A 57,671-nucleotide genomic window follows, 5' to 3' on the forward strand; every position below is an offset into this window, starting at 1 on the left:
GCTGAGCCTCCTCGTCGCATTCACTCCTGCGGGGTCTCACCTGTCACGCATCTCCCATAGGAGTCGAACACCTTCCGTTCCAATCATTATGTGTTATTGAGTATGCTCTAGGAGAACCCATTCTAATAATAATAAAAATAAGAGGACCAAATCATATGCGATTGGGTCCTCTTAATTTATTTAATTATCTTTTTATTTTTAACTCAAAACTGTTACTCTTATTTGCACACGATTTTTGTTCATTTATTTTTAATTTCGTATTGTAATTGTTCAGAAAGATGTGGGTTACTTCCTTGGATATATAGATCGACTATCAGTTGACCTTCAGGTACTTCAAATTCGGATATCGAATAAAAGTGATAACCAACAATGTCTTGTAATAGATTAGGCTTGTTCCATTTTGGATAATAAACAGTACTAAGTGAGTCTGACTCGAAAAATCCGAATTCATCTTCAGCACTATTCGTAAGTAGTGCATTTTGACTAACATAACTTGCTTTGCTCATTTTAACATTGGATGAATCAAAGTTTGATGCTGTCCAATATAATTGTTTGCCAATTGTATTTAGTATAGTGTAACGATACCCATACTGTAGCTCAATTTTCATTGGAGATATATTAGTAGGGCTATAATCAAAATGATGTTCTGTAATGTATAGGAATTTATTGTTATCTTCGTCGATAAGTTTTAAGCTTATGCGTTCTAATTTTGTAGATGAGAAATTAAAGTTAGCGTATTTTTTTAGATAGCTTTGATATTGCGTTTTCGTTATATGTTGTTCATTGTTACCGTTTATTTTTATATATAGGTCAATTTGAGCAACAATTTTACCATCTATTTTTCCATATTGTTGAACTTCCTCCTCCGTCATACCTGAAATTGTACTTTTAGAGAAACCTAAGTTTATTAGTTTTTTTTCATAGAGTTGTTGTTGCTTTGTAAGGCTTAGCTGATCAATTGAAAAGGTTTTTGAGTTTGTAATAATAGTAGATTGGGAGGATAAATCTATGTATGTATATAAAATATAAAGTGCAATGATTCCCGTTATGATTGTATAAATCTTTATGATTTTATGTGTATTTCTCAAAAAATCCCTACTCTCATTCAGATATAGTATTATACTACCAGTATGGATCTAAAAAATCGATGCTTAATTAGTAGGAGGTTCCATGGGTTTTAATCAATTGATTATTGGTTTTATTTTTATCTCTTTTAATATTAATTTGATAAATGTGAACGTATTACCTGATTTTATAGGATATATATTCTTTTATTTAGGAGCAACTAGTCTGGCTAGTTCACTGTCTAGCGAGTACTTTAAGTTTGTTAAGAATGCTAGCAGATTATTAATTATTCTTTCGATCATAGAGTCGTTTATCGACTATTCAGCTATTCTAAACAATATATTAAATGATGTCCAAGCTGTACATGAAAAATTATTTGCATTGATTTTTACCTTAACAATTACAACGTTGTATTTATTTTGTGTTTATTATTTATTTAAGGGGATTGAGCAAGAGGCAATTAAAATAGAAGATGCTACTCTCCAAATGAAATCAAAGAAAACATTAAAATTATTGATGATTTATAATGTGATTGGGATTATTCCGTTATTGGGAATTTTATTTTATGGAAATAGTGAAATAAATATTTCTTTTGCTGCTGGACCACTCATTTTTATCGCTATTTTAATTGGTATGGTCTATGTATTTGTAAAATTAGTGACAGTATTAAAGTATGCTAATTTAGTTTTATCTAAAGATAGGCATTAAAAAAGGTTGCATTTCACACATATGCAACCTTTTTCTTTGTATTATGAATGTATAGTAGTGACTGACTTCTGCTCTAATATTTTTGTAGGAACGATGATGGGTTCTTGTTGATCATCTTGCTTTTTAATGATTGAAAATAGTAAGTTAGTAGCTACTTCACCTAATTTGATAATAGGGACTTCAATACCTGTCATAGGTGGTGATAATAATGGTGAAAAAATGCCATTATTGTATCCTACGATGGATATATCTTTTGGGATTGAAATTCCTAATTTTGCAGCTGTATTATATAAACCTATGATTTTTAAGTCATCTATAGCAAAAATTGCAGTTGGAAGGTCATCTGCCGTTAATAATGCTTCTGAGGCTTCATAAGCTTGTTCCATCGTATAACCACTATCGATGATTCGATCTGGTCTAAGTGGAATACCATTATCCATTAAGCATTTTTTATATCCTTCTAAACGATCTATTGATACATGATAGTCCAATGATGAATGAAGACATGCGATATCACGATGTCCATTGTCAATCAAATGCTGTACTAAATCATAACTATCTTGAAAATTGTCAGTATCAACAGAATAAATATTTTGAAAGTCTTCTTCAAGTTTTCCAATAACGACAATCGGTATGTCATATTTGTCTAATTCCTTAAAGAAATCCTCGTTTGCAGGCGAACTTAACATTAATATTCCTTTAATCATTCGTCCACGAATTTTAGCGATACACTTCTCTAATTCATCTTCACTATTTTTTGATGTTTGTAATATTACATCAAAATTTTCTTCCTCTGCTCTCATAGAAATAGAGTGAATAATTTCAGAGAAAAATGTGTTCCCAGCAGTTGTTTTAGTAGAGCGGGACATCACCATTATTGCATCAAATCCTGATGATGTAAGGGCTCTAGCTAATTTGCTTGGCTGGTAATTTAATTCTTCAATTGCCTGCATCACACGCGTACGACTCTCTTCTGAAATATTACTTTTATTATTAAGTACTCGAGATACAGTGGACTTAGACACTTTTGCTACACGAGCTATATCATAAATAGTTGGGCCCAATTTGTATTCTCCTCTAAATATTTATTTTCCATATGTCATTTAAAAAACGATAAAAACGTTTACATTTTTACCATAAAAATGCTGAAAAAACAATCCTCATTACGCTTAAACACAGGGGAATGATTGCGCAAGAAATTATACTGATAAAATAGGAGGTTAGTTCATTTTCAAAGATTGATAATGAATAAGTCCATTAAATGAATAATTAAATATTATATGGTAAAAATACGTTTGTTAATACTTTAACAAATAATTATATATATTCATTTATAAAAATTTCAAAATGTTGATAGGACTCATTATATGGAGAATTGCAAAAAGTAGCAATAAAAAATATTGGTTTTAAAAAACAACTCTGAAATCATTATTTTGATAAAGTAATCTGTTTATTAAAAATAAAATAGTTATTTTTTCTGAAAAGTTATAAATTGACAGTAAGCGCTTTCTATAATATATTGGACTTGGGAGCGGTACCACGGTTACTTTTATCAATTCGTGGGAGCGATACCACAAGGAGGAATCATATGAATAAATTAAAAGATAGACTAACTTTTATTTATGAAAATGAAGATATAGATAGTATTTATAATGCGATTAGAAAAAGGATAAATGAAGCGAAAGAAAAAGGTTTAAAACAAAGAAAACAAGGTTGGGACGAGTCGGACGTTGTTCTAATAACATACGGAGATCAATTTAGAGAATCAGATGTTCCAACACTTGAAACGTTTAAGAAAATGTTCGATGAGCATTTGGCAAACAAGTTTGAAATCGTTCATATTTTACCGTTTTATCCTTACTCTTCAGACGATGGTTTTTCAGTTATTGATTACAAAAAAGTCAATCCAGTTTTAGGGGATTGGTCAAATGTTGAAAACCTATCAACTTCAGCGAGAATCATGTTTGATTATGTTTGTAATCATATTTCAGCTAAGAGTGAATGGTTCCAAGAATACTTAAAAGGAAATCCTAAATATGATGATTACTTCGTTGAAATGGATCCTTCAATTGATTTAAGCTCAGTAACAAGACCTAGGGCTCTTCCGTTACTTTCAAAATTTAAATTAGCAAACGGTGAAGAAAAATATATATGGACTACTTTTAGTGATGATCAAATTGATTTGAATTTTAGTAATCCACAAGTGTTAGTAGATATGATTGATGTTTTACTATTCTATCTAGAGCAAGGTGCAGAATATGTAAGGCTAGATGCAGTTGGTTATATGTGGAAAGAAGTAGGCACGTCATGTATCCATCTTGAAAAAACACATGAAATCGTTAAATTGTTCCGTGATATTTTAGACGAAGCTGCAAGAGGTACAGTCATGATCACTGAAACGAATGTACCGCACTTAGATAATATTTCTTATTTTGGTAATGGAAATGATGAAGCGCATATGGTTTATCAATTCCCACTTCCACCATTAGTTCTTTATTCACTTCATAATGAAAATGGAAACGTTTTAACAAGCTGGGCGAAACAACTCGATGGCTCAGGAAAAGATTCAACTTTCTTCAATTTCCTAGCTTCACATGATGGAATTGGATTAAATCCAATAAGAGGAATTATACCGGAAGAAGAGATTTTATCACTTGTTAATGATTTAAAGCAAGAGGGTGCATTAGTAAATTATAAGAAGAATTCAGATGGTAGTGAAAGCCCATATGAAATTAATGTAACTTACTTAGATGCATTAAATAAACAATCTTATAGTGATGACTTGCGTGTGAAAAGATTCTTGCTAGCACATTCGATTCTATTAACTTTCCCAGGTGTTCCAGCCGTTTACATTCAAAGTATGCTAGGATCAAGAAACGATTATAATGGCGTTGAACAAACTGGAATGAATCGATCGATTAATCGACAAAAATACGATTTAGATGAAATTCTAACAGAATTAAATAATGAAGAGTCATTAAGATTTAAAGTGTTTTCAGGTCTAACTGAAATTATAAAAGTTCGTAAAGATGAATCATTGTTCCATCCAAATGTAAGTATGGAGGTCCTTGATTTAGGAGAAAAGATTTTTGCAATCAAGCGTGTAAAACAAGACGATAGCATAGTTATACTTCACAATTTATCGAGCGAAGAAGTAAGCTGCAGTTTGAATGGGAAATTTATGAATATTATCACTGGAGAAGTTAAAGAATTTAAAGATAACATCACATTGAATTCATATCAATTCCTTTGGTTAAAACCAATAAACTAGGAGGGAAAACAAATGAAAAAAGCTTTAAGTATGTTCTTAGTTTTAATGTTAGCTATTGGCTTAACGGCTTGTGGTGGAGGAAAAAAAGAAGACGGTAAAGTGACGATTGAATTTATGCACTCTTCAGTTGAACAAGAACGTCTAGCTGTCATCACTGACTTAATTACAAAATTTGAAAAAGCAAATCCAGATATAAAAGTAAAACAAGTTCCAGTAGAAGAGGATGCTTACAATACGAAAGTAGTAACGTTAGCGAGCTCTGGAAAACTTCCAGCAGTGATCGAAGTTGGCCAAGACTACGCAAAAGTTATGGACAAGGATGAATTAATTGATAAAGAATCTGTTAAAAAGGTTATTTCTAAAGTAGGCGAAGATCAGTATTACGAAGGTGCTTTAAAGTTATTAAAAACAGAAGACGGTAAAAACTTTACTGGTGTTCCAATAAGTGGTTGGGTACAAGGTATTTGGTACAACAAAAAAATGCTTGCAGACAAAGGTTTTGAAGAGCCTAAAAATTGGGATGATATCTTAAAAGTCGCAAAAGCTTTCACAGATAAAGGAAATAAAAAATTCGGTATTGCGATTCCAACGGTAGAAGGTGGATTCTCTGAACAGGCATTTTCTCAATTCGCATTATCTAACAATGCAAATATGCTAAATGCTGAAGGCAAGTTAGCATTAGATACACCTGAAATGAAAGAAGCACTTAAATTCTATAAAGAATTATCAGGATATACTATGCCAGGTTCAAATGATGTAACTGAAGTTAAGGATGCATTTATGAACGGATCGACACCAATGGCAGTTTATTCAACTTATATTCTTCCTTCAGTATATGAAGAAGGCACAACTGATAATATTGGATTTGCGATTCCAACTGAAAAATCTAAAGCAGTATATGGAACAGTTTCTGCTTATACAGTTTCTTCAGGTTTAGAAGATGAACAAAAAGCAGCTGCTGAGAAATTTTTAGAATTTATGGTAGAGCCAGAAAACAATACTAAATTAGTATTAATGTCTCCAGGTGGTTCACAACCAGTTAATAAAGATGTTACAGAAAGCAAAGAATACAAAGAAAATAAAGTAGTTAATTCATTCGGTGAATTATCAACGGAAATTGCAAGCGCATTTGAAGATGTTCAAGTTTTCGGACTTGTCGATAACAAGAACTTCTTAAAAATGGGTGATGTAACAAGCTCTGGAGCAATTGCTAAATTAATTAATGCGATTACAGTTGGCGGACAAAGTGTAGATGGTGCTGTTAAAGAGGCAGAATCTAAATTAAAAGAAGTACTAAAATAAAAACATTACTCATTCTATTCAAGGTATATAAGAGTATGGTTTGTTGATTGCCGAAGTTGTTTAAGAAGAACGAACGCTTGAAAAGCAAGCTAAGTTGCTTTTTAAACAACTTTTTCTTTTATCACCAATCATCTATCAATAATAGATTAGATTGTCTTTAGGAGGTCCTATGAAAACGATTGCCAAAAAAAAATCGGATATTAAATTAGCGCTAGTACTTCTTTTACCAGCTATTTTATTAGTATTACTGCTTGTAGCATATCCGATGTTATCAAATATAAAAATTAGCTTTTTCGATCAACCAATTAATCCAAGATTACCAGCAGATTTTGTTGGTTTTAATAATTACTCAGACATTCTTAAAGATACAGCGTTTTATAAATCACTAGGGCTTACAATTTTGTACACAGTGTTAACGGTAATTGGAAGTACAGCGCTTGGTTTAGCTATCGCTTTATTCTTTAATCGTCCGTTTAGATTTCGTAAAACAGCAAGATCTCTAATTATTTTATCGTATGTAACACCGTCGATTTCATTGGTGTTTGCATGGAAGTATATGTTTAACAATAGCTACGGGATTGTTAACTATTTAGGTACTGACGTGTTTCATATTTTTAAAAATGCACCGTTATGGTTTGATAACCCAGTTAGTAGCTTTTTAGTAGTCGTAATCTTTGCGATATGGAAGTACTTCCCGTATGCATTTATTTCGTTCTTAGCGATCTTACAAACAATAGATAAGTCTTTATTTGAAGCAGCAGATATTGATGGGGCTACATTGTGGCAAAAATTCAAAGTTGTCACATTACCAGCAATTATGCCTGTATTGTTAACGGTTGTAACTTTACGTTTTATTTGGATGTTCTACATGTTTACAGATGTTTACTTATTAACAAACAAAGTAAATATTCTTGGGATTTACTTATATGAAACAGCGTTTGCTTTCAATGATTTAGGTAAAGCGAGTTCAATTTCTGTAATCCTATTTATCATTTTATTTATTGTAATTATCGTAGCAAGAAAGAGGGTGAACTTAAATGGCAGTAACTAGTAAGAAAAATAAATTATTGAAAAAAACAGGTTTCTATATTGGTTTAGTTTTACTTTTAGGGGTTATGTTATTTCCATTCTTTATCATGCTGATGACGTCATTAAAGAGTTCAAAAGAAGCAATTTCAACGAGTCCTACATTACTTCCAAAAGTATGGACATTTCAGCATTATATCGATATTTTTAATCCAACAATTTTCCCATATATTAACTATTTCAAAAATAGTTTAATTGTTGCTTTAATTGCGGCTTCAATTTCAGTTGCATTTGGTATTTTAGGAGCATATGCCTTGTCAAAATTAAGGTTTAAAGGAAGAGTTACAATTAATGCTAGTTTCTATACAGTTTACATGTTCTCTGGCATTTTGTTAGTTGTTCCTTTATTCAAAATCATTTCGGGTTTAGGGCTATATGATACTAGATTGGCGTTAATTATTACGATGATTGTTCAAACATTACCAACGGCCATATTCATGTTGAAGAGTTATTTCGATACAATTCCTGAGGATTTAGAAGAAGCGGCGATGATTGATGGCTTAAGTCGTTTAAAAATCATTTTTTATATCATCATTCCATTATCAATTTCAGGTATAGTTTCAGTATTTGTATACGCGTTTATGATTGCATGGAATGATTATTTATTCGCATCAATTTTCTTATCGAGTTCTGAAAACTTTACTTTACCAATTGGACTAAATACTTTATTTAGTACACCAGATTATATATGGGGACGCATGATGGCAGCATCTCTAGTAACGGCATTACCGGTTGTCGGAATGTATGCTTTATCAGAGCGCTTTATTAAAGGTAACTTAACTGAAGGCGGAGTAAAAGGCTAAATCTACAGTTTTACTTGAGAGGATGAAATATAGATGAAGAAATTAGTAGCAGTTGAACCAAGAGTAGCAGCATTAGTGGAATATGAGGATCGTCCAGTACAAGCAAATGAAGTGAAAATAAAAGTTGAATTCGCATCACCAAAACATGGTACAGAAGTTGTTGATTTTAGAGGAGTTAGTCCATTTATTGATGAAGAGTTCAATGAAGAGTGGAAAATGTTTATGCCGCGAGCAGAAGGTGCAGCACGTGGGATTGTTTTTGGTGAGTTTCAACTAGGGAATATGGTTGTCGGCAGTATTTGTGAAATTGGAGCGGACGTTACAGAGTACAAGCTTGGAGAACAAGTTTGTACGTATGGACCAATTATGGAAACAGTTATTGTAAATGCTGTAGATAACTATAAACTACGTAAAATGCCAGAAGGATCTTCATGGAAGAATGCAGTTTATTATGATCCAGCTCAATTTGCAATGAGTGGCGTGCGTGATGCGAATGTTCGTGCAGGAGATTTTGTAGTAGTCGTTGGTTTAGGTGCAATTGGTCAAATTGCGATTCAATTAGCAAAAAGAGCAGGTGCTAGTATTGTAATCGGTGTTGATCCAATTAGTCATCGTTGTGATATAGCATTAAAGAATGGTGCGGACTATTGCTTCGATCCAACAAAATGTGATTTAGGATATGAAATTAAGAAACTAACTGATAAATTAGGGGCGGATTCAATTATTGAAACTAGTGGGAATGTCGGTGCGCTACAAGCAGCACTAAGAGGTATTGCATACGGAGGAACAATTTCTTACGTTGCTTTTGCAAAACCTTTCCCAGAAGGATTTAATCTTGGTCGTGAAGCTCACTTTAACAATGCAAAAATTGTATTCTCTCGTGGTAGTAGTGAACCGAATCCTGATTATCCACGTTGGTCTAGAAAACGTATTGAAAATACATGTTGGGAATTATTAATGAATGGTTATTTAAATTGCGAAGATTTAATTGAACCAGTTGTTTCATTTAATGAAGTAGCAGAGTCTTATATGGAATTTGTAGACCAAAAACCAGAATTAAGTATTAAAATGGGGGTTCATTTTCCAAAATAAGAACGGCATGATTTGGAATACAAATCAGAAGTGTAAGCAAAATATATGAATAAAAAGAGATAAATTTAAGGGAGTGTTCATGCACTCCCCTTCGTTTAGGAGTGAAAGTCAATGAAAGTAGGAACTCAAAATCAAGCATTTTTCCCAGAAAATATGAAAGAAAAATTTAACTACTTAAAAAAGGCTGGATTTGAAGGCTTTGAAATAGATGGAAAGTTTTTAGTTGATCATTTAGATGAAGTAAAAGAAGCAATCGCAGAAACTGGTTTACCTGTTACAACGGCTTGTGGCGGATATAGTGGTTGGATTGGTGATTTTATTGAAGAGCGTCGTTTAAAAGGCTTAGATGAAATAAAAAATATATTATTCGCTTTAAAAGAAGTCGGTGGAAAAGGAATTGTTGTTCCTGCCGCATGGGGCATGTTTACATTCCGATTGCCTCCAATGTCATCTCCAAGAAGCTTAGATGGTGATCGAAAAGCAGTTACTGAATCTTTAATATACTTGGATAAAGTTGCTGAGGAAACTGGGACGACTATTTTCTTAGAACCTTTAAATCGTTATCAAGATCATATGATTAATACTTTAGCTGACGCACGAAAGTATATTGAAGACAATCAGTTAAAGAACGTAAAGATTATCGCAGACTTTTATCATATGAATATTGAAGAAGATGGAATATCAGAAGCGTTACATCAAAACAGAGATTTAGTTGAACATATTCATATTGCTGATAATCATCGTTTCCAGCCAGGAAGTGGTGCATTAGATTTCAAAAAGCACTTTGATCAATTAAAAAGTGACGGCTATGAAGGTTTTGTTACATTTGAATGTAGAGTTCGTGGAAATAACTTAGAAGAAGAATACTTTAAAGCGCTACAACATATTAAAGAGGCATTAAAGTGATGAAAAAAAAGGTTGCTATTATTGGCGGTGGACAGATCGCAGAAAACGTACACGTCGCTCACTATAAAACTAGAGATGAATTAGAAATTGTAGCTGTATGTGGTGTAAATGAAGAATCATTAAAAAGCTTCGCTGAAAGAAATGGTATTCCAAACTATTACACGGATGCAGCAGAAATGTATTCAATTGAGAAACCAGATATAGTCAGTGTTTGTACACCAAATTTATTTCACTTTGAAAATGTCATGCAAGCATTAGAAAATGATTGCGATGTATTTTGTGAGAAACCCCCTGCGATTAAAGCTGATGATGCAAGGATCATGTATGAGACGGCTATTGCAAAAGGAAAAGTACTTGCGTACGATTTTCACCATCGGTTCGCAGATGATGTAACCATTTTAAAAGAAAAAGTGGACGAAGGCATGCTTGGAGATATTTATTTTGTAAAAGTAAAGGCATTAAGACGAAATGGTATTCCCGGGTGGGGAAGCTTTACAAATAAAGAGATTCAAGGTGGAGGTCCACTAATCGATTTAGGCATTCATATGCTTGATGCGGCCCTTTACATTTTGGGTTATCCAAACATTAAAAAAGTAACTGCAAAAATGTTTCAAAAAATTGGTAATAAAAAAAACGAAGGATCCTTCGGAAAGTGGGATCCAACCAAATTTGGAGTAGAAGATTCGTTATTTTCACATATTGAGTTAGAGAATGGAAGTTTGTTACAGTTAGAAACATCTTTTGCCTTAAATATAAAAGAAAAATCAGAAATGAATGTTGAGTTTTGTGGAGAACAAGCTGGTGCAACAATGTTTCCAGCAGAGATTTATACAGATGAAAAAGGAGAACTTGTTTCACTTTTAAAAAGAGAGACCGCAGATTCTGACCGCCATTCAAAAAGTATGAGTGCTTTTGTTAATCGTTGTTTAGGTAAGAATGTCATGTTAGCAGATGGAAAACAAGGTTATGCTATACAACAACTAGTAGAAGCAATTTATCAATCAGCTGAAAAAGGTGAGAGTGTAACTTTATGAATATAGTACAAGATTTAAACGAAAAACAATTTGATTTACATTATATAAATAAATATGCAAGCTTAATGGCTCAAGGGAATGGATATCTTGGCCTACGTGCAAGTCATGAAGAGCATTATGCGGAGCAAACACGTGGTATGTATATCGCTGGTATTTATAATAAATTTACTCCTAATGAAGCTACAGAGCTTGTAAATCTACCTGACTTGATTGGTATGAAGATTGAAATAAACGGTGAAATCTTTTCATTGTTAACAGGAACGGTTCTTTCATATGATCGTAGTTTAAATATGTTAACAGGAGAATTAACAAGGGAAGTGGTTTGGCAAAACAGAAGTGGTGACCGTTTTAGGTTTACATTTCAACGATTTGTTTCAAAGGATGATTTACATTTACTAGCTTCAAAAGTAGAAGTTGTGAGTTTAGATCGAAATGCTTCTATTAAAATTATTACTGGAATAGATGCACAAGGATCTAATTTCGGTAAACAACATCTACATGAAGAAAATGTACGAGTGTTAGATAAAAGAATCATGCAAGGAATTTATAAAACATCTGAAAGCAATCATACAATTGCAATAGCAACATCTTGCATACTTGGAAAAGAAAGTGATATTTCCTTTGGGGCAAAAAATAGACAATTATTGGGTACGATCACGCAGGATCTTGTTGTTGAAAAGCCATTTACATTAGAAAAAATTAGTTCAGTTTATACCTCTAATGATATGTTACGTGAAGATCCGGCTAGCGCAGCAGTTAATACAGTTCAAAAATATTTAACAGAAGGCTATGACAATCTTAGAGATAGCAATACGATTAAATGGCAGGATTTTTGGAAACAAAAGCGAGTTGTCGTCACAACGAAAGAAAAGATGGATCAACTTGCGATAGATTTTTCACTTTATCATATTGAAGTAATGACACCTGCTCATGATGAGCGTTTCAGCGTCGGCGCAAAAGGTTTAACTGGTGAAGGATATAAAGGACATGTTTTCTGGGATACAGAAATATTTATTGCACCATTCCATCTATTCACAGATCCAGAAAAAGCTAAAAAATTACTAATGTATCGATATTTGCATATAAATGAAGCGAAAGAAAAAGCTGCTAAAAATGGATACGAGGGCACACTTTTTCCATGGGAAAGTGCCTTTACAGGTAATGAAGAAACGCCTGAATATGCTGCAATTAATATCATTACAGGTCAACGTCAAAAAGTTGCATCAGCATTAGCAGAGCACCATATCGTTGCTGATATTGCATATTCAGTGGTACAGTATTACCAAAATACGTTAGACGAAGGTTTTATGGCAAAAGAAGGGCTTGAATTATTAAAGGAAACTGCACGTTTTTGGATTAGCCGAGCTACTGAAGATAATGGACAGCTATCAATAAAAGATGTGATTGGACCAGATGAATATACTGAGCATATTGACAATAATGCATATACAAACTATATGGCATATTACAATGTGCAGCATGCGCTACAGTATATGGAAAAATTCAATGATGTAGATACAGATTTATTCCAGAAAGCGATCGATTTTCTGAATAGATTATATTTACCTAAACCAAATGATGAGAATATTATTCCTCAAGATGATACGTTTTTATCAAAACCTGAAATTGATTTAACAACATATAAGCAAAATCAAGGTAGCCAAGGGATATTACTTGATTACTCTCGCCAAGAAGTAAATGAAATGCAAATCTTAAAACAAGCAGATGTCGTCATGCTATTGTATCTTTTCCCAGAATTATTCCCGGAAGAGGTTGTGAAAAAGAATTTACAATATTATGAAGAACATACCATTCATGATTCTTCATTAAGTAAAGCAATACATGCGATTGTGGCTGCTCGTTGTGGTGATCAAGAAAATTCTTATCGCTTTTTCCAAGAAGCATGTTTAATTGATTTAGGTCCAAATCCAAAGTCATCTGATGAAGGACTTCATGCTGCATCTCTTGGAGCAAATTGGTTAGCAACAATCTTCGGATTTGCAAATATCTCTATGGATATTAATCGTTTAAAGATTAGCCCAAAATTGCCATCAGAATGGGAAAAGTTATCTTTTCCGTTTCAATGGCAAGGCTCAGTACTTTCATTTACAATCACTCATAGATCAATCACCGTGACTAAACAATCAGGACCTCCACTTACGATTGATATAAATGGAGAAGAATTTAACTTAACAGATCAATTAAAAACATCTCTTTAAGGGGAGGAATATAAATGAAAGTTGTCATATTACCTGATTCCTTTAAAGAAAGTTTAGATGCAACCGGAGTGGCAGAAGCTATTCATAAAGGATTTTCTTCTATTTTTCCAAATGCAGATTATCATTTATTACCACTTGCTGACGGTGGTGAAGGTACAGTTCAAGCGTTAATTGCATCAACAGAAGGGATGATAGAAACTATTTCAGTAACAGGTCCGCTTTTTGAGCAAGTAAATGCTAAAATTGCCTTCTCGAAGGATGGTAGAAATGCTTATATTGAAATGGCAGAGGCTTGTGGACTTCATTTAGTTCCTAAGGAAAAGCGAGATCCCTTCAAAACAACATCATTTGGTGTTGGCCAATGTATCGAATACGCTATTGAACGAGGAGCTACTGAACTAATGATTGGTGTTGGTGGTAGTTCGACGAATGACGGTGGTATTGGAATGGCAGCAGCTTTAGGGTATCAATTCTTTGATCAAGATGGTCGATTAGTTGAAGGGAATGGACAATCACTTTTAAAAGTTACTTCTATGTCAGCAACTAATCGAAATCCAAAGCTTTCAGGTATTAACATCACAATTGCAGCAGATGTAGTGAATCCGTTAATTGGCGAAAATGGTGCAACATATGTATTCGGACCGCAAAAAGGACTTCCATCAAATAAAATGGATGAACTAGATCAAGGAATGGGGAAATTTTATGAGCTTGCTGAAAGTTATTTAGGCAAGCAAGTTTCAACAATCCCTGGAAGTGGCGCTGGTGGCGGAATGGGAGCTGGTCTGATGCTATTTGCGAATGCTTCCATTAAAAAAGGGATAGAGCTAGTACTCGAGCATTTAAATGTCGTAGAGGTATGTAAAGATGCAGACATTGTAATTGTTGGAGAAGGTAGAATGGATGGGCAAACCATTTTTGGTAAAGCGCCTGTTGGAGCAGCTGCATGTGCACCACCAAATGCCAAAGTCATTGCAATATGTGGGAGCATAGGAAATGGCAGTGAAGAGCTATATAATCATGGAATTGACGCTATTTTCCCAACAATCCCTGCAATATTACCGATAGAAGAAATCATGAATAATGCCTTTAATAATATTGAAAGAACGGCTAGAAATGTCGCGTCTCTTCTAAAAGGAACATACTAATCAAAAAATCCAAACATTTTAAAAATGTTTGGATTTTTTTTGTTCTTGTGAAGAAATCGTTGTAAATTGGCGAATAAAATTTGTTGCAAAATAAATATTCGTAATATTTAGAATTTAATAATAAAAAAGATTATTTTCTTTTCATTGTATACTTAATAGATTAATTGATTAATTTTTTTGGAGGTTCTATGAAAAAGATTACGATAGCATTGTTAACGGTTGCTATTTTTATTGGCAGCTCAATTCATTCATATGCGGCTGCTATTGTGGATAAAGAGATTTTTCTTACAAAAAGAAGTGGTATTACGAAGGATACCGTACTGAACGCAGACCGCATACTAAATGGAGAATTATTTGTATCACCAAAATATCCCTTTTATAAGCCTTATAAGGCGATTAATTGGAAAGAAGACCCTTACAAGAACACTACATGGCGTTTATATTATCAAAGTTTAGACACATTAAGTTACTTAACAAATGCATATGAAGTGACAAAAGATCCTAAGTATTTAACTTATGGCTTTAGTTTAATTCAAAGCTTTTGGAAAGCTAATGGAAATCCAGCAAGACCAACAGACTCATATACATATAATGCGCATGCGCTAGCCAATCGGACAAATAATTTATTGTATTTCTATCATTATTATATTAGTTCGCCGATTGTTACTTACTCGAGTAAACAGTATTTAAAAACCGTACTTAGAAAACACGGTACATACTTAAATAGTTCTAAATACTATAATTTAAAAACAAATCATGGCTACTTTCAAGACCGTTCATTATTCGAGCTAGCTTCTTATTTTCCAGAAGAAACAACTAGTGTCCAATGGAAGAGCAATGCAGTATACCGTACGAAAACCCACATCAAGAGAGATTTTACTCCAGAAGGCCTTCATAAGGAACATAGCCCACAATACTTTTTAGTCGTTCTTAATCTTGTTCAGGATATGAATAAAATCGCTGAGGACGCTGAACTTACACAATTTCTTTTAAAAGAACAAAATGCGTTTTCTAAACTAGTATTATCTAATTTTACGATTCCTAGATTAGGAGATTCAGATCAAACAAAATTACCTAAAACTACTTCTTATTCAGTACTAGATCCTGAATTTGAATATGTACTGACAAAAGGGAAACAAGGAAAACAGCCTTCATTAGTTAGTAATATTTCAAATTCTGTAGCTGTTATTCGTGATGGATGGGGGACAAGTACATCTTCATTATTGTTTACGACGAGTAATTTTAGTACAACACATAAACATGCTGACGATTTATCTTTCATTCTTACTCAAAAAGGGAAAGAAATATTTACGGACAGCGGAAAATATAATTATGATACAAAAGATGCTTACCAAAAATACTTACGATCGACTTTTGCACATAATGTAGTGACAGTTGATGGAAAGTCATATCCTATTTCTTCAAGTAATGTTGGGAAAGCAAAAATGACGAATTTTATTGATAACCCTGATCATGTTATTGTAATGGGTGAACATACGATTTATAATGGCGTGCGAGTTTATCGAACAATTGTCTATTTGAAAAATAAGAAAGTAACATTAATTCAAGATGAAATTATATCTGATGCTAAACATAAAACAAATCAAGTGTTTAATATAGGACAAACTGTTTCAACTCAAACACTTGATTCAAATACTGTTCTATTGAATAATTCAATGACAATGAAACAGCATGTTCAATCAAATTTAGTTGAATATTATGGACAAAAATCCCCGATTAGAGGATTTGGATCAACACTGTTTAATAATCTATATCCAATTAAACAATTAGATTTTGAATCTAATGGAAATAATGTTCAATACTTTACAAGTCTTAGCTCTACACCAAATACTGTATCGCAGTTTTCATTAAATGAAGACTTATACACTATTTCAATGTCAGATGGTTCAACTTATAATGTGGCAAAACCAATGACTACACCTTTCGTCAATAAATTTACAAATTTAGATATAAAGCTAAATGGATTTACACAAGGTGGGGCTAACATTAACGTATTATCAGGCCAAACAGTCATCGCAACCGGTCAAGCTACTACGACAGGAAATTTTGCCATTGATGTACCTTTACAATTGGCAGGTACAAATTTGACAGTCGTTGCAACTAGTAAAAATGGTCAGTACACGGCTTCTGGAACTGTAACGGTAAAAGATGAAATAGCTCCTGACATTCCAACAATTAACACGGTTAGTGCGAATTCAAAAATCATTACTGGTAAGGCAGAAGGAAATGCGATAGTTATTGTAAAAGTTGGTAATAGATCGTATACAACTAAAGCCGATAAGTATGGAAAGTATCAAATCAGAGTGACAATGCCTATTAAAAAAGGAACAAATATTTCTGTATCTGCAAAAGATCTTTCGGGCAATATGAGTGATTTATTTAAAGTGAAGGCTAGCTAAAAAAGAAGAATAAAAGAAAATAAAAAATGGATATGCTAAAAGAAGATAAATTCAAAAAAGAGTGGGTTAGGTTCCCCACTACTTTAATTGAATATTATCTTCTTTTCTTTTTCGGATCATTCGTGAAGGTTGGTTTCTTAATAACTTCTAATTCGACTAATACATTAACATGTTTATCATTTATAGGCTGAACACTTAATATAGTTCCTTTTCTACCCTTAATAACAACAGGATCGCCCTCTGATGGGGCATTATTACGCAGTTGATTTAATAATTCAACGTTTTTATCATAAAAATGAACTACGATCATCGGAAGTCAACTCCTCAAATCAAATTTATCTTTATAAAATATTTATCTTTCAGTAATTTAAGAACAACATTTTATCTTACTTCTGATTTTAGAATTAGTTATATTAGAAGGTCTAAAAATCTGTCTGTATCAATCGGTTTATTTTTGTAAAATTCTTATAAATCACTATCTATTTTTAGTTTTTTTTAATACAATTTAAGAAAATACGCTTATTATGTGGGGATATCAATGCTAAAAAAAACTTTATGTATCATCGCAATTAGTACACTTTTATTTGGTTGTCAGCACGAAGGGAAATCTGTAAAGACAGTAAAAAATGAAGGTAATAAAGAAGAACCAAAAAACGAAGAAGTTATTGATAAGGAAGAAATTGATACGATTTTTGCTCCTTTAAATGGATTGCCAATTAGTCAGGCTAGTGAACAAAGGCCGGTAGCTGTTATGGTAAATAATTTTCACTTAGCTAGACCACAGAGCGGTCTAGGTAAAGCAGATCTTATTTATGAAGTTTTGGCTGAAGGTGATATCACGAGATTTTTAGCTGTATTTCAAAGTAATATACCAGTTAAAATTGGTCCAGTTCGTAGTGCAAGAGATTATTATATTGATTTAGCAAACGGTTATCACGCATTATTTATTTGTCATGGTAATAGTCCGAAAGCGAAAGAAATGATGGACGCTGGATTAATTGATTCTTTAAATGGCTTAATTTATGATGGGACTTTATTTAAAAGAGATCCAAGCAGGAAAGCACCACATAACTCCTATATTTTAAAAGAAGGAATTGAAAAGGGTGTTGAAAAAAGAAACTATTCATTTGCTGAAAAAGTAACACCACTTGATTTCACACAAGAGCCAGTCGTTTTTGATAGTTCATGGAATAGTGTAAATGAAGTTTTTATTAAGTACTCTTATAATCCGGATAATAATGTAACATATAAATTTACAGAAGCGAATAAACATTTCCAACGATATCAAGATGGTGTAGTTGCCAAGGATGCACTTGATGGGAAGCAACTACAAATTAAAAATATTTTAATTGTAGAATCAACACACAAATTCATTGATAAATATGGACGTCGTTCAGTTGACTTGAAAAGTGGAGGAAAAGGCTACTATTTAGTTGATGGGAAATATAAAAATATTCAATGGAAAAATGTTGATGGCCGAATTATTCCATTTACATTAGAAGGAACAGAAATAGAATTTTCTCCAGGTCAAACGTGGATTAATTTCGTCCCTTCTTTAAGTACAGTGACAATTAAATAAAAAGTAATAGTTAAAAGAGCAGATAATTCGTTATTTGCTCTTTTTTAATGCATTGAAACATTCATTACATTTATATTTCAATCATATTAATTAAACTTATTCTTAGTTGTTTATATGCTACAATAATTTTGGAATTTCATATATATAGATTAATAGAAAGAAACTAGGAAAAGATAGTTTCATAGGAAGAGGCGAGGAAAAGGTTTGAAGAGATTATTTACTTTTAGCTTAATTTTATCAATTATTTTTTCTCAATTTCCATTTCATTCTGAAGCTAACGCTGCAGAGATGGAACCACTAATTTCAGTTAAGTTAGTTAATTATTTAGGAAACAAAAATGAAGTGACAGTGAACTCGTCAGACAGCTATGCAGTAAAAAATTCAAGTATTAGATTACAACCGAATACTGAATACAAAATTAAAATAGCGTCTAGTGGAGTAGCCCTTTATTTAGGGGATGAATTGCTTGGGAATTTTACAAGCATAGATTTAGTACCTTATCAATATGAATCTCCATTACTTATTAATGGAAGAAGTTATTTAGGAAATTTTTCATTTGTTAATGAAAACAATTATGTTCGTCCTATTAATACTTTACCAATGGAAGATTATCTGAAAGGTGTCGTGCCATTTGAGATGCCTGCTTCATGGAATCTAGAAGCATTAAAGGCTCAAACTATCTCTGCAAGAACATATGCAATGAGACAAGTTAATTCAAACAAAGTGATTAACGACACGATTAGCTACCAAGTTTATGGTGGATATACTTGGAATGAAAATAGTTCAAAAGCTGTTGATCAGACTTTTAGTCGAGTACTAAAATATAATAATTCGTTAATCGATGCAGTATTTTCATCGAGTAATGGAGGAAAAACTGAATCAAATGAAAATGCATGGGGAAGCTCACCGTTACCATATTTTCCAATTAAAAATGATCCATATGATAGTGCTACACCATGGGCAATAGCGCTATACAAAACACAGATTGATTTAACAGGCAAGGATTTAAAAGATTCAAATTCATGGTGGAATACAATTAGTGAACGAGATGAACAGATCACAACTAATATTAAAACATGGATGAAATCAAATGGTTATTCAGGAAAGACAATTAAAATTGTCAAAATACCTAAATTAACTTTAACGAATCCATCATCTGGTGGTAGAGTCACAAAAGGTAATTTAAGTGTGGATTTCATTGCAAAAGATGAATTAGACACAAATGGCAACATTAAAATTCAACAATTAAGTTTAACAGATGTTGCTGCTTCTAAAATTAGAGCTGCAATCGGATTAAGCTACATCAAAAGTTATTTAATGACTGATATGAATGAATCATCTAGTTCAATCTCCATTAAAGGTAAAGGTTACGGTCATGGGGTTGGATTAAGTCAGTACGGTGCTAAACAAATGGGTGAATTGGGTAAAAGTTATTCGGAAATCGTAAGCTTCTATTATCCAGGCACAACTCTTTCATCACAGTATAGTACAAAACAACCTCGTACTGGGTTCAAAGTGACAGCACCAAAAGTTAGCGGTGTTAGTAATCTTGATCAACAATTAACTGGAACGTCTGAGCCAGGTGCAGTTATAAAAGTGAGTGCTAACGGAAATCAAATTGGCACAACTGAAGTAGCATCAGATGGTAAATTTTTAATGAATATCCCAGTGCAAAAAGCTGGAACAAGCCTATCAATTACAGCAACATTCAATGGGATTATTAGTAATCCTACAGTGATTAAAGTTGTTGATAAAATAGCACCAGCTACACCAGTTGTTAATATGATTAATAATAATTCAGCTTATATCACAGGTAAAAGCGAAGCATATGCGACAGTTACGGCGAAAATTGGTACACATACGTATACTGGCAGAGCTTATTCAAATGGAAATTATAAAATTAACATTCCAGTTACAAATGCTGGAACATCAATCTCGATTTCGGCAAAAGATAGTTCTGGAAATAGCAGTGCTGCAGTTACAAAAAGTGTGACAAGAGTCGGACCAAACTTACCAAAAGTAAATGCAGTTTATACGACTTCAACACTTGTCCAAGGAACAGCTGAAAAATATTTGACGATTCAAGTGAAAATCGGAAGTAAGGTTTATAAAACTAAGTCTTATAGTACTGGCGTATATAAACTAGTGATTCCAAAACAAAAAGCTGGAACGAAAGTGTCTGTAAATGCAATTGATTCTAAAGGGAATATAAGTGCAACAAAAACAGTTTCAGTCGTAGCGAGATAATCGTAAAAGGATAGGCTCAATCAGAGAACTCTGGTTGATCTATCCTTTTTTTATGATGAGATAAAGGAATTTCTCACCAATATCATGAATGGTAATTGTATACGATGTTAGGAGGAATGTTTTTGTTATCAGATATGGAGCTTTTAGAATGTCATGTTCGAGTTTTATATAAACACAATGAGTTCAACCAAATAACACATATAAATGAACTACCTTATGACACTGCGCCAATGATTTATATTGGCACTTCAAAGGACGGTAAAATAGTTAGATATTCTAATGATTTAGATGGAAATTTGGTAAATGTTTTAGATCAGTCGATCCAATCAAATTCGAATATGGAACTAGCAGAAATCATTAATATTTTAAGTAAACATAAACAACTAAGCAGTGTGTGGATTGGACCAGCGTATGTATTTCCGAAATTAATAGAGCAAAAATCATCAACAACTGTTATTCAGATTAATGATTCAAACAAGGAGTTGTTAAAGGAGAATTTTCCTTATACATATGAAGAATTTGAATATAAACAGCCATGTTATGCAATCGTCCAAGATGATATGGCCGTTTCGATTTGTTGTAGTGCCAGACAAACCTCGATGGCTGCAGAAGCGAGTTTATATACACTTGAAGAGTTTCGTGGAAAAGGGTTCGGATTAGAAGTTTCGAATGCTTGGGCTATGGACATACAAAGTCAAGGACGTATCGCATTATATAGTACGTCATGGGATAATTTTTCATCACAATCTATAGCAAAAAAACTAAAATTAATACAGTATGGAACTGACATCAACTTTAGTTAAATTTATATGAATATCCAAAATGCTTTTTAGTATTTTGGATTATTTGTCGTTAATTTCAGATAGTAAAAATGTACATTCTTTTAGATAAAATTGACAGACTCCTTATACATTGAGGAAATTATGCACCTAAAAAACAATCAAGTCTCGGATGTATGTCTACTACAGAGTGCTTGGATTCCGTGTATCAAAAGGTTTTTAATAAATTTAATAGGTATTTTTACACAATATACTTCAGAGGAACAAAGTTTGATTCGATATAAAACATATCAATTCTACTTGAACAATTCTGGAGAAAGAAGTTGGAAATAAAGGAGAAATCACATCTCTATTGAATTTTTTAATGTAGAAATTTGTTGGAATAATCCGATAGACAATAGTACAAATTCACTACACTATTATTTATCATCGAAAAGGGAGTTTGAGATGAGGAAAGCTGAAGAATCTACATATAAAGAAACTGAACTATTAAGTCTGTTAGAAGCGTTTAAACAATTGAATTCAAATATTGAAATTAATGAAGTCTTTCAAGATATTATACTCCAAATGGTTAATTTAGTTGATGCAGAAGCAGGAACTTTATGGGTTGTTAATGATGAAGAACAAATGATAGAAGCATGTGCAGTCTACGGATCGAATTCTTCAAACATCATTAATATAAAGTTGAAATTAAATGAAGGTATTGTAGGGAAAGTTATTTCTACTAGTGAACCACATTTAATTGAGAATGTAATGGAAGATGCATCTTGGGCGACTAGAGTTGATCAACAAAGTGGCTTTACAACAAAATCGATGATGACAGTACCATTAATAGCAAAAGAAAAAGTGATCGGAGCTCTACAATTATTAAATAAGAAAAATAATTTGCTTTTTACAAGAGATGATCTGAAACTTTCAGTATTATTGGCGAATCAAGCAGCACTAGCATTACATAATAGTCAAATTTATGATGAACTAGCTAGGATAAATTTAAATGTTATTCGTACACTTGCAAAGGTTTTAGATGCGAGAGATCCTTATACTTCTGGCCATTCAGAGAGAGTAGCAAAGTATTCTCGTTGGATTGCAGAAAACATGGGAATGGATGCTAAGACGATTGAAGAATTATATAAAGCTGCTTTATTACACGATATTGGTAAAATTGGAATTCCTGATGAAATCTTGAGAAAAACGAGTAGATTAACCAATGAAGAGTATATCGTCATTAAAACACATCCAATCATTGGTGCAGAGATACTATCAGAAATAAATTCAAAAGGTAAGATAACAAGTTTAATAGAAACTGCAAAATTTCACCATGAAAGATTAGATGGTAGTGGCTATCCAAATAGATTAATTGGAGACGAAATTCCGCTTTTCGCTAAAATCGTTGGTGTAGCAGATACCTTTGATGCGATGACAACAGACCGACCTTACCATAAAGGTTTATCATTTGAGGAAGGCATTATTGAGCTAGAACGATGTAAAGATACATTATTTGATGATCATATTGTTCACTCTTTTATTAAATCTTTAAAAGAAAGAAAGTATGTAAATAGAGAACAAAGTAAATCAAATGAGGTACAGTCAAATGAATCAGTTTGAATTTTTGTTAATAGGTCATCTAATTGGTGATTTTTTATTTCAAACAAACTGGATGGCTAGAAATAAATCGACCAAATGGTTTCCACTGCTAACACATGTATCAGTTTATACATCTGTAGTAGTCATAATAGGATGGATTTCAGGAGGTTTGTCAATTCCAGCAATTTTAATGATATATATTGGACATATATTTTTAGATCGTCAGAGATTCGTGGCTTTTTGGGTGAGAACGATTCAAATGGCTGACGATAAAAATAAAGGCTGGTTAACAATCGTAGCAGACCAAATTTTTCATATCATCATACTAGCATTTGCAGTTTGTATATCCTAGGGGGGGAATAAATGCGATTTTCAGCAAAGAAATATGTACTTGAACGGGAATATCCTTTAAATAGGAAAGCCGTTTGGCAATTACTAAGTGACACAGACCGACTGAATAGATTGATTGGTTTGTTTTCAGTAAAGTTTTCAACAGCTAAAAATAGTGAAGGATCGATTTTTTATAGAGAAGCGTTAGCAAAAGTTGCCGGTATTGTTCCAATCTTTTGGAAAGAATATCCTTTTGAGTGGAATGAATATGAAGATTACATGGTTGAAAGACAATATGAAGGTGGACCTTTAAAAAGTTTCATTGGGGGCATTGAATTAGAGGATGCAAAAATGAAACTACCTGATGGAACTGTTGGTACAAAGGTTCGTTTATTTGCTGAGTTCACTCCACGTAATATTCTTGGAGTGCTAGCCATTCCAATAACAGGTTTAAAGTCGATGAAAAATACAATTAACTATTTAGATTCAATTGTAAAATCTGTAGAAAACAAAAGTCCATCTACCGTAAAAATTAAACGAAATACTAATGTAAGTGAATTAAACAGATTAGAAAAAAAGTTAAAAGAAACGCCAATTCATATAGAGTATATTAATCATCTGCATGATTTATTAGTGTATGGAGATGAAAGTGATGTTGCAAAAATCAATCCTAAAAGCGTAGCAAAGGAATGGAATGCAGATCCACATGAAGTGCTACGTTTATTTTTATATGCAACCAAAATAGGCATATTAAATTTAGATTGGAACTTGATTTGTCCAAATTGTCGTGTATCAAAAGTGAATTACACAACTTTATCACAGTTAGAGGAAGCATTTCATTGTGACTTATGTGGGATAACTTACAATGCAAGTTTTGGTAAATACGTAGAACTAAACTTTGCAGTACATCCATCAATACGTCGTGCTTTTGATCAGAGTTATTGTGTTAGTGGTCCGATGATTACCCCACATGTAAAAATACAACAAATCGTAAAGCGTGGAGAATCACGCAAGTTAGATATATCTGATCCATCCGGAATGAGATTACGCGTTTTGCAAGCAAATCATATTGTTACATTGAACATTAGCGATAAATTAGTACATCCTAATCAATCGATATCTTATACAAATGAAGGTTGGGAGACGACCCAGATTGAAATGGCAAAAAACACAACAGTTCTTATAACTAACAATAGTTCAAGTGATAAGTTATTTGTATTTGAAAAAGCGGAGTGGAGCAAGGAAGTAATCACCGCAGCGCAGGTCACTTCGATGCAAGAATTTAGAGACCTATTTTCAGAAGAAATACTGTCCCCTGGTCAAAGAGTGGGTATAGAAAATGTAACAATTTTATTTAGTGATTTACAAGGGTCTACTTCACTATACGAATCTTTAGGTGACGCTAATGCTTATAGCCAAGTAAGAGAACATTTTGACTATTTATCAAAATGGATCAAAAAAAATTCGGGAAGTGTAGTAAAAACAATTGGAGATGCAGTAATGGCGATATTCTATGTGCCAGAGGATGGTGTAAATGCGGCACTTCAAATCCAAAAACATATATCTGAATTAAGGGAAAATGGCAAGGAACATATTACACTAAAAATAGGATTATATAGCGGTCCAGCAATAGCGGTTAATTCGAATGATCGCTTAGATTATTTTGGTAGAACAGTTAATATTGCTGCTAGAATTCAAGGTCAAAGTATCGGTAACGATATAGTACTTAGCAAGGAATACTTCGAGAATAAAAAAATAATTGAACTTCTAAATGATCAAAGCATTGAGATACAAGACTTCAAAGCAAACCTAAAAGGGATAGAAGAAAACATCGATTTAGTAAAAATAAAGCTACATTAATTAATTTTGCCAAATAGGACTGTTTACAGTCCTATTTTATTAATATATAACTGATTGCAACAATAGAGAGAAGCAACCAACTTAGATTTTAGGATGCTTTTTTGTTCTATTCAGTACATGGTAAAATTGACCAGTAAAATATTCGATGATACGATTAAATGTGGCAACTATTCATTAGTATACGAAAGGGAAGGGAGGCAAAGCTATGGTGAAAAATCAAAGTATTACAGAAACAAATCAAGCATTAGGAGATTTAAAAGCTGATTGTGAGAAGTGCTTTGGTCTATGTTGTGTGGCACTTCCCTTCGCGGCTTCAGCAGACTTTGCGCTAGATAAAGAAGCAGGAAGTCCTTGTATCAATTTACAATCTGATTTTCGTTGTGGCGTGCATAACAATTTAAGACAGATTGGCTTTCAAGGATGTACAGTTTTTGATTGCTTTGGTGCCGGTCAAAAGGTATCACAGTATACCTACAATGGAAAAGACTGGAGATCGAGACCTGAATCTGCAAAGGAAATGTTTGACGTTTTTCCAATAATGCGTCAACTACAAGAAATGCTTTGGTATTTAAATGAGGCACTAACATTAAATCTAAATTCAAATATTCATTCTGAGATACAATGTGCTTTGGATGAAACTGAACGACTTACTTATTTGCCTTCTGATTCACTGCTTGATTTAGATGTTGCAGCACATCGAGCGTATGTAAATGACTTACTTTTGCAAACTAGTGAACTTGTAAGATCTGAAGTAATTCATCTTCAAGGAAACAGTAAGAAACGTCATAAAAACATTGGTCGAGGAGCAGATTTAATTGGAGCGAATTTAAAAGAAGCTAATCTTAGAGGAGCCAACTTAAGGGGTGCTTATCTAATAGCAGCAAATTTAAGAGGAGCGGATTTGCGAAAAGCAGATTTAATTGGGGCCGATTTTCGCGATGCTGATATATGTGGAGCAGATTTAACAGATAGTATATTCCTAACGCAAGCACAGTTAAACGCAACCAAAGGGGACATCCATACGAAAATAACGATAAGATTAAATCGTCCATCACATTGGACAAAATAATTCATGAATGTAAAAGAGACAAGCATTTAAAATGCGAGTCTCTTTTTTGATGCTGAATAGATAGTAAAATATCGATCTATAAATAATTATTTCTAAAATTGGTTAATGATTTTACATAATTCTACTAAACCGATTGATAATTCATCCTCGCTAACGAGTGAGTAGCTAATTCGAAATGATGGTTCATTCGTTTTATTGTTATAACATGCAACGCCTGGTAAAAAAGAGATGTCTTTCTCATTGGCTTTTTTTAGTAAATCAAATATATCTATAGCTGGTTCATTAAATGATAACCACAAATTAAATCCGCCGTTAGGAATTTGAAACTGTAAGCGACTTGTTTCACTTGAAAGGATGTCGACAGTTGTATCACGTCTGAGCTGTAATGCAATCCTTAATTTTTCAACATGATTTCTCATTCGGTCTGTCCGTAGAAATGGAAGAATAGCTTTTTGAGTCAGTAAAGGACTACCGACATCCATTGATGCTTTTACAGCAAATAACCAATCAAAAATCGGACCATTTGCTAGCATTGCAGCAATTCGAACTCCTGGTGCCAAAGTTTTACTAAAACCTTTAATGTAGATAACATGATGATTACGATCATAATACTTAATTGGATACTGTTTTACCGACTGTTCAAAATAAATGTCACCAAATGAATCATCTTCCAAAATAAAAAAATTGTATCGTTCGGCAAGGTCAATTAATTCTTTACGACGGTCACTACTCATAGATACTCCAGTCGGATTTTGAAATGATGGATTCACATATAATAATTTAGGTTTAAATTTATGAAACACTTCTTCTATCAAATCAGACCTGATGCCCTCATTATCCATTTCTATAGGGATAATGTGTATATCTTTATTAATAAATACATCTAATGCTCCACCATAGCAAGGACTTTCAACAATAACTGAATCTCCAGGCTTCAATACAGCCTGAGCTACTAAATCAATGCCTTGTTGGACGCCACTTGTAATAATGATATTATCATGGGTCGAACGAATTTTTTGAAACTCCAATAAATGTTTTGAAATTTCGATTCTTAGCTCCTCATCACCTTGAACAGAACCATATGTCGTCAAGATAGAAGCATCTTCTTTTAATAATTTTTGTGTTTCTTCTGCTAAAAATTTATTTGGAAGAAGTCGTGGATAAACTACTGCCTTCGAAAAATTATAAGTAACGGATTCTTTATTCATTAAATACTGGGAACGTACAACATTAATACCAAGTGTCTGTTGCCAATTAGAGTGGTCTTTTTTTTCTTGTGATCGATTCGATTTTTTTAATACAAAAACACCTTTTCCAGGCTTAACCCAAACTAACCCATTTTTCTCAAGCCATTTGTATGCTTTTCTAATGGTTAATACACTGATCGATAATTCGTCTGCTAAAATTCGTAATGAAGGTAATTGTTCATTTTCTAAAAGAAGACCACTATGAATGCGTTGAGCTATTTGATTACTAATTTGGAGATAAAATGGAATTGTAGATTGTTTATGAATATGAATTTTCATACACTCACCATATGCTTTTTGATTTAACGTTAGTTAAAAAAAGGATAATAGTCAATCAAAAATATTCAACTGTTATATAGTCTCCTATACTGTTATACACCTAACTTCATATAATACGTTTAACGAAGGAGTGATAAAGTGATCATTATTAATTATATTCTTATTTGTGTAATCTTTGGAACGACATTTCTAGCAATAAAGTTTGGGATTGTATCTGGTGTACCGCCATTATTTTCAGCAGGATTAAGATTCTCTTTAGCTGGTATTCTAGTTATTTCATACTTTTTAAGTAAAGGACAAAAAGTATCTTCCTTTATTTTTTCAAAGAGAATTATGTTTATCGGATTTTGTTTAACTTTCATGACGTTTTCAACTCTGTACTGGGCAGAACAGTACATAACTTCAGGGTTAGCAGCTGTTCTTTCAGCAACTGGTCCGATGATGATTTTATTAATGCAACTGAAACGAAATAATAAAAGAATTGAAAAGAAGCAGCTTATTGCATTATTAATGGCATTTTCAGGTGTTATATGTGTTTGTTTACCAGGAATGAGTCAGCATGTGACTTATTTATGGATAGCAGCCTGTTTAGCGGTTTTAATCGGTGAAGTATTCTATGGATTTGGTTCAGTCAATTCAAAGGAATTTTTGACAGATTTTGAAAAAGTCTCTCCATTTTTAATAAATGCTGTACAAATGCTATATGGTGGCTTATTTCTTCTTATTATTTCGATACTGTTTGAAAAACCGTCCGTTCAAACTTTATATTCATGGGATGCAGTATGGCCAATCTTATATTTAGTCTTTGTCGGTTCAATTGGAGGACACGGATTATACACATGGCTATTATCAAAAACAAATCCTGTATTTCCTTCAACATGGCTTTACGTATCACCACTCATTGCAAGCGTATTAGGATATTTCGTAATGGATGAACCAATCAAAGCAATCATGGCAATTGGTGGAGTTCTGATATTAGTCGGGGTGTTTATCGCAAATTGGTCTACTTTTGCCTTATATAGAAGACAGGGTAGTTACTTTAAAAAACAAATAAAAGAACAAAATGAAGAAATCATATAAATATGATTTCTTTTTTTATTATTAGAGATTAAGGGAAAACTAAAAATTAATCGAAAAATGATGTTTTATGCCGCAAATATGCTTTACTAACATACCTGCGCTCTTATAAAATATATAAGTTATGACATTAAAATTGATTATTTTTCCAATTGTTATATGACTTTAATCATTAAATAGTAACTCTAGTTAAGAAATAGGAGGGGTGTTGCTTTACGAACTAGATTTGCTAATCTTAAAAATAAATAAAAAGGTAAAGCATCTATCATGAAACATTCTAAATTGAATTTTAGTAATATCATCATTTCGTTATTCTTTTTTGGGATTCTATTCGGTAGTTTCTTTTTAACAATGGTACTACCTGATCGAAAGGTTTCTGTCATTGAAAATAGAAGCTTAGCAACAAAACCAGTATTAACTGGCGAATCTTTTAAGAGCGGAAAATACTTTGATGAATATGAAACGTATCATAGTGATCAATACCCATTAAGAAATAAAATGCTAGAAATCAACGGTATATTTAAATATAAGATGATTGATCAAAAAATTGCTGAGATTGGTCCAAAGAAATATTATCGTTCAAATAATGGCTTTATCATTCAACAAAATTCAAATCAAAATCCTACTACTTTAGTAAACGAGGTAAAGGGATTAACTAGTGAACTATCTAAAAAGAATATTCCAGTTTTTTATAGCATTATCCCACATAAGTCTGTATTTTTTGAATCGGAGTTACCTACATATCTACCTAGCTATGGAAAGGAAAGTGTTAAGAAATTACGAGATGGTTTAGAAACGGTACCTTCATTACATTTGGTGGATGTTGAAAAAGAACTTCGTAAACAGCCGAAAGAAGAGATCTATTTTAAAACGGATCATCATTGGAATACGAATGGTGCATTCATTGGTTATCAAAAAATAGTTTCGGAATTGAATAAGACCTTACCGGAAATTGGTGAGCCAATTTCAAAGGATACATTTAAATTTGAAAAAAAAGGATTAGCATTTAATGGGTCATATGCACGATCAACGACATTATCATTTGTCACGGAATCTGATCAAATGATCGTTCCAACAAACGATATCATCTCGCCAACCGTAAAAGCGTGTATAGATAAAGATAACAAATGTGATGATCCTGTATTTTTCACTGAGAAGTTAACTGAAGTTAATCCATATACAGATCGTTTTGTTTATTTCGGATTAAATCAAGCGTTAATACGATACAAAAACTCAGATCCTATTTCTCAAAAAAAGTTAGTCATTTTAAAGGATTCATATGCAAAACCGATTATCCCATTTTTAACAAAACATTTTAAAGAAGTAGATGTACTTGATACACGATATTTCGGAGAAGATGCAAATTTTAAAAATAGTTCGGCTGTTAAGTTTATAGAAGATGAGAAGCCCGATGCTGTTATTTTTATCACGAATACGACTGCAGTAGAAAAAAATATTACGGAATATATACAGTAATCGATTCTGTTTTGGAAAGGATTAAAAGGGAATGGTTTTTAGTTCGACGGTATTTATGTTTTGGTTTTTACCAATCGTTTTATTTGTTTATTTTATAATCCCACGTTCTATTAAGAACTTATGGTTACTAGTAGCTAGTTTGTTCTTCTATGCATGGGGAGAGCCTACTTATGTATGGTTAATGATTTTCTCCATTATTATGAACTACTTCTTTGGATTAGCAGTTGATAAAAATAGAGAGAAAAAAGCTAAGATTAAATGGATTATGGTTGCGATGGTATGTAGCAATCTATTTATTCTAGGAATTTTTAAATATACGAATTTCATCGCAGAGAATATAGAAAAGCTAACAGGATTAACAATTGATGTGCCGGTTATTCCTTTACCAATTGGTATTTCATTCTTTACATTCCATGCACTTAGTTATGTAATTGATGTATATCGTGGTGAGAGAAAAGTACAAAAGAATCCGTTAAATTTAGCACTGTATATTACGATGTTCCCGCAATTAGTTGCTGGACCTATTGTAAGATATCAAACCGTTGCAAATGAATTAAATAAACGGTCAGAAAGTTTAGAGTTAATTTTCTATGGGATTAAGCGTTTTATCATCGGACTAGCGAAAAAAATGCTTCTAGCTAACAATTTTGGCTTAATTGCAGACCAAATTTTTGCTCAGTCTCCAGATCAAATGACAACAGGTATGGCATGGATTGGAATTTTGTCCTATTCATTACAAATTTTCTTCGATTTTGCAGGTTACTCAGACATGGCAATCGGGTTAGGAAAAATGTTTGGTTTCCACTTCCTAGAGAACTTTAATTATCCATATATTTCTCGTTCGGTAGCAGAGTTCTGGAGAAGATGGCATATTTCTTTAGGTACTTGGTTTAGAGATTATTTATATATTCCATTAGGTGGAAATAGAGGGTCAAATTACGAGACATATCGAAATCTATTTATTGTTTGGTTAGCTACAGGAATTTGGCATGGGGCAAGTTGGACCTTTATTGCATGGGGATTATATTATGGATTTTGGATTGCAGTTGAACGTGCGGGATTTGGTAAGTTAATTAGTGCTTTACCTAAAATTATACAGCATGCTTATGCTTTACTTATCGTGATAGTAGGTTGGGTATTTTTCCGATCTGAAACTTTCACATATGCATTTGATTATATAAAAACGATGTTCGCTTTCAATGGAACAGGTCTTTGGAATGCATCAAATAATTTCTATGTATCTGAATATGGCATTTTATTTATCATTGCAGTCATTGCAGCAACGCCGATCGGTAAAATTGTTGCCCATAAAATAGGGGATTGGTTAATTTCAAAAAATAAAATAACATATTTTGGTTTCCAACTTGGGGAAGCAGGATGGTATTGCTTACTACTATTAATTTCATTATCATATGTTGTAGCTAGTACATTTAATCCGTTTATCTATTTCAAGTTTTAATAAATTGGAAGAGACTATGTGAAGGAGTTTTAAAACATTCCAACACATAGTCTCTTTTTTATGACCGTTTTTGTAAATTTTGCGGATGCTATGTGTAGTACGATATGCTACTCCAATTTAAAACTACTAATATTAAAAATCTTTTAGAAAAGTCATTGTATTTTCTCATGAGTTAAAGATTCTATCATATAATGATAGTAGAGAGTATCCAAGTCCAAAAAAAGGAGATAAATATATGTGGCTAATCCTTTTTGTATTAACGTATTTTATTCTATATTCTGGAGCTAAAAAAGAAATAAAAGCAAGCTCGGAATCACTAGCACTCCATATTTTTGGATATTATTTTTTAAGTGTTATTAACTTTTCAATCAATCAATTTCCAATTCCACTTGGCTTTATTATTGCGATGTTTTTGGTCAATCGTACTTCTGTAAGTAATAAAGATGTAAAAAAAGTTTCATGTTATGTCGGTTTAATTTTATGGTTTATTGGTATTTTTTTATAATGTGAAAAATCGTAACCCTGTGATTTCGATCACAGGGTTTTCTTTATTGATTAATGCTCATTCTTACGATAAGTAATGTGATTCCCAACGGAAGGCGATACAATGAGTGTATCTTTATGACTTTTAAGTTTGAAAGGACCGAATGGGTAAAAATAAGGCTCTTCAAAAGAACGAATGCTACATAGGTGGAGTAAAATCAAAAGAGAAACAAGGGTAATACCATATAAGCCTAAATAAGCCCCTGCTAATAATAATAAATACTTTAATAATCGTATGCTGATGGCCATGCTGTAGTTAGGTATAACAAAATTTGCAATGGCCGTTACTGAAATGAGAATGGTCATTGAAGGTGATATAAAACCTGCTTCGACTGCTGCTTGTCCAATTATCAGTGCACCGACTACTGAAACCGCGTTACCAATTGCTCTTGCTTGCTTAATGATATGGAAAGATCACTTTGAAATGGTATATCTGGGTTAGCAATTGCATTTTTAGTTGCATTAAATGTAAACAATGGTTCCACCCCGATAATGTTTAAGAAAGTCGTAAATAATTATTCTGTCTTAAATATCAAAAATTATTAGGTACTTTGATGAATACAAATTAAATGAAGTTTCGAAAAGAGTTGATTTATTCTAAATATCAATAAATTGAATAAATATAGAGGTAAAAGATGATATTTGAAAGGGATGATGTATATTAACCCTTTGTTTCTTTCAAGTGAACAAATGCTCTCTATCATTCGAGATGGATTAATAAAAACGGCAGCTTTAAAGAATATAATGATTATTGGTGCCGGTATGGCAGGTTTGGTTGCAGGCTCATTACTAAAAGATGCTGGCCATAAAATTACAATTATTGAGGCAAATGACCGAATCGGTGGAAGAATATTAACAAAAAGATATCCTTTTTTTAATAATCAGTACTTAGAATTAGGAGCAATGAGAATACCTTCTATTCATCATCTAACACTTGAATATATTCATAAGTTTAAATTACCATTAAATGAATTTATCAATAGTACACCAAATGATCTGATCTATGTTAATAATGTTTTTACAACTTTAAAAGATTATACGCAAAATCCAGATATATTAAAGTTTCCTGTTGCGCCCAATGAAAAAGGTAAAACAGCTGAAGAGTTATTACAACTTGCTTTGGGACCTATATTAGAATTTATCAATCAAGATCCTGTTCGTAATTTAGAAATTGTGATTGAAAAGTACGATCAATACTCTATGGACTACTTTTTGCGATATAATCCAGTCGGAGTATCATTATCTACAGGTGCAATTGATTTGATCAAAGCAATAATAGGTATAGAAGGTTTTCCAGAATTATCGTTTACATCAATTCTCATGGAAATTAATGTGCTATTTTCAAAGGGTCTAAAATTATATGAAATTACTGGAGGGACTGATTTACTACCGAGTGCGTTTTTGCCGCAATTAAAAAATGATATTATACTAAATCAAAAACTAACGAAAATTGTTCAAAATGATCAGAATGTGGCACTGTACACTGAGCACACCAAGGCCTTAACAAAACACCGTGTTACTTGTGACTTAGTTATTTGTACAATACCTTTTACTGTTTTGAATTTCGTTGAAATCTACCCAAATGAATCCATTTCTTACGCTAAATGGAAAGCGATAAGGGAGTTACATTATACAGATTCAGTGAAAACAGGTTTACAGTTCAGGACGAGATTTTGGGAAAAGTTAGGTTTTTTTGGAGGGAAAATTACGACGGATCTTCCAATTAAGTTTTCCTACTTACCTAGCCACGAGCTGGGAATGAACACAACGGGCGTTGTTCTTGCAAGTTATACTTGGGGGGATGATGCATTTATATGGAACAGTTTGACTGAAACTCAACGAATAAGGGCTGCTTTAAATAATCTGGCAAGGATATATGGAGATATCGTCTATAAAGAATTTCTGATAGGTTCCTCAATTAGTTGGGCAAATAACCCATATTCAGGTGGTGCTTTTGTCATATTTAAACCCGAGCAACAAAGGGATTTTGGTAAAGATATAGGTAAACCTGAAGGACGAATTCATTTCGCAGGAGAGCATACTTCAAGTGCTACAGCATGGATTCAAGGTGCAATCGAGTCAGGAATTCGTGTAGCATTTGAAATTAATCAATCGATAAGATAAAAACTCTGCCTTCTATTCATTGGTAGAGTTTTTTTATTCTACATAATCTCTTACTAAACTTTTAGAGTGAAGATTGTATAGTTTAATAGATATTCATGATTCCTTGTGACAGAAGTACTATATTATAAAAGATTTTCAAATTTTAATAGTCAAGTGTCACTTATATTTTTTTACAATTTTCGTTAAAATGTTGTACTTTTAGTCAAATTGTTACTTAATTGTTAATATATTAGATGTTATACTTATACAGAGAACTCAATAGTAAGGGGTTTAGTAATGAATAAAAAATCAACAAGAAAACTTTCAAGTTTTGTACTAGCTACTTCAATTGCGGCTAGTAGTCTATTTATCTCATCTCCTCATGTAAATAAAAGTTATGCAGCTACTAATCAAGTTGGTCAAATCAATACCTCGACCGCAATTCCAGTTTTATTTACAGGAAATGTAACAGCGACAAAACTTAATGTTCGTACAAGTCCTGTTACCACAAGTAAAATTTTTGTAACACTTAGTAAGGGAGCAAAGGTATCAATAGTTGAAACAAGTGGTCCATGGTATAAAATTAAGACAAGCCAGGGGTATGGCTGGGTTATGTCGAATTATGTGAACCAAGCCTTAACGTTGCCAGTTTTATTTACAGGAAATGTAACAGCAACAAAGATTAATGTTAGAACTAGTCCAGAAAATACTAGTAAAATTTTTGTAACCCTTAGTAAAGGTTCGAAAATATCAATCGTCGAGAAAAACAGTCTTTGGTACAAAATTAAAACTAGTAAGGGCTACGGCTGGGTCATGTCAAAGTATGTGAGTCAGACAAATACACAAATATTACCTGTAATCGATACAGGTACAATTACAGCAACAAAAATTAACGTCAGAAAAGAGCCCAAAAATACTAGTAGTGTATTTGTTACTTTAAGTAAGGGTGGAACAGTATCAATTGTTGAGAAAATCAACTTATGGTATAAAATCAAAACAAGTAAGGGTTACGGTTGGGTAATGTCAAACTACGTTAAAACGACTAATTCAACTACACCACCAACTGATGGTGAAGGCCCAACAACTCCAACTACCCCAACAATTCCAATTAAAGACAAGTTTGGTAAAGTAACTGCATCTTCGTTAAATGTAAGAAAAGGTCCAGGTACTGAATATGCAACAATTAAAGCATTGTCGAGTGGTACAATTGTAGAGCTAAAAGGTGAAAACAATGGTTGGTATCAAATTGTTATTGGATCAATTACTGGTTGGGTGAGTAAATCTTACATCAAAATAGTTGATCAGCAAGATGCCGAACTTGGAGACTTTACGCTTGTCATTGATCCAGGACATGGAGGATCTGACCCTGGAACATCTTTTAAAACAAGTAGTGGTGTAACATTAAAAGAAAGTGTAATCGTTTTAAGTGTATCAAAATATTTAAAAACATATTTAAATAACTTACCGATTAACTCTTACTTCACACGTGAGACAGATGTATATCCAACATTAACACAGCGTGTTTCTTTTGCAGAGTCTAAAAAAGCAGATGCATTTATTAGTATTCATATTAATTCAACCCCTTCACATACAGGTGATGGTACGGAGACATATTACTATGGGGAAGCTGCAGCAAAGGCAACAGCTGCAAGTAGAGCGAAACTAGAAGATAGTATGGCATTTGCAGACTTTGTGCAAAAGAGATTAGTTGAAAAACTTAAACTAGATGATCGTGGTACAAAAAGTGGTAATTTTCATGTGATACGTGAATCTTCAATGGCTTCAATTTTGACAGAATTAGGTTTTGTTGATAACCCTAAGGATAATGTAAAATTAGCTAGTGCATCTTGGCAAAAAGAGGCAGCAAAAGGCATCTATCTAGGTATTCTTGATTATTTAGCATACCAAGGTTACAACGTAGATTCGTATTATCTATAAGTAAAAATGAACTCGTTCTATTTTATTAGAACGAGTTTTTTTATCTCTACATTTCCATAACTGGAATGGTTTGATTCTTAATTGTATAAAATAAATCCAAAAATGAATTATAAAGCAGATCATGAACCGTTATGATACAATGAAAAAGCTTAAAATGAGTAAATAAAAGTAAAAATAATATAATGAATATAGATATTAAAGAAAGCTAGGTAAACGATAATGAATAAATTTTCTAAGCTAGGTCTAAGTGAAGAATTAACGGAGTATTTGACAGAGTTAGGTATAAATGAACCGACTCCAATTCAAGAACAAGCGATTCCCATTGTATTTGAAGGAAAGGATTTAATTGGACAGGCTCAAACAGGAACGGGTAAAACTTTTGCTTTTTTATTTCCAATATTAGAGAAAATAAATTTAGAATTACCACATACCCAAGCGCTAGTCGTAGCACCAACAAGAGAGTTAGCGATTCAAATTACAGCAGAAGCAAGAAGAATTGTAAGTGAGGATTTTGGTGTTTTAGCTGTTTATGGTGGTCAAGACGTTGAACAGCAAGCAAGGAAGCTTAAAGGTGGAGCACATTTAATTATCGCAACCCCTGGTAGACTGTTAGATCATTTAAGAAGAGGCACGATCAACTTAAGTAAAATTGATTTCTTAGTGCTTGATGAAGCGGATCAAATGCTACATATTGGTTTTCTACACGAAGTAGAAGATATTATTAATCAAACCCCATCATCAAGACAGACTTTATTATTTTCAGCAACAATGCCAGATCAAATTCAATCACTAGCTAAGCGCTATATGAAAAAGCCTGAAATCATTCGTATTAAGGCAAAGCGAATTACTTTGGATGAAATTGAGCAAGTTGTATATGAAACGACTGACCGTGGAAAGTTTAATGCACTACTAAAACAATTAAATGAAACAGTACCTTTTCTTGCAATCATTTTCTGTAGAACGAAGAGAAGAGCAAATAAATTAAATGAGCAGTTAAAAGGAAAAGGACTATTATCCGAAGAACTTCATGGGGACCTAACACAAGGAAAACGAGAGAAAGTAATGAAGCTATTCCGTGAAGCGAAAATTCAATATCTTGTTGCAACAGACGTAGCTGCAAGGGGAATTGATGTTGAAGGTGTAACTCACGTATTTAACTATGATATTCCAATGGATACTGAAAGCTATGTTCACCGTATCGGAAGAACTGGTCGAGCAGGGGAAACAGGAATTGCAATTACATTTATTACTCCAAAAGACTTCCATGAGATGAAATCAATAGAGAAAGAGCTTAATCTTCAAATTAAACATATAAATTTAGTTGAAAAAGACGATTCAAGACAACGAACTGATCGAACGTATCGTGAGGATTCAAGAGCTCCTCGAACAGTAAAACGTCCAGGTAGAGAATCAAGAACGAATACAAATGAATCTCAGAAGAAACGAAATGAGGAGTCAAAACAACCGGGAACACGTACAAGAAATGAATCAAGAAGAGGGAAAAATGAACAGTCTTCAGATCAAACTCGCTCAAGAGCTACTGATTCAAAAAGAAAAATAGATGTAACTTCAAAAAAGCAGTCTTTTTCAAAAACTAGTAGTAGTAAACAAGATAGAACGAGTCAACAAAGAGATCAAAGGAATGGCCGTAGTAATAAAGTTAAGTCTAAAAGAGCACCTAGATAACTAGGTGTTTTTCTTCTTGATTGACATATGATAAGGAAGAATTGAAAATAATGTTTATATGATTATAAAGAAATTAAGGTGATCTAATGAGCCAACATGGATTTGATGAAAAAAAAGAAATAAAACATATGGAAGAGTTAATGGTATTAATAGAAGATGCAAAAGAATTTATCCCATATGGCAAAGTTGCAAACTACATTCCTGCGCTTGCTAAGGCGAATAAAAAAGATTTAGCAGTAGCTGTGTTTTTACCAGATGGACGACACTTTGAAGCTGGTAATACAAGTACTCGATTTACTTTACAGAGTATATCTAAAGTCATTTCATTAGCTTTAGTATTAATGGATCGTGGAGAAGATTATGTATTTGAGCGTGTAGGAATGGAGCCAACAGGTGACCCATTTAATTCAATCGCAAAATTAGAAGTGCGTTCAGCTGGTAAACCTCTAAATCCAATGATCAATGCTGGTGCCCTTGCTGTTACAAGTATGATTAAAGGGCATAGCGTTAAAGACAGATTTAATCGGTTACTCGATTTTATGAGAATATTAACGGATAACAAAGAGTTATCATACTCCAAAGAGGTAGCAATATCTGAGTTCGAAACCGCTCACTTAAATAGATCCCTAAGTTACTTTATGAAGGAGCACGGGATTATTACAGAAGATGTTGAGTTATTATTAGATTTATATACTAGACAATGTTCGATAGAAGTAAATTGTGTTGAATTGGCAAGGATTGGACTAATCTTTGCGCTAGATGGTTATGATCCAGTTTCAAAGACACAAATTATGCCTGAAAAAATAGCGAAAATCTGTAATACATTTATGGTTACATGTGGAATGTATAATGCATCGGGTGCATTTGCTATAAAAGTAGGTATTCCAGCTAAAAGCGGCGTTTCAGGTGGCGTGATGGGGGCGGTTCCGCGACGCTTTGGAATTGGTGTTTATGGCCCATCACTTGATGAAATTGGAAATAGTATTGCTGGTATTAAATTATTAGAGTTACTTGCGCAGAAGTATAATTTAAGTATTTTTTAAAAGCTGCTATCTTAAATATTATAGGTATTTAAGAATGCGTTAGTTGATTACAACTCCAGGATGATCCCTTTCCGTGGGGCTAGAGCTGAGCCTCCTAAAAAACTAAAAAAGGAAGGCATGCTAAAACAAACCACGACGTCCTTTCGTAACGCATGCATGACCCACATCCTGTGGGGTCTCAGCCTTTCCGCATATCCCATAGGAGTCCTGCACCTTCCGTTGTAATTAACTTCTTTCTTAGAGGACAAAAAAGCTACAAGCTTTTAGAAAATAACCTTTTCAAAAGCTTCTTATATATTGTTACTATTTAAGAATGCGTTAGTTTAATGTTTAATTAAATCCCAAAAGCAACAATCCTTTAGAATAAAGCCTATAAATAAAAAAAGTATGTAGACAAAGTACATATAAAAGTTTTCTTCGAGTGATGTAAACGATCTAAGGGATGTAGGGTATACATCCCTTTATCATCATTTAAGAAAGCTTCTCTTCAGTGTTTTCTTTAGCATTTCTTTGTTTTTCTTCTTCAACTAATTGTCTTCTTAAAATCTTTCCAATTGCAGTCTTTGGAAGTTCTTTTCTAAACTCATATTGTCTTGGAACTTTATATGCAGCCAAGTATTTACGCGAAAATTCATCTAACTCACTTTCTGTAACTGTCTTACCCTCTTTTAAAACAATAAATGCTTTAACAGTCTCACCTCGGTATGGGTCTGGGACGCCAATTACAACAGTTTCTTGGACTGCTTCATGTTCGTATAAAACTTCTTCCACATCTCTTGGATATACATTAAATCCACCTGCAATAATCATGTCTTTTTTGCGATCAACGATATAGAAGAATCCCTCTTCATCCATATAGCCTAAATCGCCAGTATATAACCATCCGTCTTTTAAGGTTGCAGCTGTTTCCTCAGGTCTATTCCAATACCCCTTCATTACTTGAGGACCGGAAACAATTAATTCACCAATTTCACGAACAGGTAATTCTTCTCCTGTTTCCATAGATACGATCTTGGCATCAGTGCTTGGCCAAGGAACTCCAATACTACCTGAAACTCGTCTATCCCATAAAAAATTACTATGAGTAACTGGAGAAGCTTCTGATAATCCGTAACCTTCTACGAGTTTTCCACCAGTAACTTTTTCAAATTGTTCCTGCACTTCTACAGGTAATGCTGCCGACCCACTTAAACATGAATGGATACATGAAATATCAGATTTTGCTAGATCAGGATGATTTAATAATGCAATATACATTGTAGGTGCACCTGGAAACAATGTTGGACGATATTTCTTAATTGCTTCTAACATGAGTGATGCGTCGAATCTTGGTATAATGATCATTTCATAAGCACACATAATTGATAAATTCATACAAGCCGTCATCCCGTAAACGTGGAAAAATGGCAATACAGTAAGGATTTTTTCTTCCCCTTTGCGACTCTTATATAACCACTTTTCTGACATTAACGTGTTCGAGGCTAAGTTTTTATGCGATAACATAACACCTTTGGGAAAACCAGTCGTACCACCTGTATATTGAAGAATTGCTACATCATCTACACTACTATTTGTTAGTTCCATTTCGACAGGTGCAGATATTTTCATAATATAATTAAATTGATGGATTGATGGATCTGTTGGCATTTCAGGTGCTTTTGGTTGCTTTGAAAGTGGGTATAATACTTTTTTTATGATTGGTAAATAATCTCTAACTGAAGTTACAAAGATGTGTTTAAGTTTCGTATTATTTTTGACAGAATGGACTCTATTAATCAATAAATCTAAGCAAATGATAGCTGTAGCACCACTATCATTCATTTGATATTCAAGTTCACGTTCAGTATAAAGTGGATTCGTTTGTACAATAATGGCATCTGCAAACAAAATTCCGTAATATGCAATTACCGCCTGTGGGCTATTTGGTAGCATAATTGCTACCCGATCACCTTTTTTAATTCCTAAATTCCTCAAATAATTAGCAAATCTAAGAGATTGCACATAAATTTCTTTAAATGTCATCTCTTTTCCTAGGAAGTTAAGCGCTTTCTTATTCGGGTATTCAGTGGCTGTCTTTTTTAAATATATAGGAAGAAGTTCAAAATCATTTTCTAATGTAGTAGGTATCTGCTCTGGATATTGACTCACCCAAGGTTTTACTTTTAGTTCCTCCATACCATTCACCACCAGTATTTTATAGTAGGTTCATACTAAAATTAGTATATGATACTTATTATCCCTATACAATCAAAATATTAAGAAAATTTAATCTTTTCAATTCTACCTTATTAGTTTATTCATATTTAAGACAGGCTCCTATACGATTTCACTAATCAATTGATTATTATCATATGTAAAATGTTTAGGTAGATCTGTACGATTAATGATCAATCCAAAATTGTATTGTTCTACGTCTTCAATTTTGATTGCTTTCATTTTCACATCTGGACCAAATGATTGTACAAGTTTAAAAATAAAAGAATACTGTGAATCTAAATCAGTGGTAGCCAAATGAAAAATACCCGTCAAATCATTTTCGATAATTGAACGGATTTGTTTAGCGATTCTCTGATCTGATGCGTGGTTTAAATAAATGTTTTCATATGCTTCTACTTCAAGTTGATTAGCAATTTTATTCTTGATCTCATTTAATCTTGGTGAATTTTTTCCCCAAACCATTGGTAACCTCAGAATTACACCCTGCTGACCTAACTCGCTTTGTATTAATTTTTCACATTGAATTTTAAATTGACCATAATCTGATGTAGCTAAAGGCGAGTCGTTTTCGTCATGATGCTTTGAAATATCTCCATCAAATACATTTGTCGTGGAACAAAATAATAGCTTTGTTTTTGTGGATTTAATGTTTTGAATGATTTGGTTGTGTACTTCTAGCTGTATGTCAAAATCGCCTCTTAAGCATGAAATAATAATATGAGGTTTAATTTCAGCAATCCAATCTAATATTCTCTTACTATCTGTAATATTCCATTGAAGCTGATGGTCACCTTTTATGCTTAATTTTGTTTGATGATATGTACCATAAACATCGAAACTAGACGATAATTCTGTCAATAATGCTTTCCCTACTAGCCCGCTTGCACCTAAAACTAATATTTTCATTGTTCTCTCCCCTTTTTACAAAATATTTTATGAACATATGTTATATTGAATGTAACACAAAGTATCTAACTATTTAAAAAATATTTTAGAATTGTAGATTACAAGCTTTTCATTTGTAAAGGAGTGCAAACCATATGAAGACGAAAGTTCTATTAAATAACCGAATTGTCGATTTAAAGTCTGCAAATGTAAATATTTTAGATCGCGGTTATCAGTTTGGTGATGGGGTTTATGAAGTAGTTCGTTTTTACGATCAAGCTTATTTTGAATTAGAAGCTCATTTAATCCGCTTGAAAGAAAGCTGTGAAAAAATCAATATACCTTTCAAAATGCATTTAAAGAAGCTTGAAAGTGATCTAGTCTATTTAATGAACACATGTGATTACAGTACTGGTTATGTATATATACAGATTACTAGAGGTGTAATGGACAGAAATCATATATACCGAGACCAGCCTGATTTAAAACCTCAATTAGTTGCTTATACCGTTAAGGAGGAAAAGCGCCCATTAAAACTAATGGAACAGGGAATTCCAGTGCATGTAACAGATGATATAAGATGGTTACTTTGCGATATTAAAAGCTTAAACTTATTAGGTAGTGTACTTGCTAAAAATAAAGCTCAAGAAAAAGGAGCAAAAGAAGCAGTATTGCATAGAGATGGAATCATCACTGAAGGCTCTTCGACAAATGTATTTATCGTAAAAGATGGAACTATATATACTCATCCGGCAAACAACTTAATCTTAAATGGAATAACTAGAAGAGTTATCATAGATATTGCTAAAAAAGAAGGCATTCCAATTAAAGAATCAGCATTTACAATAGACGAATTCCTACATGCTGATGAAGCATTTACATCTTCAACGACAGCAGAAATTATGCCAATCGTATCAGTTTTACTTGATGAAAAAACATATGCTTTAGGGACTGGAAAACGTGGTGTGATCACTCAAAAAATACAAGACGCATATTCAGATTTAATTGACAAGATTCCTCAAAATCAATCAACATTATGAAAATAAACGACTGTCTTTTTCTAGACAGTCGTTTTTATGTGGAAGTTGAAGAAAAGGTAACATACAAACAGCTTTCTATAAAAAATACTCCTCATTATATTGTGGAGGCTTGCCACAAAATGAGGAGTATTTGATCAATCTATTAACTTTTTATATTATTGTCTTTTTAAAAGACCAGCAACGTCTTTCCATTTCACTTTATCACTATAGTACATTACTCCGTTTACATAAATACGGCTCGCGATTTTCGTTAAAATGAAGACTGTGATGATTAAGATTAAAATACTTGCACTGACTTCAATAAAATTCATTTCACCTGAGACAAATCGAGAAAATGCAACAAGTGGTGCAAAGAATGGAATGTATGAACTGATTTGAACAAAAGTACCATTAGGATTTACTAATGCATTAATACTGATGAAGAATGCACCAATCAGTAAAAAAGTAACTGGCATCAAGACTGTTTGAAGTTCTTCCGTTCTTGATACAACAGATCCAATTGCAGCATACAGTAAACCATAAATTAAATAACCTAGTAAGAAATAGACAATGAACGCTATGATCGTCGATATGTTTAGAGAGTCTAAATCAATCTCCATTCCAAACAGAGATAAATTATCAAGATTTACGAACCCTACAAGATACGCAAATAAGAACCCTAACCCTATTACAACTAATTGAACGAATGCTACGCAAAATACAGCAAATACTCTTCCATATAAAGTCATCACTGGATTCACCTTAGGCAATAGTACTTCCATTACTCTAGATGATTTTTCTGCAACGATTCCGGTAGCAATTGAATTACCATATACGATTAAAAATAGATATAATAAAAATCCGAAAAAGTACGCAATGCCAAATGTAGCCATAGGGTCTTTCAGTACTTCTTCATTTACTTCAACATTTTGTAGTAATTTTGTAGCTGCTTCTAAAGATAGCTTAAGATCTTGAGACGTTTTATTTAAGTAATTTTGCTGCATTGTACTACTAATGATTGATAGAACTTCATTATTAGCAAAATTCTTATATGTATAATTGATAACAGGAATATTATTTTTTTCAGAAATAACAATTAATCCGTCTTTTGATTCATCATTAACTTCCTTTTTTACTTCTTCAAGCTTTGATGAATTAACTTGTTTTAATGTAGCTGTTTTTAGTGACTGGTTTAATACTGTTTCATCTATTGAATATTGTGTTGACTCATTTATGATCACAATTTTATCATTTTCTTCATTTTGTTCTGAGGATGCCATATATTTTTGTAAACCAAGCATTCCGACGACTAATACAAACAGAACCGCACTCATAATCAGTGTTGCTTTTGCAAATAGTCCTTCACGTAAATGAAAGAAAAAGACAGTTTTAAATTTATTCATTTATCTCGCCCTCTCAATAAAGATATCGTTTAGTGTCGGCTCTAATAATTGAAACTTGCGAATTGAACCTGTTTCAGACTTAATTAGATTTAAAATCGTAATTGCTTCTTCTTCAGTTTCTACTTTTACGTAAATTCCATGGTGTTTTCTCTCAAAATCAATTTGATTTGTATTTAATACCGAACTAATTGGTTCGCTATCCTCAACTATTAAATTACGATACCCGTACTCTTCTTTTAATTTATTTAAGTTACCTTCTGCTACGACATCACCATTTTTCAAAATACAAACATATTCACAGAATGCTTCAACTTGATCCATACGATGACTAGATAATACAATTGTCTTCCCTTTATTAATTTCTTCAGTGATAATAGAGGCCATTAATTCAGCATTAACAGGATCTAATCCACTAAATGGTTCATCTAAAATAATCAATTCAGGATTATGTAGTAATGTAACGATTAATTGAATTTTTTGCTGATTACCTTTTGAAAGCTCTCCTGCTTTTTTATTACGATAATGTGGAATTTCTAAACGTTCTAACCAATAAGTGATCGCTTCATCAACTTCTTTTTGCGACATCCCTTCTAATTTACCAAAGTACCTAAGTTGATCGACTACCTTACTTTTTGTATATAAACCTCTTTCTTCTGGTAAATAACCAATTCTTACTTTTGAAGAATGGAATGTCGTACCATTCCAAGTCATTTCACCGCTTGTTGGCGTTAGTAATCCTAAGAGCATTTTAATTGTAGTGGTTTTACCAGCACCATTTCTTCCTAATAAACCTAGTACTCTACCTGTTGGCAAATTTAATGACAATTGATTTACTGCATTTGTCTCACCAAATGATTTAGACAGCTTTTTTACTTCTAATGTCATACATTTTCCTCCCTTACACTCGACTCCATTTTTTGTTTCTATTTAACTATTAATATTGTACATATTAAGCATACCTTTAATCCTTTTTTAATAAAAGGAAAAATATGTAAAGATAGTGAAAGGATTTTGAAACATTTATGTTCTTATTTCTAAAACGATATAGAAAATTCCTCTATCTTAATAGCATATGCATTAGGTATTTTGAAATATATTCATTTTATTTTGTTTTGTTAAAATGGAAAAGAATACACGTAAAAGGTGGGGGAATATGAACGTAAATGAATTCCAGGATTGGATAAAAGATTATTATAAAACTAGAGGCTGGTCCGATTTGGATATATTTATTCGAATTGGTTTTTTAGCTGAGGAAACAGGTGAGGTTGCGCGCGCGATACGAGCATTAGAGATTGGTAGAGATCGACCTGATGAAGCTACTAATTCATTTGAGGAGAATAAACAAGAGTTAACAGAAGAATTAGGCGATGTGCTTGGAAACCTAATAGTCATTGCAAATAAATATGAGATTTCATTAGAGGAAGTATTCAAAAGCCATAAAGAAAAGCTTTCTAAACGTTATTCAAATGTATAGGACGAAAATATACACTACTTCAAAAATGAAGTAGTGTATTTTATTGCCATTCATCTTCTAAAATACTGTATAAAAGCGAATCACGCCAGCCATCTTTTAATAATAGGTCTTGTCTCATAGTTCCTTCTAAGCTCATCCCTATTTTTTCTAATATCTTTGATGACCCTATATTTCTTGGGTCACAAGTTGCATAGATCCGATGCATGTTTAGTTGAGTAAAACTATAATTAACAATTAGTTTAGCAGCCTCAGTTGCAAAACCTTGTCCCCAGTATTCTGGATGAATAATATATCCGACTTCGCCTTTTCTATTGATTCCATCTCTAATATTCAGTTCGACGACACCGATCAATTTTTCTGATTGTTTCAAGATAATCGCAAACACAAATCTTGTTCTAGGGCTTTTTTTCAAATCAACTATTGCATCATTCACAAATGTTTGAGATTCCTTGATTGTATTTGGTCCCCAAGGTTGATATTTACAAACAATTGCTTGGGAAGCATATTGATGAACATCTGACCAATCGTTTTCATTTATATCGCGTAATAAGACTCTATCTCCATTTATCATTATAAGCCTCCCTAAAAATTGTTATCGTCATGTCACTCCCACAAAGGAGGTGGCTAGCCCTACCTATACTCAATTTATCTGTTATCAGATAGAAAAAAGGAAAAACTACGAAGAATGTCTCGTTGTTTTTTCCTTTTATCGTAAATTAATATGAAATACTTCCTGAAATTAATAAACCAACAGTTACACTTAATGTAAATAATAAGATTGCCACAGCAATATTTCCTTCTTCGACTTTTTTAGCAAAAGAGATTTTTGGAAATAAAAGAAATTCTGCAATCCAATATGTAATCATTTGTGCAATCACTCCGATAAAGCTCCAAATAATGAAATCACTAATATCAACAGAGTATTTTGCAGCTGACATAATGACGATTGCTAAACCGACTAGCTTACCAGCTAATTTTAGTGCAACGGCAATATTTCCATCTTCTAAAATTAATTTTTGTTCATTCATTTTAGTTGTAAAAGTAAATGCTAAAAATCCGATAAATAAAATTAAAAGTCCTGACCCTAAATAAAGTAATGTACTTACTATACTTTCCATTAAATTTCTCATCTCCCAATTGATAATATTTATTTCTCTTTTGCCTCATCAATCATCCCTACTGGTAAGAAACAGCTTTCATTACCTGTGATGATATTTCCCGCTCTTATCCCAATGGCACCGTACTTTTCTTTTATTAAAAAGCTACCTACTAAAATATGTAATTCTAATAGTCCTTCAGGCGTCATGACCTTTTTCTTAGGCAATGGTGAAAATTCTTGGTAAACCATAACTTGATCCAGGTAAGTGTTGTGTTGACTATGTTGATTATTTTCACCATCAATTATTTGAATTGTATCTCCTTCCCGACCAAATGCGGGTTTCTCTACATACGCGATATGATGCTCAATAAAATAATCTGGCTCCAAATAAGTTGGTAAAAAATATTTTTCAATCATGTCATGTTCATCTTCTGTAAAAACATCAGAGTTGTCGACATGTAAATTCCAAATGAGTGCTTGCACCGCTTTAGATTGTAGTAAAAATGCAGAAATAGGATTGAACATAATTAACTTGCCAGTTTCAACAAGATCTAGTAATGCTAGACCAATCATCGTTCCATCTACTGATTTATCAAGTTCCATATGCTCAATAGGATATGTTTGACGATAAAGAATATGGATCCTTTCTCCACTTGGAGTATATAGACCGTCATTCTCAATAATTTGCAAACTATCTAAACTGATTAGTTGGCTTTCACCTTCATAAAGCGATTGAATGTACTTTGCTGTTTTCCAATCTTCCTCATGATCACCATGCGCTGTAAAAACAATGATTGGTTTCTCAAGTCCTTTAATCGAATTATTTATAACTTGATTTATCACTTGAGATAACTGTAATTCACTTTCACTGTTTGGATCCTTTACTTTAAAATAATCAGCTACAATACCGTTAACATGATGAGTTTCCATAATAAATGTAGGTGTATCACTATTACATTCATAATGCTTCCAACCATTTTCTGTTTGAACAAGATCAATCCTTCTGATAATCCCTTCACTTAAAATAGCCTTATGGCGTAAGTAAGGAATGACCTGATTTGAATAACCGAGCATATAAAATACATCATCAGGAAGTTGCCTCATTAAACTAGCAGTTTTATCATAAATGCTCCCAATTTGCTCAGTAATCATATGAATCTCATCAATTTCTTCTTTTGTAAACCTGTATATATCAAGAAGAGCATAATAGGAGCTTTGTAAATCTGCCCAAAAATCTGGTAATTTTTGAAACAATTCATTACGAAGTCGCTGATGCTTTATTAAATCTGAATTGTCCATCCTTATCCACCAAAGCCCCCAGATGAGCCTTTACCAAAACCGCTTTTTGATGAAGATCCTCCACCTGCATAGCTGCTAGAAGATTTATAACTTTTATATGAACTACTACCATGCAATAATTTTTTCGACTTATAAAATGTTCCACCATGATAATAACTGCGATAGTAAGAACTATCATTATCGTCACAAACCCAAACACCTTCGTCATCATCAAATTCCCAATCGCGGCAATTCTCATCCTGCGGTTGATCAGGTATATTCATAGATTGTGTAGAACCACAGCCGGCTAACGTACTTGCTGCAAGTCCTCCAGTTAGTGCAATACTAACTTTTTTCATTAATAATGATGTTTTTGACATACGGATCTCCTCTTCGTGAAATAAAATCATTCTCTCTTATACTAAACTATCTATACGCTCAAAGTATATAAAATATATGATTAATTTTAACGAAATCTTAATTTTTAACGAAAGTAAAAATTACCCTCCAAATCCACCAGATACGCCACTTCCAAATCCACTTCTTTTGGTTGATGATGAAGTTCCTGTTCCACTTACAATGCCAGTTGATTTGTATTCCTTAAATTGTTTATTACTATGTAACATGTTTTTAGTCGCAAAGTACGTACCCATAAAGAAAAAATTGCCATAATACGAACTTGACTGATCATTACACATCCATACATTCTCTTCCTCGTCTAATGTCCAATCCACACAATTCTCATCATAAGGCATTTCTTCTGGTGAATATGAATATTCTTCATAGCTTTCATCTTCATAGACCTCTTCATCATATACTTCTTCATTGTAAACATCCTCTTCATAGACCTCATCATCATATACTTCTTCTTCATAAGTGTCAGTCGATTGTTCAGTTTCACCAATCGAATCACTAGACTCATAGTAAACTTCTTCAGTTGGTTCAAATGTTGGTTGAGATCCACAGCTTGTTAACGTACTAATGGCGATTCCACCTGTAAGCGCTATACTAACTTTTTTCATTAACTCTTTTGTTTTTGACATGTTGTTCTCCTGTTCAAAAAATAAATTCATACTCTTATATCCTAAACTGTGTTATATCTTATGTATATACAAAGTATGAAGGAGTTTGAACAATGTTTAAAACAAACAATCTATTTGTTCTTGAATATCGCTTGCTTGATGGTGATTTTACACGCCCGATTTATCACTTTCCTTTTTTATCAAAAGTCCAAATCTTTACAAGAAGACATTGCGATTACTTTATTCTAAATGGTTTTGTGTATGAAAATAAGGGTTCCTATCATGAAGACGACCGATATGTAATCGAAGTCATTGAATCAGAATTAGAAAATACTCCATATTATCATTTAAAAAGACCTTTAGGTATTGAAATTAGAGATGTTCATTCATTTGATGAAATTCACTTTTATGAAAGTGGAGATGAGCTAGATTTATTTTCTTGGCTACAATCAACTTATATTACAATCGGTGGTAAAGTTTATGAACAAACTTCAAACGAGGTAGACCAAGACCGCGATACTTATGTAATGTATGTGAAACCATTTATTGAAGAAGCAGAATAACGAAGTAAGTGCACACAAAAAAGGAGCAACCATTTTATTTTGGTAGCTCCTGTTCTTATTGTAGATACTGTTCAAGCTTGATTAAGTCTCTACATTGTATCCCATTTTCCCATATTTCTTCGTCATAGTTTTGTACAAAAAAGTCAATAATCGTGTTAACTATTTGGAAACCACAATTTTGATATAACAATAATTGATAGATACTCGAATTACCGGTGCAAATCACCAGCCTCTCATAACCAAGCATTTTCGATGTTGAAATAGCAAACTGAATGAACTGCTTTCCATACCCTTTTCCTTGATATTTTGGGTCTACTGCAATGTTCTTAATTTCCATTTCAATCAGACTGTTTTCAACTAATACAATAATGCCTACAATTTTCCGATTCTCCAATGTTACATAAACTTTACCTTTTTTAATATAACTTTCCACCATTTCTTTTGATGGATCAGCCAATAATAACAGTTTCCAATGTTCATCAGTTACATTTTTTATTTCAGAAAAATTGATCATCAAATCGTACCTACTTTATTTTTTTTCTTTCAATCTTGCTTTTAAATAGTTGATCGTATCATTTGTAGATACTTGAATTGGCAGATTTGTAAATCCATGATTACCATGCTCTAAAGCGATTAAAGTGACCATCTTTGGATTTTTGCGCGCAAATTCCTCTGATTGACTAAATGGTACAAGTGTATCTCCCGTGCCGTGAACGATAAAGATTGGTATTTTTGCATGTTTCACATATTGAATTGGACTCATCCTATTATATTCATCGGCCATTTGACCCGCTGTACTATTCATAAATCTTTCAACAATCTCTGTACTTCTTAAAGAAGGTGATTGATTCATAGTTGTTAAATCCGAAATTGGATACCATGCAATGATATAGTTAAGCTTTGGTTGTATATCAGCTTTAAGCCCTGTTAATAACGCCAAATGACCACCTGCTGAAGCTCCCGCTAAACCAATTTGTGACCGATCAATCCCTAGTTTTTTCGCATTTTTATAAACAAAGTTAATAGCTGTTTCTACATCACTGACAGGATCATTATAAGAATAATCCTTCGTTGAATAGAGCGTATAATCAATACTAATAGCACTATAGCCTTCTTTTACAATTTCTTCAAAAACAGTTTTCCATCTTTTATTTAATTCCTTACTACCATGCTTCCATGAACCGCCATGAACAAAAATCAATACAGGTGATGGACCGCGATGATTGATTGACTTGTATAAATCAAAGGTTTGAGGAAGTCGGGCAGGTTCTGTATAAAGAATATCTTTTTGCACTGTATATTCTATTTGGTTTTTTGGATGATTCGTTGATTCATCTTGTAACATTCTGATACAAACGAAAGTGATTGCAAAGATGATGACAAAAATTGTAGCTTTCTTCAAATTTCCATTCACCTTTCTCCTTTTTCTTAAAGTCTCTGTTTTGAGAAAAAATTCACAAAAACTTCTGCTAATAAATGGTCCGTTCAAGAACCCATATTGAACAATTCAGCAACGAAGGTTTGTTTATTCACTTAAAATGACATTGAATTATACCGATTTAATCACAAGCTCTTTTATAAAATATTAATAAAAAGAGGCTAACTCAACCATGCTTTTACTCATTATATTATGTAGACCTTTTAATTAATCATCTACATATTACATTGAGAAAACATCATTAAGCAAACCTCACTGTTTATTTATTTAATTACCGTTAGATATAATATTCCCACTAGTAGAAAGATCCCACATACAACAAATAATATTTTCGCCAACTTTTCCATTTTGATCCCCTTTTAAATCTGAATAAATCTTGTGTTTATTTTAAGTCTACTACAGTTACTCCGATACCGCCTTCAGAAGCAGCACCATAACGATAGGATTTTACGGATCGATGATTTTTTAAATAGTCTTGTACACCTTGTCTTAATGCACCTGTACCTTTTCCATGAATAATATTAATTCGCGGATAACCAGCTAATAATGCATCGTCAATATACTTTTCTACACGGATTAGTGCGTCTTCATAACGTTCGCCTCTTAAATCCAATTCAAGATTCACGTGAAAATCTTTTCCTTTAACAGCTGTAACTGTACGTTCTTTAACAACCTTTGGCGCACTGACGAACTCAATATCACTTTCTTTTACTTTCATTTTAATGATACCAAGTTGAACCTGCCACTCACCTTCACTGATTTGATTTAGTAGTGTACCTTTTTGATTAAAGCTGATTACTTTTACTTCGTCACCTTCACGAAGTTTTCTTTGTTTTTTCGGTGTAACTTGTGGGACAGATTTCTTAGGAGCATATGGAATTGCGCCTTCTAATCTAGTTCTAGCTTGAATTAACTCATGATCCTTAATTGAAGATAATTCAAGGTTTTTAAGTTCTCTAAGCTCTTTTATAATATCTTCCGCTTCCTGTTGAGCAGTTCTTATTCTCTTTTTCGATTCTTCCTGTGCTTCACGATATAAATCATCACGATGCTCATAGAAATCCATCATTTGCTTTTGTAAATCTTTGAAAATACGTTCCGATTCTTTACGGTAGTCTTCGGCTTCTTTCCACTCGGATTCTGCACCTTTTCGACTCGTTTCTAATGAAGCAATCATATTTTCAACTTCATTACTTTCTTCACTTACATGGTTTCTAGCTTTATCAATTACATGATTAGATAACCCTAATCTTCTTGAAATTTCAAATGCATTACTTCTACCAGGAACACCAATTAATAATCGATAAGTAGGACTTAAAGTTTCAACATCAAATTCTACACTAGCATTCATAACATGCTCTCGATTATAACTATAGGCTTTTAGTTCAGGATAGTGTGTAGTTGCAACAACTCTTGCCTCATAATCGCTTACTTCATCAAGAATTGAAATTGCTAAAGCAGCCCCTTCCCCGGGATCAGTTCCAGCTCCAAGCTCATCAAATAAAACTAAGCTATTATGATTCACATGCTTTAAAATATCAACAATATTTACCATATGAGATGAGAAAGTACTCAAGCTTTGCTCAATTGACTGTTCATCACCAATATCAGCAAATACCTGCTCAAATACGCAAATCTCTGAGCCATCGAGAGTTGGAATTTGTAAACCGGACTGCGCCATTAGTACACAAATCCCGATTGTTTTTAAAGTTACTGTCTTACCACCTGTATTTGGTCCTGTTATAACAATAGTTGTAAAATCCTTACCTAATTCAATATCATTAGCTACAACAACATCTCTTGGAATTAGAGGATGACGTGCTTTTTTCAATTTAAAATATCTGTCATTATTTAAAATTGGTTTACTAGCCTTTATGTGGTGCGAGTAATTTGCTTTTGCGAATAAAAAGTCCATTTCTGATAAAATTTCAACATTTTGTAAAAGATCTGATGAAGATTCTGCAACTTCACCTGTAAGCTGCATTAAGATTTTTTCAATCTCTTGCTCTTCTTTTACTTTAGCTTCTTGAAGACTATTATTTAATGTAACAACAGCTTGTGGCTCAATAAATAATGTTTGTCCAGAAGATGACTGATCGTGAACGATTCCACCATAAACATGTCTATACTCTTGTTTAACCGGAATAACAAAACGATCGTTACGAATTGTCACAATCGAATCTGATAACATTTTTTGAGCGTTATTCCCTCTAGTTAAACTTTCTAATTTTTCTCGAATACGACTTTCAGCAGTTCGAACTTGCTGACGTATTAAACGTAGCGTGACACTTGCATCGTCTAACACTTCTCCATTATCGCCAATCGCCGCTTTAATATTTTTATCAAGCTCTAATAGCGGAATGATTTGATTACTTAATGATTCTAAATAAGGAATTTCTACTTCATTTTCTAATAAGCCCTCTATAAAACGAATCATTTGTCTACCAGCATACGTAACACCTGATATGGCAATTAATTCAGAAGGTGCTAAAGTGCCACCAATTTCCGCTCTTTTTACTTGCATTCTTATATCAGATAATCCACCAAGTGGTACATTCCCACGTAATCGAATAACTTTTACTGCCTCATCCGTTGATTCATGTAATTCCACAACTTCCTCGAAATCAGTACTTGGCATTAAATTTCGAATTCGTTCCTTACCAAGTGATGAAGATGCGTGTTTTAATAATTGTTCTTTTATTTTATCGTACTCTAATACTCGTAATGTTCGTTGCATAAGGTAACCTCCTTACATACGATTACGTTTTCCTTCGATTAAACGCAATAGTTCATGTAATTCAAATGTATTTACTATATTCTCTTTTTTCAACCAGGCTTTTTTGGCCGCGCTTACCCCAATCGTCATATGATCTAACATATCGATGTTATGGGCATCTGTATTAATAGAGATTTTAACGCCAGCTTCCCTGGCCATTATTAACATGTCTTTATTTAAATCCAAGCGATTTGGATTCGCATTTAATTCCAAAATAGTGCCTGTTTCTTTTGCTACAGAAATTAATTCTTCAGCATTCACCTTATAACCCGCTCTTCTGCCAATTTTTCTACCGGTCGGATGTCCAATCATACTAACATACGGATTTCTCATCGCATTTTTTAATCGCATCATGATCGTTTCCTCATCTTGACTAAAACTTGAGTGAATCGAAGCAATGACAAAATCCATTGAGCGCAACACATCATCCTCGTAATCTAAAGATCCGTCAGGTAAAATGTCCATTTCAACTCCATGAAGAATTGTAAAATCAGTATATTTTTCATTTAAACGTTGAATCTCTTCCTTTTGTTTCCAAAGGCGTTCAGGTGTTAATCCATTCGCAACTTTTAAATATTGTGAATGGTCAGTAATTGCGATATATTTATAGCCTTTTGCTCTACAAGCTTCAGCCATTTCCTCAATTGAAAATCCACCGTCACTCCAAGTAGAGTGCATATGAATATCTGTTTTTATATCTTCTAATTTAATTAAAGGATAGTCTGTTGTGAAATTTGCAACTTCTTTACCATCTTCTCTAATTTCTGGTGGAAAACACGGTAAATTAAAATGAGCGTAGAAGTCTTTTTCATTCTCGAATGTCAAAACTTCGCCAGTGTTTACGTCTTCAACACCATACTCACTTATTTTTTCATCACGCTCTTTTGCTAATTGACGCATTGCAACATTATGATCCTTTGATCCAGTAAAATGGTGTAATGTTGTAGCAAACTCTTTCGGTTGAATGATTCGAAAATCCACTGAAATTTCATATTCAACGCCTTTTAAGACAAGCGAAACTTTTGTATCACCAGCTGCAATGACGCGAACAATTTCTGGCATCGATAATAATTGTTCTCTTACGTTTTCTGGATGATTTGAAGCAATAATGAAATCCAAGTCCTTTACCGTCTCACGAACTCTTCGTAAGCTACCAGCACGTGAGAATTTGTCTACAGCGTTCATCTTTGATAAATATGCTTCAATTTTATCTGCGATTGGTAGAACGTCTGCTAATGGCAATCTTTCAGGTTGTTTTCCAAACTCTTCTATAGAGTCTAAAATATTTTTTTCAGTTTTTTTCCCGAAGCCAGCAAGACCTTGAAGCTTTCCATTTACACAAGCTTCTTTTAATTGCTCCATGCTTTCAATCTTCAACTCTTGATAAAGCTTGGCTACTTTTTTCCCACCTAATCCTGGTAGTTTTAATAATGGTAATAATGTTTTTGGAAGTGATTCTTTTAGCTCATCTAATACTGTGCTTTTTCCAGTTTTGATGTACTCTTCTATAACAGCTGATGTCCCTTTTCCTATTCCTTTTATCGCTGTAAAATCTTCTATTTGTTCTAAGCTTCTTTCATCTGTTTCTAAAGCATTTGCCGCTTTACGGAAAGCTGATATTTTAAAGGCATTTTCACCTTTTAATTCTAAATAAGTTGCAATTTGTTCTAATAACTTTATCAGTTCTTTTTTGTGCATCCCATTCACCTACTTAATTTTTTAATACAATCTTAACTAACTTCATTCATTTAATAGATCATCGTATTTGACATTCCATTCCAAAGTTCCATTAGTTGTGTAGAAACAAAAGGCGTATTTTGAACGATAAAATAAGCTATCTTTGAATTATGTAGTAATGTATGTAGCGCTTCAATCGGTAAAATAAGCGCAATAAAAAGTGCTAGTACTGAAAATAAATAGACCTCGATTAAGCCTAAAATTCCACCTAATAGCGAATTTACTTGTTTTAACAATGGTAATTGGAATACCCCATTTAATAATGAACCTAAGAAAGATATCACTAAACGGGTTCCAATAAACAGTAATGCAAACGCAACAATTTCATATATGAATTGTTCAAAATTAACAATTTGGTTACTAGTTATATTAATAGGAAATAATTTTTTCAGTGTGATAGCAGTCTGCTCGTAATAATGATAAGCTATGTATAAAGATAATAAAAAACCTAATAGTCTAATTAGACTACTAATAAATCCTCTTCTCCAGCCTGTAAATACGCCGAGTATTAATAATACAATTAAAATAATATCAATCATTGTTTTCCTTCTCACTTTTAGCTTCTTTAAGTAATGTTTCGAGTTGTTCCGCTCTTTCTTTTAATTTAACATAATCACTTACTATATTAACTGCTGTTAATACAGCTAATTTATTTGTATCCAAAAATGGATTTTTATGATTTATTTCTTTCATTTTTTCATCTACAATTGAGGCAACATGACGAATATGTTCTGTTGATTCGTCACCAGTAATTAAATATTGTTGCCCATAAATAGATACATTAAGTTTTTGTTTTGATGAAGAATTGGACAACTTCTTACCTCCATTCAGTTAAACATTCTAACTTAAACTATAACATGAACTGATGTGCAAGTGAAAGTTTTGGCAATATTACAAGATAAAGGAGAAATATATGGCAAACACTGTCCTTACAGTTTCAGGAGAAACTCTACTAAAGATGCAGGATCATTACAAAAATGGTATTCAACCCAAAGTACCACAGGGTGGTCTTTTTTTAGCAAAATCTAATGGTTGTACAATTACAGCCTATAAATCTGGAAAAGTTATGTTCCAAGGTTCAAATTGCGGGACAGAAATAAGTAAATGGGAAGGAAAATCAGCTGTTCCAAAAGCGGCTAAAAAAATGCCTTCAAATCAACATAATTTACCAAGTAACTTTTCAAGTCTATCTGTAATTGGAAGTGATGAAGTAGGAACTGGAGATTATTTTGGTCCGATGACAGTTGTAGCTTCCTTTGTAGAACCTAGTCAATTCGAGTTATTAAAAGAGCTTGGGGTTAAAGATTCAAAAGAACTAAATGATGAAGAAATTTGTAAAATTGCTAAAAAAATAATTCATATTGTCACTTATAGTCTTTTAGTTTTACACAATGATAAATACAATGACAT

The 57,671-nt window shown here is 32.9% G+C and carries 51 protein-coding genes (1 of these 51 cut by a window edge); 31 read left to right on the plus strand and 20 right to left on the minus strand.

Going from position 1 to position 57,671, the window contains the following annotated elements; all coding sequences use genetic code 11:
• Nucleotides 1-239: 239 nt before the first annotated feature.
• Nucleotides 240-1,088: a hypothetical protein gene (locus tag V7056_RS09810; RefSeq protein ID WP_499701476.1), complete on the minus strand. Its 849-nt coding sequence runs from the start codon at nt 1,086-1,088 to the stop codon at nt 240-242.
• Nucleotides 1,089-1,170: 82 nt separating this feature from the next.
• On the opposite strand from V7056_RS09810, the gene V7056_RS09815 reads away from it, so the two are divergent.
• Nucleotides 1,171-1,773: a hypothetical protein gene (locus tag V7056_RS09815; protein WP_499701478.1), complete on the plus strand. Its 603-nt coding sequence runs from the start codon at nt 1,171-1,173 to the stop codon at nt 1,771-1,773.
• 41 nt (nt 1,774-1,814) lie between these two features.
• Here the strand turns inward: V7056_RS09815 and V7056_RS09820 are convergent, their stop codons facing one another.
• The gene (locus V7056_RS09820; protein WP_499701480.1) at nt 1,815-2,837 is read right to left on the minus strand and encodes a LacI family DNA-binding transcriptional regulator; all 1,023 of its coding nucleotides are present in this window, start codon (nt 2,835-2,837) and stop codon (nt 1,815-1,817) included.
• Nucleotides 2,838-3,361: 524 nt separating this feature from the next.
• On the opposite strand from V7056_RS09820, the gene V7056_RS09825 reads away from it, so the two are divergent.
• The 10 genes from V7056_RS09825 to V7056_RS09870 all read left to right on the plus strand — a co-directional run bounded on the left by V7056_RS09825 (nt 3,362) and on the right by V7056_RS09870 (nt 17,051).
• Nucleotides 3,362-5,044, plus strand: a complete 1,683-nt coding sequence (locus V7056_RS09825; protein WP_499701482.1) for a sugar phosphorylase — start codon at nt 3,362-3,364, stop codon at nt 5,042-5,044.
• A 12-nt stretch (nt 5,045-5,056) separates the two neighbouring features.
• Nucleotides 5,057-6,346 carry an ABC transporter substrate-binding protein gene (locus tag V7056_RS09830; protein ID WP_499701484.1) on the plus strand — a complete coding sequence of 430 codons (1,290 nt, stop codon included), beginning with the start codon at nt 5,057-5,059 and terminating at the stop codon, nt 6,344-6,346.
• 169 nt (nt 6,347-6,515) lie between these two features.
• Nucleotides 6,516-7,397 carry a carbohydrate ABC transporter permease gene (locus tag V7056_RS09835; protein ID WP_499701486.1) on the plus strand — a complete coding sequence of 294 codons (882 nt, stop codon included), beginning with the start codon at nt 6,516-6,518 and terminating at the stop codon, nt 7,395-7,397.
• Nucleotides 7,384-8,235, plus strand: a complete 852-nt coding sequence (locus V7056_RS09840; protein WP_499701488.1) for a carbohydrate ABC transporter permease — start codon at nt 7,384-7,386, stop codon at nt 8,233-8,235. The genes V7056_RS09835 and V7056_RS09840 overlap by 14 nt, the downstream gene beginning before the upstream one ends.
• A gap of 33 nt (nt 8,236-8,268) precedes the next feature.
• A complete protein-coding gene (locus tag V7056_RS09845) occupies nt 8,269-9,327 on the plus strand; it encodes a zinc-dependent alcohol dehydrogenase (RefSeq protein ID WP_499701490.1) in 1,059 nt (352 codons plus the stop codon).
• Between the two features lie 111 nt (nt 9,328-9,438).
• On the plus strand, nt 9,439-10,233 hold the full coding sequence (locus V7056_RS09850; RefSeq protein ID WP_499701492.1) for a sugar phosphate isomerase/epimerase family protein: 795 nt from the start codon (nt 9,439-9,441) through the stop codon (nt 10,231-10,233).
• On the plus strand, nt 10,233-11,267 hold the full coding sequence (locus V7056_RS09855; protein ID WP_499701578.1) for a Gfo/Idh/MocA family protein: 1,035 nt from the start codon (nt 10,233-10,235) through the stop codon (nt 11,265-11,267). Before V7056_RS09850 ends, V7056_RS09855 begins: the two co-directional genes overlap by 1 nt.
• Entirely contained in the window at nt 11,264-13,486 is a 2,223-nt protein-coding gene (locus V7056_RS09860) for a glycoside hydrolase family 65 protein (RefSeq protein ID WP_499701494.1), read from the plus strand. The genes V7056_RS09855 and V7056_RS09860 overlap by 4 nt, the downstream gene beginning before the upstream one ends.
• Nucleotides 13,487-13,500: 14 nt before the next feature.
• Entirely contained in the window at nt 13,501-14,631 is a 1,131-nt protein-coding gene (locus tag V7056_RS09865) for a glycerate kinase (protein ID WP_499701496.1), read from the plus strand.
• A gap of 188 nt (nt 14,632-14,819) precedes the next feature.
• A complete protein-coding gene (locus V7056_RS09870) occupies nt 14,820-17,051 on the plus strand; it encodes a heparinase II/III family protein (protein WP_499701497.1) in 2,232 nt (743 codons plus the stop codon).
• Between the two features lie 94 nt (nt 17,052-17,145).
• Here V7056_RS09870 and V7056_RS09875 read toward each other — a convergent pair whose 3' ends face one another.
• A complete protein-coding gene (locus V7056_RS09875; protein WP_192603928.1) occupies nt 17,146-17,361 on the minus strand; it encodes a hypothetical protein in 216 nt (71 codons plus the stop codon).
• Nucleotides 17,362-17,589: 228 nt separating this feature from the next.
• Between V7056_RS09875 and V7056_RS09880 the strand changes: the two genes are divergently transcribed.
• The 7 genes from V7056_RS09880 (at nt 17,590) to V7056_RS09910 (ending at nt 26,499) form a co-directional block, all read left to right on the plus strand.
• Nucleotides 17,590-18,630, plus strand: coding sequence for a DUF3048 domain-containing protein (locus V7056_RS09880; RefSeq protein WP_499701498.1), 1,041 nt, complete (start codon nt 17,590-17,592; stop codon nt 18,628-18,630).
• A 204-nt stretch (nt 18,631-18,834) separates the two neighbouring features.
• The gene (locus V7056_RS09885) at nt 18,835-20,877 is read left to right on the plus strand and encodes a SpoIID/LytB domain-containing protein (protein ID WP_499701499.1); all 2,043 of its coding nucleotides are present in this window, start codon (nt 18,835-18,837) and stop codon (nt 20,875-20,877) included.
• Nucleotides 20,878-20,993: 116 nt separating this feature from the next.
• On the plus strand, nt 20,994-21,680 hold the full coding sequence (locus tag V7056_RS09890) for a GNAT family N-acetyltransferase (RefSeq protein ID WP_499701500.1): 687 nt from the start codon (nt 20,994-20,996) through the stop codon (nt 21,678-21,680).
• Nucleotides 21,681-22,103: 423 nt separating this feature from the next.
• The gene (locus V7056_RS09895; RefSeq protein ID WP_499701501.1) at nt 22,104-23,261 is read left to right on the plus strand and encodes an HD domain-containing phosphohydrolase; all 1,158 of its coding nucleotides are present in this window, start codon (nt 22,104-22,106) and stop codon (nt 23,259-23,261) included.
• Entirely contained in the window at nt 23,248-23,592 is a 345-nt protein-coding gene (locus V7056_RS09900; RefSeq protein WP_499701503.1) for a DUF3307 domain-containing protein, read from the plus strand. The genes V7056_RS09895 and V7056_RS09900 overlap by 14 nt, the downstream gene beginning before the upstream one ends.
• An 11-nt stretch (nt 23,593-23,603) precedes the next feature.
• Nucleotides 23,604-25,430: an adenylate/guanylate cyclase domain-containing protein gene (locus V7056_RS09905; RefSeq protein WP_499701504.1), complete on the plus strand. Its 1,827-nt coding sequence runs from the start codon at nt 23,604-23,606 to the stop codon at nt 25,428-25,430.
• A gap of 205 nt (nt 25,431-25,635) precedes the next feature.
• Nucleotides 25,636-26,499 (plus strand): pentapeptide repeat-containing protein, encoded by an 864-nt coding sequence (locus V7056_RS09910; protein ID WP_499701505.1) that lies wholly within the window; start codon nt 25,636-25,638, stop codon nt 26,497-26,499.
• Between the two features lie 92 nt (nt 26,500-26,591).
• On the opposite strand, the gene pdxR is transcribed toward V7056_RS09910, so the two are convergent.
• Complete coding sequence (gene pdxR / locus V7056_RS09915; RefSeq protein ID WP_499701506.1) at nt 26,592-28,025, minus strand: MocR-like pyridoxine biosynthesis transcription factor PdxR; 1,434 nt, start codon at nt 28,023-28,025, stop codon at nt 26,592-26,594.
• Between the two features lie 138 nt (nt 28,026-28,163).
• Between pdxR and V7056_RS09920 the strand changes: the two genes are divergently transcribed.
• The 4 genes from V7056_RS09920 (at nt 28,164) to V7056_RS09935 (ending at nt 32,542) form a co-directional block, all read left to right on the plus strand.
• A complete protein-coding gene (locus tag V7056_RS09920; RefSeq protein ID WP_499701507.1) occupies nt 28,164-29,105 on the plus strand; it encodes a DMT family transporter in 942 nt (313 codons plus the stop codon).
• 264 nt (nt 29,106-29,369) lie between these two features.
• Nucleotides 29,370-30,578 carry a DHHW family protein gene (locus tag V7056_RS09925; protein ID WP_499701508.1) on the plus strand — a complete coding sequence of 403 codons (1,209 nt, stop codon included), beginning with the start codon at nt 29,370-29,372 and terminating at the stop codon, nt 30,576-30,578.
• 31 nt (nt 30,579-30,609) lie between these two features.
• On the plus strand, nt 30,610-32,037 hold the full coding sequence (locus V7056_RS09930) for an MBOAT family O-acyltransferase (RefSeq protein ID WP_499701509.1): 1,428 nt from the start codon (nt 30,610-30,612) through the stop codon (nt 32,035-32,037).
• Between the two features lie 235 nt (nt 32,038-32,272).
• On the plus strand, nt 32,273-32,542 hold the full coding sequence (locus V7056_RS09935; RefSeq protein WP_499701511.1) for a hypothetical protein: 270 nt from the start codon (nt 32,273-32,275) through the stop codon (nt 32,540-32,542).
• A 50-nt stretch (nt 32,543-32,592) separates the two neighbouring features.
• Here V7056_RS09935 and V7056_RS09940 read toward each other — a convergent pair whose 3' ends face one another.
• On the minus strand, nt 32,593-32,934 hold the full coding sequence (locus tag V7056_RS09940) for a spore germination protein (RefSeq protein WP_499701579.1): 342 nt from the start codon (nt 32,932-32,934) through the stop codon (nt 32,593-32,595).
• On the opposite strand from V7056_RS09940, the gene V7056_RS09945 reads away from it, so the two are divergent.
• From V7056_RS09945 to glsA, 5 genes are all read left to right on the plus strand, one after another.
• Nucleotides 32,858-33,022: a hypothetical protein gene (locus V7056_RS09945; RefSeq protein WP_499701513.1), complete on the plus strand. Its 165-nt coding sequence runs from the start codon at nt 32,858-32,860 to the stop codon at nt 33,020-33,022. The genes V7056_RS09940 and V7056_RS09945 overlap by 77 nt on opposite strands.
• Nucleotides 33,023-33,231: 209 nt before the next feature.
• The gene (locus tag V7056_RS09950; protein WP_499701580.1) at nt 33,232-34,704 is read left to right on the plus strand and encodes a flavin monoamine oxidase family protein; all 1,473 of its coding nucleotides are present in this window, start codon (nt 33,232-33,234) and stop codon (nt 34,702-34,704) included.
• A gap of 276 nt (nt 34,705-34,980) precedes the next feature.
• Nucleotides 34,981-36,621: an N-acetylmuramoyl-L-alanine amidase family protein gene (locus tag V7056_RS09955; RefSeq protein ID WP_499701515.1), complete on the plus strand. Its 1,641-nt coding sequence runs from the start codon at nt 34,981-34,983 to the stop codon at nt 36,619-36,621.
• A 219-nt stretch (nt 36,622-36,840) separates the two neighbouring features.
• Nucleotides 36,841-38,307, plus strand: coding sequence for a DEAD/DEAH box helicase (locus V7056_RS09960; RefSeq protein WP_499701517.1), 1,467 nt, complete (start codon nt 36,841-36,843; stop codon nt 38,305-38,307).
• A 128-nt stretch (nt 38,308-38,435) separates the two neighbouring features.
• Nucleotides 38,436-39,350, plus strand: a complete 915-nt coding sequence (gene glsA, locus V7056_RS09965) for a glutaminase A (protein ID WP_499701581.1) — start codon at nt 38,436-38,438, stop codon at nt 39,348-39,350.
• 471 nt (nt 39,351-39,821) lie between these two features.
• Here glsA and V7056_RS09970 read toward each other — a convergent pair whose 3' ends face one another.
• Nucleotides 39,822-41,525 carry a long-chain-fatty-acid--CoA ligase gene (locus tag V7056_RS09970; RefSeq protein ID WP_499701519.1) on the minus strand — a complete coding sequence of 568 codons (1,704 nt, stop codon included), beginning with the start codon at nt 41,523-41,525 and terminating at the stop codon, nt 39,822-39,824.
• Nucleotides 41,526-41,666: 141 nt separating this feature from the next.
• Complete coding sequence (locus V7056_RS09975; protein WP_499701521.1) at nt 41,667-42,473, minus strand: sugar nucleotide-binding protein; 807 nt, start codon at nt 42,471-42,473, stop codon at nt 41,667-41,669.
• A 134-nt stretch (nt 42,474-42,607) separates the two neighbouring features.
• Here V7056_RS09975 and dat point away from each other — a divergent pair, with 134 nt between their 5' ends.
• A complete protein-coding gene (gene dat, locus V7056_RS09980; RefSeq protein ID WP_499701523.1) occupies nt 42,608-43,492 on the plus strand; it encodes a D-amino-acid transaminase in 885 nt (294 codons plus the stop codon).
• Between the two features lie 155 nt (nt 43,493-43,647).
• On the opposite strand, the gene V7056_RS09985 is transcribed toward dat, so the two are convergent.
• Together V7056_RS09985 and V7056_RS09990 are read right to left on the minus strand one after the other, a co-directional pair.
• On the minus strand, nt 43,648-44,874 hold the full coding sequence (locus tag V7056_RS09985; RefSeq protein WP_499701525.1) for an ABC transporter permease: 1,227 nt from the start codon (nt 44,872-44,874) through the stop codon (nt 43,648-43,650).
• On the minus strand, nt 44,875-45,759 hold the full coding sequence (locus V7056_RS09990) for an ABC transporter ATP-binding protein (RefSeq protein WP_499701527.1): 885 nt from the start codon (nt 45,757-45,759) through the stop codon (nt 44,875-44,877).
• 268 nt (nt 45,760-46,027) lie between these two features.
• Between V7056_RS09990 and V7056_RS09995 the strand changes: the two genes are divergently transcribed.
• Nucleotides 46,028-46,348: a MazG nucleotide pyrophosphohydrolase domain-containing protein gene (locus V7056_RS09995; RefSeq protein WP_499701528.1), complete on the plus strand. Its 321-nt coding sequence runs from the start codon at nt 46,028-46,030 to the stop codon at nt 46,346-46,348.
• Between the two features lie 40 nt (nt 46,349-46,388).
• Here V7056_RS09995 and V7056_RS10000 read toward each other — a convergent pair whose 3' ends face one another.
• The 5 genes from V7056_RS10000 to V7056_RS10020 form a co-directional block, all read right to left on the minus strand.
• Entirely contained in the window at nt 46,389-46,919 is a 531-nt protein-coding gene (locus V7056_RS10000) for a GNAT family N-acetyltransferase (protein WP_499701530.1), read from the minus strand.
• Nucleotides 46,920-47,064: 145 nt separating this feature from the next.
• Complete coding sequence (locus V7056_RS10005) at nt 47,065-47,466, minus strand: DUF350 domain-containing protein (protein ID WP_158093320.1); 402 nt, start codon at nt 47,464-47,466, stop codon at nt 47,065-47,067.
• 29 nt (nt 47,467-47,495) lie between these two features.
• The gene (locus V7056_RS10010; protein WP_499701532.1) at nt 47,496-48,746 is read right to left on the minus strand and encodes a glutathionylspermidine synthase family protein; all 1,251 of its coding nucleotides are present in this window, start codon (nt 48,744-48,746) and stop codon (nt 47,496-47,498) included.
• A 2-nt stretch (nt 48,747-48,748) separates the two neighbouring features.
• Nucleotides 48,749-49,105 carry a hypothetical protein gene (locus tag V7056_RS10015; RefSeq protein WP_499701534.1) on the minus strand — a complete coding sequence of 119 codons (357 nt, stop codon included), beginning with the start codon at nt 49,103-49,105 and terminating at the stop codon, nt 48,749-48,751.
• A 120-nt stretch (nt 49,106-49,225) separates the two neighbouring features.
• Entirely contained in the window at nt 49,226-49,768 is a 543-nt protein-coding gene (locus V7056_RS10020) for a hypothetical protein (RefSeq protein WP_499701536.1), read from the minus strand.
• 92 nt (nt 49,769-49,860) lie between these two features.
• Here V7056_RS10020 and V7056_RS10025 point away from each other — a divergent pair, with 92 nt between their 5' ends.
• Nucleotides 49,861-50,310: a hypothetical protein gene (locus V7056_RS10025; RefSeq protein ID WP_499701538.1), complete on the plus strand. Its 450-nt coding sequence runs from the start codon at nt 49,861-49,863 to the stop codon at nt 50,308-50,310.
• Between the two features lie 55 nt (nt 50,311-50,365).
• Here V7056_RS10025 and V7056_RS10030 read toward each other — a convergent pair whose 3' ends face one another.
• The 6 genes from V7056_RS10030 to zapA all read right to left on the minus strand — a co-directional run bounded on the left by V7056_RS10030 (nt 50,366) and on the right by zapA (nt 57,074).
• Nucleotides 50,366-50,824, minus strand: a complete 459-nt coding sequence (locus V7056_RS10030; protein ID WP_499701540.1) for a GNAT family N-acetyltransferase — start codon at nt 50,822-50,824, stop codon at nt 50,366-50,368.
• A gap of 15 nt (nt 50,825-50,839) precedes the next feature.
• Nucleotides 50,840-51,712, minus strand: coding sequence for an alpha/beta hydrolase fold domain-containing protein (locus V7056_RS10035; protein ID WP_499701542.1), 873 nt, complete (start codon nt 51,710-51,712; stop codon nt 50,840-50,842).
• 418 nt (nt 51,713-52,130) lie between these two features.
• Nucleotides 52,131-54,485, minus strand: a complete 2,355-nt coding sequence (locus V7056_RS10040; protein ID WP_499701544.1) for an endonuclease MutS2 — start codon at nt 54,483-54,485, stop codon at nt 52,131-52,133.
• A 12-nt stretch (nt 54,486-54,497) separates the two neighbouring features.
• Complete coding sequence (gene polX, locus V7056_RS10045) at nt 54,498-56,222, minus strand: DNA polymerase/3'-5' exonuclease PolX (RefSeq protein ID WP_499701546.1); 1,725 nt, start codon at nt 56,220-56,222, stop codon at nt 54,498-54,500.
• A gap of 50 nt (nt 56,223-56,272) precedes the next feature.
• On the minus strand, nt 56,273-56,800 hold the full coding sequence (locus V7056_RS10050; RefSeq protein WP_499701548.1) for a CvpA family protein: 528 nt from the start codon (nt 56,798-56,800) through the stop codon (nt 56,273-56,275).
• Nucleotides 56,793-57,074 carry a cell division protein ZapA gene (gene zapA / locus V7056_RS10055; RefSeq protein WP_499701550.1) on the minus strand — a complete coding sequence of 94 codons (282 nt, stop codon included), beginning with the start codon at nt 57,072-57,074 and terminating at the stop codon, nt 56,793-56,795. Before zapA ends, V7056_RS10050 begins: the two co-directional genes overlap by 8 nt.
• A gap of 100 nt (nt 57,075-57,174) precedes the next feature.
• Between zapA and rnhC the strand changes: the two genes are divergently transcribed.
• On the plus strand, nt 57,175-57,671 hold the 5' portion of the coding sequence (gene rnhC, locus V7056_RS10060; protein WP_499701551.1) for a ribonuclease HIII. It continues 433 nt past the right edge of the window; 497 of the gene's 930 nt are visible here — the first part of the coding sequence; it begins with the start codon at nt 57,175-57,177; its stop codon lies beyond the right edge, outside the window.

This window comes from Bacillus sp. JJ664, from assembly GCF_036962205.1.
GTDB lineage: Bacteria > Bacillota > Bacilli > Bacillales > Bacillaceae_G > Gottfriedia.

Coding starts and splice junctions, on each gene's coding strand:
- V7056_RS09815 (WP_499701478.1), top strand. CDS start 1,171: ATGGGTTTTAATCAATTGATTATTGGTTTTATTTTTATCTCTTTTAAT.
- V7056_RS09825 (WP_499701482.1), top strand. CDS start 3,362: ATGAATAAATTAAAAGATAGACTAACTTTTATTTATGAAAATGAAGAT.
- V7056_RS09830 (WP_499701484.1), top strand. CDS start 5,057: ATGAAAAAAGCTTTAAGTATGTTCTTAGTTTTAATGTTAGCTATTGGC.
- V7056_RS09835 (WP_499701486.1), top strand. CDS start 6,516: ATGAAAACGATTGCCAAAAAAAAATCGGATATTAAATTAGCGCTAGTA.
- V7056_RS09840 (WP_499701488.1), top strand. CDS start 7,384: ATGGCAGTAACTAGTAAGAAAAATAAATTATTGAAAAAAACAGGTTTC.
- V7056_RS09845 (WP_499701490.1), top strand. CDS start 8,269: ATGAAGAAATTAGTAGCAGTTGAACCAAGAGTAGCAGCATTAGTGGAA.
- V7056_RS09850 (WP_499701492.1), top strand. CDS start 9,439: ATGAAAGTAGGAACTCAAAATCAAGCATTTTTCCCAGAAAATATGAAA.
- V7056_RS09855 (WP_499701578.1), top strand. CDS start 10,233: ATGAAAAAAAAGGTTGCTATTATTGGCGGTGGACAGATCGCAGAAAAC.
- V7056_RS09860 (WP_499701494.1), top strand. CDS start 11,264: ATGAATATAGTACAAGATTTAAACGAAAAACAATTTGATTTACATTAT.
- V7056_RS09865 (WP_499701496.1), top strand. CDS start 13,501: ATGAAAGTTGTCATATTACCTGATTCCTTTAAAGAAAGTTTAGATGCA.
- V7056_RS09870 (WP_499701497.1), top strand. CDS start 14,820: ATGAAAAAGATTACGATAGCATTGTTAACGGTTGCTATTTTTATTGGC.
- V7056_RS09875 (WP_192603928.1), bottom strand. CDS start 17,361: ATGATCGTAGTTCATTTTTATGATAAAAACGTTGAATTATTAAATCAA.
- V7056_RS09880 (WP_499701498.1), top strand. CDS start 17,590: ATGCTAAAAAAAACTTTATGTATCATCGCAATTAGTACACTTTTATTT.
- V7056_RS09890 (WP_499701500.1), top strand. CDS start 20,994: ATGTTTTTGTTATCAGATATGGAGCTTTTAGAATGTCATGTTCGAGTT.
- V7056_RS09895 (WP_499701501.1), top strand. CDS start 22,104: ATGAGGAAAGCTGAAGAATCTACATATAAAGAAACTGAACTATTAAGT.
- V7056_RS09900 (WP_499701503.1), top strand. CDS start 23,248: ATGAATCAGTTTGAATTTTTGTTAATAGGTCATCTAATTGGTGATTTT.
- V7056_RS09905 (WP_499701504.1), top strand. CDS start 23,604: ATGCGATTTTCAGCAAAGAAATATGTACTTGAACGGGAATATCCTTTA.
- V7056_RS09910 (WP_499701505.1), top strand. CDS start 25,636: ATGGTGAAAAATCAAAGTATTACAGAAACAAATCAAGCATTAGGAGAT.
- pdxR (WP_499701506.1), bottom strand. CDS start 28,025: ATGAAAATTCATATTCATAAACAATCTACAATTCCATTTTATCTCCAA.
- V7056_RS09925 (WP_499701508.1), top strand. CDS start 29,370: ATGAAACATTCTAAATTGAATTTTAGTAATATCATCATTTCGTTATTC.
- V7056_RS09930 (WP_499701509.1), top strand. CDS start 30,610: ATGGTTTTTAGTTCGACGGTATTTATGTTTTGGTTTTTACCAATCGTT.
- V7056_RS09935 (WP_499701511.1), top strand. CDS start 32,273: ATGTGGCTAATCCTTTTTGTATTAACGTATTTTATTCTATATTCTGGA.
- V7056_RS09945 (WP_499701513.1), top strand. CDS start 32,858: ATGGCCGTTACTGAAATGAGAATGGTCATTGAAGGTGATATAAAACCT.
- V7056_RS09950 (WP_499701580.1), top strand. CDS start 33,232: ATGATGTATATTAACCCTTTGTTTCTTTCAAGTGAACAAATGCTCTCT.
- V7056_RS09955 (WP_499701515.1), top strand. CDS start 34,981: ATGAATAAAAAATCAACAAGAAAACTTTCAAGTTTTGTACTAGCTACT.
- V7056_RS09960 (WP_499701517.1), top strand. CDS start 36,841: ATGAATAAATTTTCTAAGCTAGGTCTAAGTGAAGAATTAACGGAGTAT.
- glsA (WP_499701581.1), top strand. CDS start 38,436: ATGGAAGAGTTAATGGTATTAATAGAAGATGCAAAAGAATTTATCCCA.
- V7056_RS09970 (WP_499701519.1), bottom strand. CDS start 41,525: ATGGAGGAACTAAAAGTAAAACCTTGGGTGAGTCAATATCCAGAGCAG.
- V7056_RS09975 (WP_499701521.1), bottom strand. CDS start 42,473: ATGAAAATATTAGTTTTAGGTGCAAGCGGGCTAGTAGGGAAAGCATTA.
- dat (WP_499701523.1), top strand. CDS start 42,608: ATGAAGACGAAAGTTCTATTAAATAACCGAATTGTCGATTTAAAGTCT.
- V7056_RS09985 (WP_499701525.1), bottom strand. CDS start 44,874: ATGAATAAATTTAAAACTGTCTTTTTCTTTCATTTACGTGAAGGACTA.
- V7056_RS09990 (WP_499701527.1), bottom strand. CDS start 45,759: ATGACATTAGAAGTAAAAAAGCTGTCTAAATCATTTGGTGAGACAAAT.
- V7056_RS09995 (WP_499701528.1), top strand. CDS start 46,028: ATGAACGTAAATGAATTCCAGGATTGGATAAAAGATTATTATAAAACT.
- V7056_RS10000 (WP_499701530.1), bottom strand. CDS start 46,919: ATGATAAATGGAGATAGAGTCTTATTACGCGATATAAATGAAAACGAT.
- V7056_RS10005 (WP_158093320.1), bottom strand. CDS start 47,466: ATGGAAAGTATAGTAAGTACATTACTTTATTTAGGGTCAGGACTTTTA.
- V7056_RS10010 (WP_499701532.1), bottom strand. CDS start 48,746: ATGGACAATTCAGATTTAATAAAGCATCAGCGACTTCGTAATGAATTG.
- V7056_RS10015 (WP_499701534.1), bottom strand. CDS start 49,105: ATGTCAAAAACATCATTATTAATGAAAAAAGTTAGTATTGCACTAACT.
- V7056_RS10020 (WP_499701536.1), bottom strand. CDS start 49,768: ATGTCAAAAACAAAAGAGTTAATGAAAAAAGTTAGTATAGCGCTTACA.
- V7056_RS10025 (WP_499701538.1), top strand. CDS start 49,861: ATGTTTAAAACAAACAATCTATTTGTTCTTGAATATCGCTTGCTTGAT.
- V7056_RS10030 (WP_499701540.1), bottom strand. CDS start 50,824: ATGATCAATTTTTCTGAAATAAAAAATGTAACTGATGAACATTGGAAA.
- V7056_RS10040 (WP_499701544.1), bottom strand. CDS start 54,485: ATGCAACGAACATTACGAGTATTAGAGTACGATAAAATAAAAGAACAA.
- polX (WP_499701546.1), bottom strand. CDS start 56,222: ATGCACAAAAAAGAACTGATAAAGTTATTAGAACAAATTGCAACTTAT.
- V7056_RS10050 (WP_499701548.1), bottom strand. CDS start 56,800: ATGATTGATATTATTTTAATTGTATTATTAATACTCGGCGTATTTACA.